Below are 57,671 nucleotides of genomic sequence, written 5' to 3'. Positions count from 1 at the left end.
AGGTATTTATATTGTTTGATAAGGGTTCATCGCTCATATGCCCCTTATTTTTGGCGACAGTAATATCATTAAAAGGTATATAATCAAAATTACCATCTTCTTTAATTTCTTTTTCATCTAAATCAATGTCAGTAATATCTACACCTAATTCTTGGGCTAATTTACGATATAATTTTGCTTCAACCATTTCTTTTGGTCATTTATTTCAAGGCGAATATTCACTATTTCCACTTGGACTACTATTTTTTAAACGGTCAATATCGGCTTTTCTTAATAAAATTCCTTTTGTTTCACCAGTTAAACGATTAATTCCAAAAGCATAAGCACCAATAATATTTTCATATTGACTGGTATTTGTCATAAAATCTATTTCATGTAATTTTGGTTTTTGTAAATCGGTATCTCATACAAATTTTTCACTTTTATAAATAATTCCTCGTTTTAACATTCAATTTTCTTGTTCCATTCTTTTTTGAAACACACTACTATCAATAATAGTTGTTAATTTATTTTTAAATGGAATAATATTAAAATCTTTTCCGAATATTAAACCTTTATTACTTAAATTAATAATTCCTAAGGCTGTAATTTTTCCATTATCAGCATTACCCACTAAATTCATATAACTTTGATTATTTTTTAATTTTAGTTCTTGTAAAGAAATTAAATTTTCTTGTAAATATTTAGCATTAACATTTAATTCATATGCTTTAACTGCTGTTGCTACTAATTCTTTTATTCCCATTTGATTATTCATAATTATTTCTCTCCTTTATTTATTTTGAATTTAATTCCATTAACACCAATAGTATTAATGTTTTTATTACTATCTCATTGTTTTTTAATTTCGTTTTTAACAATTTGTTCATCAACAATTAAATAATTTTTAATTAAATTAATAAGTTCTAATTTATCAGCATTTTGTAAAAAATCATCATTAACACCCAAAATATCAATATCTTTAATTAATATTTTTTCTTTCCGAAATTTACTAGTAGTTTTTTCTAAATCTTGTTCTATTTTTGCTACATCTTCCATAACACGAACTTGTTCATCTTCAATTTGGTCCATGTCTAACCCCATATCAGGCGTTAAGTTATTAGCATATTCAACCCTATTTTCTTGTTCTTGTTTTTTAGTTTGAATAAACTGTTGTTGTTTTAAGTATTGAACTTGTATTAGGCTATTTTTAATTTCAATTTTATTATTTTGAAGTACTTTTTCTAAATTAATAATATTAACTCTAATTCGATTTAATTCATCTTTAAAATCTTTTATTAATTCTAATGGTTCTCTAAAAACAAAATCAATTTTACTAATAGCACTGGGTATATCTTTTAAATGTATATCTTGATAACCATTTAATGCATAATGATTAAGATGACGATAGATAAACTCTGCTAATTCTTTACCGTGATTATCAATTCAATTTTTAATCGGTAATGCTTTTAAACTTAATTCTTTAAAATCATTACCTTTTAAATAAAATGGATAGGTAATATTTTTAATTTGATTATTTAACTTTAAATCTGCCATAATTAAATTTCCTCCAAATTCATATCCATAATTAAATTATCAATATATTCGTAAGCAGTCTCTTCTGAACAACATTCTTCTAATGCGATATTAAATAAATCTTCTTCGCTATAAACATAACCACTTTCATCTTTTCACATATTATTCATAATTTATCACTTCGTAGTCTGCTTCTTCATCTTCTAAATAATCATCTATTAAACCTTTAACCTCATCAATTTCATATCATTTTAAATTTAAATCAAAATCTTTTGGCAATGAAATATTACCTACATGTCGCTCTTCATTACCAAATTTAAGATATAAATTTAATTCTCAACTCATATCATAGTCACTATCAATTTGTGCATAAATAATATCTTTATTACTAATTTTTAATGCGTTATTATTAATTCATTTTTCATTTAAGTAATCACTAATACAATATGACATTTTCTTATTCCTCCTAATTATTTTTATTGTTTAATGCTAAATGTTCATCCGTAATATCTTCTTGCGATACTGAATAACTTTTAAGCATTAATTCATTCAATTTATTTTCTTTATTGCATTCTTTATGAAAACAATAACCTCAATATCTTTTTTTAAGACAAATTTTATTTAACTTTTTCATATAAAAATCCTAAATTATTTGATTGATTTTTTTCTCAATTTGTAATATTTTTCAACCATCTGATGCTAAATCTAAAATATCGTTAATTTTGTAATGTTGCATATAAGAAGCAATAACATCTCATTTATCTTCAAATAAATTTAAGTACATTTTTGCTCATTCTAAACACTGTAAATCATAATGATTTTTATGATGAGAAATACGACAATTAACAGGTTGACAATTCACTCAATCAAATAATGTTGTTATTTCATTTCAAGTTTTATTAATATACAAACTTTTATATTCCATTATATTTCCTCCTATTTTTAATTTGCTGGCACTCACTCCCAAGTGAAAGTTCCAAAGCGAGAATTAGTTATATAAGTATTTATCTATTTATTTACTACGCCATCCGCTTCACTAGGGGTGAGCGGTGGCGATAATATATTTAATATTTGTTTATTATTAGATAATAGACAGTTGTTTTTATGAGGTAAAGCCAGAGAATTCTCTCTCTTCATCCGCACCATTTCAGGTCAAAACGTTCAGTTTTTAAAATAAATTCACTTGCACCTTGAAGAGCCTGGTGCTGGCGTTGTGGTTTGTAGAACCGCTGCCATCCTCGATGGGACAATATATATCGCAAATTTATTTATAAAGTGGCCATCTCTATTTTTATTGTCGTTCGATGTTGACCTTGCACTTATCACGACTATCGCTTAGTTTAAATATAACCAGCGCCGATTTACATATTTCCTCATACACTATTTCAGTACTTGCCTCGGCTGGCTGTGGAAATGAGCTTAAACTCATGTTCTTATGGAAGCACTTAGTTATTTAAAATAACCGTCCCACACTGCATTAAGTTGTTTTATAAAATCAAAGTTTAAAATAACCAGTTTCTCAATCAAAGATAATTTTTGAATTTTCTATTTTTTGATAAAATCGCTTTTGTTTCTTATCTTTTGTACGATTTAATAAATCTTTGTGTTTATCACAAGTTCATAAAACTTTATTTGATAAAAATTCTTCGGTAATGAATGATATTGATTTATAGCAATTATCAACATCACAGATTGTTTGTTGCGTATTAATTTCCATTACTTACTCCTTTCTTTGATATTAAGTTTTTTTATTTATTAGCCAAATTAATTAACTAAAACAGAGAAAGGACAACACCTTAAATTAGGAGAAAAAAAAGGTACACTTTGTAATGATTTATAAGATATTTAATAAATGTGTAAACAACTTTAAGTTAACGAAAAAGTTGCGATAAAAAGTTTCTATTTTAAGAATTTAAGATGCTGCCCTTTCTCTGAATTAATTAATAATTATGGGTTTACAAATAAAAAAACAACCCTTTTTATTTAACAAGAGTTGTTTTTTGGAGGTTCATCGTACACGATGCCATTTTATTTCATTCATTAATATTAATGTCTAATTTTAATTGATCACGAGCTAAAAATTTATAGTATTTTTCAATTTCATTATATTGATTGTGCGATTCATGTTTAACTGTTGTATGATCAGAATTAATTCATCAAAGTATCCCTGTTATAGCAATTGCTAAGCCCGCAATCACCAATGATAAACCTAAAGTTTCGAGAGATAAAGCTGTGGCAGCACTAGCTTCTGCTCCAATAACCGCTCCTTCGGTCGCTATAACTGCAGTTCCTTCTGCCGCTGATATAGTTTCGGCCGCCGTTAAACCTTCTGATAAAAGAGGTGTCATTTCAATAGATTCGCCCGTTGACCCAATAGCGCCGCCACTCACTGAACCACTAACAGTTATTTTTGCCCCTGCTGGAATTATTGCAGCACCAATAGCTGATGTTCCAATTGTTTTCAGTTTATCTTTAAAAATCTTTTTGTCATTTTCAGATAATGATTGAAAATGATTATTTATTTCGTTTAATTTTTGCTGTTTTTCTTCTTTTGAAAGAGCGTTATATTTATTTATTGCTTTTTTAGTTGTTGTTTGTAAATTTTCAATATTTGTATTTATTGTTTTATTTACAGATGTACTGGTATCAGTAGTAGATTGACTTGGGTTTTTTGGCAAAGCAAAATTATAATGGTTTCCGTCAACATGAAATATCTGTATGTTATTACTTGCGTTTTGATTAACCGGCCGATAAGAACCACCGTTGTTTACAATAATATTAGAATTTAAAAAATTACTTATTGCTGCTATTTCTGGTGTGCCACCCCATGTTGACAACTCTCTCATTCCTTGTAAATAATTATCAATATTAGCATCATTTCTTTCGATTCTAATAAGATCTCTAAATGTTAATTCACTATCACGAGTTGTAAATGTATCTAAACGCGATCTCATATAATCAACAACGCGATTACGAAATAAAGTTTGTACTAATCTTTGGGCAGTTTCATCTTGATATCATGATTGATTATTATAATTATTTTCTAAATTATAATTTTGTAATAATTTTTGAATATGTGGCAGCTTATCTAATCATGATTCATTAAATAATTGAATAAATCTTGCTCTAAATTCTTCATCATTATCTATAACTGGTAATAAATAATCGGTTGCTACTGATCAAAATAAACAACTACCATCCGCCGGAACATCATACATAGCATTTTGTTGTCTTTGATTAGGATTTTGACCTAGTGCGACACTAGGTCATTGGCGATCGCCAAAAGAAACATTTGAATTACTATTATTGCCAAATTTAGGAGATTGATTTAAAAAGCCACTTTTAAACCCACCAAAACCTAATTCATTTTTTTTATTTTGTACATTGATTGTAACTTTTTCTTTGTCATTTGTTTTTAATTATAAAAGTTTTTGCAGTTGATTTTGAAAATCTATTAAATCTTTATTTAATTTTTCTTGTTTTTTATCTTTTAATAGCATATTTTTACAAATACTTATTTTTTTATTTAATTCATTAAAGTTTTTTAAAAGATTTATTATTTCTGTTTTTTTCATTTTTTTTGCAAAATCTAAAGGGTCATCTCCATTATTATTTTGATAATTTGGATTAGCACCGTTATCTAGTAATAATTTTACAGCATCAAGATTACCATTTTGTGCTGCAATATGTAAAGGTATATTACCATCTTTATCTGTTGCTTTGACATTAGCGCCATAAGAAAGTAATAATTTAATAAAATTAATTTGATTTTTTTGTACTGCAAAATGTAACGGTGTAAAATTACTCATCTTTTTATTTGATTCATTAATATTAATTTTATCTTTACTATTTTGATTTGTAACTAATTCATTAAAAATATCTACATTATTACTACTTAATGCACTAATTAATGGTGTTAAATCAAAATTATAATTTTTTGCATTAACATCGGCGCCATGATCAAGCGATAATTTAACAATGATTAAATATTCTCTATCTATTGCAACATGTAAAAGAGTTAAACCATTGTTATTTCTTGCATTGACATCAGCACCATGAGAAAGTAATAATTTTACTATATCAATATCACCATAAAATGTTGCAGTGTATAAAGCTGATGAATTATATTTACCTTTTTCATTAACATTAATACCATTGGCTAGTAATAATTTTATTATGTCAATTTTATTGTTGGATATTGAAACTTGCAAAAATGTTAATTCATTATTATTTATATTAATAAGTTCTGGTTTTTTTGTAATTATTAATTTAAGCAAATCTAAATTGCCCTCTACAATTACTGATCTTATTAAATTATAATTATTATTTGTATTTATAAAATTTATTACACTAGGAATAATTTTTTTATCTCATGTTTTTAAAAATTTAATTTCGTTTTCATTTTGTAAAAATAAATTTTCAATATATTTTAAAATTACATCTGATAATTTTATGTATTCTTCATTTTTAGAATTTTTAATTATAGTCTCAATTTTAGGTTTAACATTTTCTCAATTTTGACTTTGTATTGATGATTTTTTAAATATTTCGTTTAAATCTTTATTATTTTCACTTATAAAAAATAAAACAATAATATGGTTATTTAATTGTTCAAAAATTTTTTTTCGTTTTTCTTCTAAATATTTACTTGACGTTATTCACCCGCCTATTAATTGTTCAGAATAGTCTTTTCATTGAATTTTATCATCATTTTTAGAATTAATAATATTTTGAATATTTTCTTGAATATTTTTAAATTCAACTTGTTTACTATCTTTTTCATAATTAAAGTATTTAAGATAAGAACCAAATCTCATTGCTTCACTTGTAATAAAAATCATTCTTACTAAATCATCTTTTGTTGTTTGATTTTGATTTTTATCATTATTAAATTTTGCTAAATTTGCAATTGCATTATTTAAAGTATCTCTTGAAATAATAATATCTTTTGCCCTATTTGGTTTGCCTTTTTCTTTTATTACAACATCTAATCCATTTTCTGAATATGCTCCTGTATAATTTAAATTAATTTTTTGACAATTATATTTTTCCGTTACTTTTGTATTTAACGTTTTAGTTTTTATTTCCTCGGTTTTTAAACTTTCACCACATAAAATAATAATTTTTTTATTTAAATAATTTAGTTCGTTATTATAATTTAATTTTTTATTATTTTTTTCTTTTTCTTTAAGTGGAATAATTTTATTTTTTTTCTGCAAATATTCTTTTACTTTTTCTTCATTAAATAAAAGTTTATTATCTTTTAAATTATTTAATTTATCTCTTAAATCATTAAGTTTTATGATTTCTTCTTTATTATTTTGTTTTATTTTTTCTAAAAGTTCATCATCAAAATAAAAATATTCATTATTTTCATTAATAAATCCTTGTAAATATAAATTATCTAAATTAATTATTAATTTTATTTTATTATTTTCTTTATTTTTTAAAGTTAAAACTAAAATTCTTATTTTATTTGCATCAAATTTTTTTAATTCTAAAATTTCATCTAATTTTTCAATAATTTTAATATTGTTTTCTCGTTCATTTCTTTTATCTTGTGTTTCAAAATAATCTGTTCTAACAATTCCTTCATTATTTATCATTCTTAACGGATCAAGTTGATTATTTTTAATAAGTTCTTGTAATATTTTTTGAATATTATGAGAATAATTTTCATTTAAAGTAATTTCTTTTTCAATAATGTCAACTTTACTATCTGAAGTTATTGAAAATTGAGATTGTTGCTCATCTTGCGTTTTTGGAGTAGTTGGGGTATTTTCGTTATTTTGTCTTTTTTTAATATTATGTTTTCGGTTAGGTGCTGTTGCAATAACTGATGGTATTGCATTTCCAGTTATCATAATTGTTCCTAATAATCCTAAAAGTTTTTTCATATGTGTGTATTTCCAATCTACAATCTTAAAAATTTTTAAAGATCTATTGACATTATATATATACAAGCACTTTTAGAACTATTTTAGAAATGTAGGAAAATTGGAGTAATTATTATATTTTTTGCATTACTTATTAAAATAATTAATATTATTTATTTTTTAACTTCTATTTATTTTATTTCTCATGCATAGGGAGATAACCATAGCTGTTTGTTTTAATAAAAATTAAGATAGTTAATAATATTAATTACCCACCCCCTTTACAAGATTATTATTAATCTTGTTTTTTTTATTAAAAATAAATTTGACAAATATTTAAAATAGAGTTAGTGTGTGAACAATATTAACTTTATAAAAGAAAAGAGGGCAAAATAAATGATAAATATTGATGATAATTTTTTTAACAATTCTATTAATTTTTTTGATAAACAAAGTATTGAAATTATTCAACAAAATTTAGAAGATTGTGATGAATGAATTTTTAAAAATTATAAAAATGATGAAACTTTAAAAGAATTTAAAGATTATAAAGTAAAAGAAATAAAACCAAGAACATTAACTATTTTAAATGGGAAAATAACTTTTAAAAGAAGAAAATATTATAAAATTAATCCAGAAACAGGCAAAGAAGAATATATTTTTCCTTTGGATAAGCTTTTAGGAATTGAAAAATGACAAAGAATAGATAATACTGTTAAAGAAAAAATATTATCATTTATTGGCAATAAAAAAACATATCAATATATTTTAGATACTATGGAACATGTAAAAATTTGTATAAAAACAATTTCAAATATTATGAAAAATGCAAAAACTGATAAAGAATATTATATTAATAAAACTGATAAAAAAATAAAGGTACCTCATACTTTATATATTCAAATTGATGGAACTTATTTAAAAATGTGAAATGAAAAGAAAAAATTAAAAGAAAAAATAAAAAAACATAGTATATTTTCAACTGTTCATACTGGATTTGATAAAGCAAAATCAACTAAAAAAAGACCTGTAATTGCAAATAAATTAGGTGTTATAGAACTAGATAATATTCCATAATATATTAAAAAAAATAGTAAATTAACTAATTTTGTTAGTAAATTACTTACATTAATTACAAGTTATTATGATATTAATGACAATATTGAATTTATGGTATTGGGTGATGGTGCACCTTGAATTAAAAATATTGCAAAATTTATTCAAGAATATTTCCCTAAAAATAAAGTACATTACACGATAGATAAATTTCATCTTGCAAGTAGATTTAAAAAATTATATCCTTATCAAAGTAAAAACAAGAAAAATAAAGAAACATATCATAAAGCAGTTGATTATTTTTTTAATGCTAAATATGAAGAATTATTAGAATGTTTAGAAAACAGCGCTTCTTTTATAAAAGAATCAAAAATGAAATTCTTAAAAGAGACAATTAGATTAATTAAAAATAATGAAGAAGGTGTCAGAAATCAAACATTATGAAATAATATTGGTTGTCATATTGAGGGCGATATATCACATTACTGTAAAGGTGTTTCGGTTAAAAAAGCAACTTATAATGAAAAAACTCTTAAAAATAAATTAAATACTAGTATGATAAATTTTAAAAATAAAATTAATTTATTTAATACTAATGAACCATTAGAAGAAAATAGAATTAATTATTCAGTTAATAATTTTGTAAATAATAGTTTACAATCAAACTTATATTTTTATTAATTTTATCTAATAAATTAAATAACTTTAATAAACATGTATTTTTGTAGTGGAAAAATTTAAAAAAATAGAAAAATATATTGACAATAAAATTAAAAGTAATATAATCTAGATAAGTAAGTGGTATAATTCCACAATTTCTAAGGTATTAATTAAAACCCTTAAATAATACATACAACCGAAAATATAGTAATGAGAAAATAAGTAATCATTTACGAGATGCAATTATTATTGCTAATTATTAGGGTTAATTATGAAACATTAATATAATCAAAAAACAGGAAAATATTATTCTTGCAAAATTCGAAATGTTAATGTTTACTTAAATGAAAATGAAGAAAAAGTTTGAAATAAATTAAATTTTGATACTTATTCACAACGAATAGAATATCTTATTAATTTTTATATAAGTCACAACAAAGAAAAATAAAAAATAACCTTAATTGGTTATGTGCACAGTTTCAGATAACTGAGAATTTTAATTAAAAAATGCTTTCATTTCATATTGAAGTGGTGGCATTTTTTAATTAAAATTCTCAGTTATCTGAAACTGTGCATTGCAGACGCAGTAGACTCAAAATATACCGAATAAATTCGTATCGGTTCGAAACCCGATCATGGGTACCATTTATAGTAAATAAATAATCGGTTGTTTAACCGATTATTTATTTACTATAAATGGCTACAACCTGTCCCGATAAAAATTCAATATTCCCCGTTGACCCAATAAATTCATTACTAATAGCATTCGGGGATAACTCTGCTAACTGAAATTGCTTAACATTATATTTTAAATTAGTAATTGTTACAGTTGCTGATTGCAAACTAAATAAGGAAAAATAACGATATGCCGGTTTAGCAAATACTTCATTCATCCCTGGTTTTAATAAATAAGCATAAGTATGATCATTGATAAAAATAATATTGTAATGATAAATAAAGTAAAAACAACTCAATTGTATATCGAACCGTTCACCTTGTGCAATAAAAACAATTTCTTGTGGTTCTAATTTAAGAACCTCCTGAAGGGCTAATTCCCCATCAAGATAATATCTTTCATTTCCGGAACTACTAAAACTTCTTTTGCCTTACTAGTAATTAACTTTGCTTCCAATGCTGTTAAACTATCTTGATCACAACAAAAAAATCAAAAGTATCAAAAGTTTTAATTAAATCTAACGCTCCCCGTTCAACCCCAATTTTATAATAATCTTGATAAGGCTGTAAAATGGAGGTTTGTTTCAGAGCAAACAATTACCACCTTATTTGCTTTCATCAGTCATTAATTCCTTTACACGGGTTGCTAAATCAGCGTGGCCAAATAAATAACTTCCGGCAACTAAAACATCAACCCCATATTGTTTACAAACCTTAGTCGTTTCAGCATTAATTCCACCATCAACTTCAATTAAAGTTTGCATCTTATTTTGGTCAAGATAATTTCGTAATGTTTTAATCTTGCTTGCGGCGGCGGTCGCTATAAAAGCTTGCCCCCCAAAACCAGGTTCAACAGTCATTATTAATACTAAATCAAGACTATTTAAATGCGGAATAAGTACATCAATTGGGGTCGCTGGTTTAACGGCTAACCCAATTTTTAATTTTAATTTTGCGCGTAAAGTTAAAAATTGGGTTAATTGCGATGGGGTTAATGCTTCATAATGCAACGTTATGGCTGAAGCTCCCGCTTGAATAAATGGCATTAAATAATTTTCAACACTATTATTTTTAATTTTAACCATTAAATGACAATCAAGAAATAAATCACTATAACTAGTAATATCAGCTAAAATTTTTGGACCAAAAGTTAAATTTGGTACAAAGTCACCATCCATTACATCAAAGTGAATTCATTGTGCTCCGGCTGCTTTAATAGCCGTTAATTCGTCTTTTAATATTAAATAATTTGCACTTAAAACACTCGGTGCAACAATATATTTTTTCATAATTATCTCTTTCTATTGTTCTTGCATAATTCGCACATAATCATTATAAAAAAACTGCGGAATAATATTTTCTTGCACTAAGGCTTTTATTTTACAATGAGGTTCATGTAAGTGTAAACAAGTTCGAAACTTACATTCACTAGCATACTGATTAAAAAAATGATACGCGCGGGCTAAACCGCTTTTTTCATAATCTCTTAAATCAAAGGTTGAAAAACCTGGCGTATCTGCAATCATCCCATGTAATAATTCATATAAGGCACTTGTTGTTGTTGTATGTTTCCCCCGCCCTAAGGCTTTTGAAATTTCTTGGGTTTTAATTATTTCCGCTTGTAATAAGGTATTTAATGTTGACGACTTGCCACTTCCCGTTTGACCAGTAAAAACTGAAATTTTATTTTGAAAAAGTTGTTCAAATTGTTGTCATGTTTTTTTGCCATCCTTTTTATTACTAATAAAATAAACCTCATACCCTAAGGCTGGATATCAATTAAAATATTTTTGATAAAGGTCCTCTGTTTGCACTAAGTCTTTCTTAGTGCAAACAATCACTGGTTTTAAACTTTTATATTCAATAAATGCTAAATATTTATTTAATAAATATGAATTAAAAGTTGGATCGGCCATTGCTGTAATAATAATAACTTGATCAACATTGGCAATTCGGGGGCGATATAATTCATTTTTTCGTGGTTTAATTTGATAAATAATTCCTTGATTGTCATTTTGGATTTCAAACTGAACATAGTCCCCAACAAGTGGTTTAATCTCTTGATGGCGAAATATTCCTTTTGCTTTACATGCATAAACCTGTTGGTCAGTATCATTTTTCACATAACAAAACTCGCTAACAATGCAAATAATCATTCCTGTTTGATGCATATTACTTTACCTTGGTAAAAACAACCAAAGGCAAACCATCGCAATAATAAAACCAACAAACAAGAAACTAAACCATCAGGCAACCTTAATTTTTAAAAACCATGGGTAAGAATAATAGCGATCATACAGTTTATGCGACTTCCCTTTTACAGCAATTAAATTAGATAATTTTAATGGTTTATCATTTTTGTGTTCAATTGCTTCAACTGATTGTAAACTAGCATTAAACTCCGTAACCGTTTGAAAACGTTCACTGGGGTCTTTGGCAATTGCTTTTAAAATAACATTTTCCAAACTTTGTGGTAACATTGGATTCACTAAGCGCGGACGTAATGGTAATTCTTTAATATGTTTCACCGCAACAAATGTTGGATTTTTCCCAACAAACGGCGCTGTTCCAATTGCTAACTCATATAACATAATTCCTAATGCATAAATATCACTGCGTTTAGTGGCTGGTTTTGAATGAACAATTTCAGGAGCCATATATTTTGAGGTTCCAATAACCTTGCTGCTTTCTAAATCTTCACTATTTTCTAAAATTGCTACTCCAAAATCAGCAACTTTGATTTTCCCATCATATGAAATTAAAATATTTTCTGATTTAATATCCCGGTGAATAATATCATTTTGGTGTGCTTCTGTAATTGCTAAATTAATTTCATCAAAAAAATATAATAATTCTTTAACAGTACACGGTCCTAACGTTAATAAACGGTCTTTTAAAGTATAACCTTTCACTAATTCTAAAACTAAACAATGACGGTCATATGCTTCAAATGAACCATAAATCTTAACAACATTATTATGGGAAAATTGTGCAATTGAATTGTATTCTTTATTAAAACGCTCCACTGCTTCTTTATTCTTTGATAAAGTTAACGTCATAATTTTAATTGCAACAGGGCGTTTTAATAACATATCGTACCCTTCAAAAACTTCAGCCATTCCACCATCAGCAATTTTAGCTAAAATCTGATATCGATTATGTAAAATCGTTCCAATTGTGATTTGTTCCATTTTCTCCACCCTTTTACTTTATTATTTCAACTTGTAAACATCATAACACAAAAAAACACGAAGAAAAAACAACAATAAAAAATAACAGGGCTTTAATCTGTTATTTCAAAGATTGCGTTGCCAAAGTTGGGGAAAATAAAAAAGAAAGTTTTCAGTATAATTAAGTTTGAAAAAAATTAGAAAGAAAACTATCCTATGAATATTATAACTAGAATCCAAGAGTTTTTAAACGAAAATAATAACTCTTTTATTGATTTAATTAATGAAATTAGCCCCAATATCCCTATTACAGCACTATAGACTGCACCTCAAAAAGTAAGTAAAGAAAAAAAGTCTTTGCTAAACTTTAGACTGCACCCAAAAAAGTAAGTAAATAAAAAAAGTCTTTGCTAAACTTTTAAAGGAGGTGCATTTTTATATGGCAAGAAAAGGACAAAAATTTAATAAATATACAGCAGATTTTCGAAAAAGGATAGGACAAGAGGTTAAAAATAATAGTATAAGTTTTATTGCAAAAAAATATGCAATTAATAAAAAAACTGTTGCTTAATGGTATGAAAATTTTAAGAAAGGAATTTTAAACACCAATAAAGGTCCAAAAGAATCATTTGAAAAAAGAGATTTAAACTATTACAAAGTTAGGTATGAATTACTAAAAAAGCTTCATGACTTTTACAATTAAATAAAAGAAAAATTGTATTTTTTATCAAAGAAAACCTTAATAAATATCCACTAAATTTATTACTTGATATAACAGATTTAAAGCGTAGTTATTGAGATAAATATAAAAATTATTCAAGTAATGGTAAGGATAGCGAATCATTAAAAAATATTGTAAAAGTCTATGAAGAAAATTTGAAACAATTTGGTTATCGTCGAATTACCAAATATTTAAAAGAAGATTATGGCATTGTTTATAATGCTAAGAAAGTATTACGAATTATGAAAGAAAATAATATTCAAGCTGAATATGTAAAGCGTATGCGTAGAAAAATATTAATAAAACAAAATAGAAATAAAAATATAATTAAATATCCTGATTTAGTAAATCGTAATTTTAATGATATTAAAGAAAGATTTTCAATTTTATTTACTGATGTAACTTATTTAATTTGAAATGGTAAAAAACATTATCAATCAACAATAATTGATGGATATACTAAAGAAATTATTGATGTAAAATGATCAAAATTTAATAATAACAAACTTGTAATTGATAATTTAAATGCTGCAATTAATAAAATTAAAAAAATAAAAAAAGATCTAAATAAAACAATAATTCATTCAGATCACGGATATCAATATACATCTAAAGATTATAATAGTAAATGTTTAGATAACAAAATTATAATTTCAATGGGTAAAAATTATCATTGTGCAGACAACATTATTATTGAAAGTTTTCATTCATTACTTAAAAAAGGAACAATCCATAATAAAAATTATAAATCTCATAATGAATATATTAATGATGTTAAAAAATGAAATAAATGATATTCAAACCAAAAAGAAAAAGATATAATAAATAAAAGTTTGTAAACCTTTTTATCAATAATTACTAAACAGGGTGCAGTCTACAGGCACAGTCTATTTCTATACTCAAAAGTTATTTTTCTTAGTTAGAAAACTTGCTGAAAGTAATGTTTTTGGCTAAAAAGGTATACATTTGCTGGAAAATTGGGTAAGATAATATAAACCTAAATTTATAAAAGGTTTATTAGAAGAGGTGTAATTATGTCAAAAAAAGAACTAGCAGAACAAATTGCAGGACAATTTACTGATTTATCAAAATCACGTGCTGAAGAAATTACAAATTTTATTTTTGATAAAATTAAAGAAACTTTAGTAAAAGAAGATGAAGTATCAATTGCAGGATTTGGTAAATTTGTTGTAAATAAAAGAGCAACAAGAGATGGAAGAAATCCAGCAACGGGGGAAACAATCAAGATTCCAGCTTCTAAAGCAGCTAAATTTAAACCAGCTAAACAATTAAAAGATGCATTAAAACTAATTAACAATTAGGAAAGATTTAATTGTTATGTTAAATAGTTTATTTAACAAAGGCAGTATTAATAAGTGACGCTTTTTGTTAAGTCATTATAAATTAATAAATTTATCAGAAGAACAGTTAGTATTAATCATGTTGATTATGAACTGTTCTTCTTCTGATAAAAGGTTTATTACGCCGTTAGAGATTGCAAATCATTCTAATTTTACCGAAGCACAAGCAAAACAAATGTTAGATCAGTTGAAACAAGATGATTTCATTGATATTAAGATGAAAAAAGATGTTTTGGAAATGGATTTATCACCAATTTTTAATAAAATTATTATTTCACTTGAAAACTTACAGTTAAATGTTGAGAAAAAGATTTTATTTGACCAAGTAAATGAAATTTTACAACAACCTCTTAATGATCACGAAAAAGCTACCTTAAATAATTATTTAGAAAATAAAATTTCTGATTTTCAATTAACCTTAATTATTAATAGTCATCAAGAAACAAAAATAACTTTTAAAGAATTATTGAAATTTATTGATAATTACCTTAAAAATAAACCAAAATCATTAACTAAATATAATTGATTAATTGATTAAGGATTGTTTCAAAATCAAGAAAATTAGGAAGAGTAGACTGCACCCTGTTTAGTAAGTATTAATAAAAAGGTTTACAAACTTTTATTTATTATGCTGAATTATACTTGTAAGTGCAAGTAAATAAAATTGCAAAAAATCTCATATAAAAATTTTATGATGCTAAGTTTATTTTAGAAAAAATAAAGCAAGGAGTTTTTATATGGGATATAAACATCTTGGCATAGATGAAAGAATTTATATTGAGAATCAATTGAAGTTTAAAATAAAAATTAGTGAAATAGCTAAAAATCTTAATCGAAGTATTAGTACTATTATTCGAGAAGTTAATAGAAATAAAGATAATAATCATTATTTTTCATTAATTGCACAAAATAAAGCAGAAAATAGAAAACAATCACATATTTATTTTCATAAGTTTAAAAATAGAGAATTAGTAAAATATGTACAACAAAAATTATTATTAGGTTGATCACCCGAACAAATTTATGGCAGAATTAAAAATTTTCATAAAGAATGAATTATTAGTTTTAAAACAATTTACAATTGAATTTATTCTGGATTACTTGAAAAAGTTACTAATAAAAATTTAAGAAGAAAAGGTAAGAAACTAAAATATCAAGAAAATCGGGGTAAATTTAATGGTAAATCAATTAAAGAACGAAATGCTAATGTTAATAATCGCGTAACTCTTGGTCATTGAGAAGGTGATACCGTAGTATCATCACGAGGTAAAAGTAAATCATGTTTAATAACTTTAGTTGAAAGAACATCAAGATTTACTTTAGCAATATTAGTTGAAAATAGAACTACTAAAGTTATTAACGAAAATATTAGCCATTATTTATCAATTCTTCCAAATAATCTTGTTAAGACTATAACATTTGATCGTGGTAAAGAATTTGCTAATTGACAACAACTTGAAAAAAATTTAAATGTGAAAATTTATTTTGCTAATGCATATTCACCCTGACAAAGAGGTACTAATGAAAATACTAATGGTTTAATTAGAGAAAAATTTCCTAAAAAATTTAATTTTTCAAATACTACTAAAAATGCAGTTCATAAATTTATATTGTCTTTAAACCAAAGACCAAGAAAAATACTAAATTATCTTTCGCCAATCGAATATTTGGTTAGAAAAATAATTTAGTTGCACTTAACTTTACAATTTGGCATAAAAACTAACTACTAAACTACGAATTTTATATTTTCTTTCTCAATCTCTAATATCTTTATGAGTTCAATTATAAGTTGGAATAGAATTTTTTTTAAATCAATTTCAAGGTAAGGCACCCTTTAATCAAGTTGTTTTATCTTGCTTCATTAATTAAAATCCTTTCTAAATTATTTTTTTTCTTTGAATATATAATGCTTGCATTTTTGCAGGTGTTCCGTATTGATTTTTATATGATATAATTTTTCCTTGTGAAAATGATAAACAAAAATATAATCCATCATTTGTTTCAATTGGAACTTTAACAGAAAATGGAAACTTAGGATGTGTTGTAAGCACCCCCCCATATCCACCATCTGGATTATTTTCATTATTTTGAACAAAAATTTGATAACTATAATTATTTTCATCATAATTTTTAATATCATAACAATCACTAGTATCTGATATAAAATCACTAGTATTCACAATTTCTCAATCATTATCAGTATTAATAGATATATCACCATTACCTAATAATGAATTCCCATTAATAGTTTTAATATTTGTTCTAGACTGCACCCAAAAAAGTAAGTAAAGAAAAAAAGTCTTTGCTAAACTTTTAAAGGAGGTGCATTTTTATATGGCAAGAAAAGGACAAAAATTTAATAAATATACAGCAGATTTTCGAAAAAGGATAGGACAAGAGGTTAAAAATAATAGTATAAGTTTTATTGCAAAAAAATATGCAATTAATAAAAAAACTGTTGCTTCATGGTATGAAAATTTTAAGAAAGGAATTTTAAACACCAATAAAGGTCCAAAAGAATCATTTGAAAAAAGAGATTTAAACTATTACAAAGTTAGGTATGAATTACTAAAAAAGCTTCATGACTTTTACAATTAAATAAAAGAAAAATTGTATTTTTTATCAAAGAAAACATTAATAAATATCCACTAAATTTATTACTTGATGTAACAGATTTAAAGCGTAGTTATTGAGATAAATATAAAAATTATTCAAGTACTGGTAAGGATAGTGAACCATTAAAGAATATTGTAAAAGTCTATGAAGAAAATTTAAAACAATTTGGTTATCGTCGAATTACCAAATATTTAAAAGAAGATTATGGCATTGTTTATAATGCTAAGAAAGTATTACGAATTATGAAAGAAAATAATATTCAAGCTGAATATGTAAAGCGTATGCGTAGAAAAATATTAATAAAACAAAATAGAAATAAAAATATAATTAAATATCCTGATTTAGTAAATCGTAATTTTAATGATATTAAAGAAAGATTTTCAATTTTATTTACTGATTTAACTTATTTAATTTGAAATGGTAAAAAACATTATCAATCAACAATAATTGATGGATATACTAAAGAAATTATTGATGTAAAATGATCAAAATTTAATAATAACAAACTTGTAATTGATAATTTAAATGCTGCAATTAATAAAATGGCATTGTGTAGATACAAGCTCCAAATTTGTATCTCTTGTTAAATTGATAATAACATTATTTAAAATAAATGCAACTATTTTTTAAAAAAAATAAATTATTTATAAATTGTTATTATTTTGAACATATTTTGACACACTAAAAAATAATTTATTAAATTTAATTAATAAAAATTTACTTAATATTTTGTAAAAATATTTCTTTTGCACTTACTCAGTTTAAACACGGTCGAAGTTTATCATTTATAACATCAACTACTCAATCTATTTTTTGTTGACTAACATTATTAAAATCAGTTCCTTTTTTAAATCAATGTCTAAATTCACCATTCATATATTCAATTAATGGTTTTTGTTGTGGTGAAGCAGGGTCACAAAAATAAACTTGTGTTTCAGCAAATATTTCCATTTCTCTTCATTTACTAAATTCTTTCCCACGGTCTGTTATTATTCCTTTCATTTTACCCATTAAATTATTACTTACAATCATATCTTTAAATTTTGTTAAAACCTCATTAGCGGTATTATTTTTTAATTTCATTACAAAGTAATTTTTACTTGATTGTTCTACTAAAACTAAACAACTAGATTGATGGTCTTTTCCAACTACGGTATCCATTTCAAATCAGCCAACATTAGATTGCTTATTTTCAATATCTAATATTGATTTAAAATTATTTAATTTACCACGATTATCATATTCCCCCTTTTTCTTATATTTTTTACCATGATGGCGTAAATTTTGTTTATTTAAACCGAATAATTTTAAGTCAATTCATTTATAAAAAGTTTTAACACAAGCAGGAAATTTAACACCAAACTTTATAAAATATCGATGAATAATTTGTGCTGGTGAATTATGAAGAATATTAAATCGTAAATTTAGTCATTCTTTTTGTTCTTCTGTGAATTTGGGGGGCTTTTTAATAGATTTTTTTCGTTTTTTTAAATAATCATTATGTGCTTTACCAACATCATAATCTTCTATATTTTTAAATCTATTAATTTCTCTTTTAACAGTATTAATATCTCTTCCCGTTTGCCTTGATATTTCAGATAAATTAATCGTTCCATTTTTCTTTTTGCAACTATCAGATAACAATAAATCCTTAATAAATCTTCGTTCGTCAAATTTTACATGTGTATAATCTTGCATATATTTGTACATCCATTTCTTTTGTTTAAATTCATTTATACACGAATTTTTAAAAAAAGGTATTGACAAATAATTTTAAAGATATATTATTATAATGTAACAAGTATCGAATTTGTATCTCTTTATGCTTGTATACTAAAATAAAAAGTAAATTACTTTACTTTTTTTTATTTTGATGTAAAATATAAATAATAAAAAAGAACCGCGATGGTTCTTTGTTACATTTTATAGTTATTAATTACTCTTTTATTTAATCATATTCATTAAATAATAGCAATTTTAGTATGCAAAAAGGAGTAAAAATGAAAGAATTTAATCCAAAAACAGCAAGTTTACGAACATTTTATCGTAAAATAGAGCAGTTTTGACGTGATAAATCACCTAATATCCCCTATACTTTGAATGATTTAACCAATAAATTAAATCTTTCTCGCAAGTGAAGATATGATAGTTACGCGAGCGAGAAGATAGTTCCTTTACTTGAAAAACAAGTTGATAAAATAGAAAGTGAGCTTATTAAACAAATGGTTAAAACGCCAGAAGGTACTAGGTTATATTGACAGCGTGCATTTAATTATAAATATTCACTGCAAGAAAAAGAACTTGAAAAAGAATTAAACTTAAATAATCAACAACCAATAATTGTTAATTTACAAACGGATATTAGAGATATTAAAAAAGAAACTGAAAATAATGCTTAATCATTTTACTTATTTATTAGAAACGCCTTATTGGTTATTACAAAATAGTAATATTGGTAATAAATATCCATTTGTTAAGAAATATGAATTAGTTAATGAAATTAATCAAATTGGAACACGATATAGCGGTAAGACTATATCAAATATTAAAATGTTTGGTGAATTATTAAAAATTAGTTTATTAATTAAAGAACCAATTTGTATAATTGCTAGTATGTATTGGAGTAAAGATTTAAAAGATAGTGTATTTCAAAATATATGAAATATGTTAGATGAAAATAATATTCCTTATAGTATTAATTTATCAAATTTTACTTTTACTTTATCAAATGGTAGCAAAATATATTGTAAAGGTTTACATTCACCAAGTCGAAAAGAAAAATTAAAAGCCTTTGCTGATTTGAATAAGTATAAATTAGTAATTGATTGAAGAGAAGAATGTGACCAATTTCAACAAAAAGATTTAAGTGATTTAGAGTTTGCTATTCGTGGTTATCAAAATAAAATAACAATTAATACGTGTAATCCTGAAAGTTTAAAAAGATATATTGTTGGTTATTGTAATGAATTATTATCTTTTAATGAAGAAATAATGCGTAGTAAATATGAACAAATTAAATATATTGAAAAATGAAATATGAAAATTATTATTCATTATTCTAGTTGAAGACTTAATTATAAATTACCACAAGATAAAGTTAATGAACAATTAAGATTAGAACAATTAGATATTGAAAGAGCAAGAGTATGGAGTTGAGGATTGCCCGGTAATACTAGTGGTTCAATTTTTGCAAGATATATTGATATTATGCAAGCAACAGATATTATTCAACCAACGAAATTATTAGGTGGTGTTGATATTGCTAACGCGACCAGTCCTAAGGGACATACAACATCAGCTAGTTTTTGACTATATAATTCATTTGATAAAAAAGCTTATAAAGCTTCTGAGTATACGCATTCAAATGCTACACACCAATTTAAAACAGAGTTAGAACAAGTAAAAGATATTTTAGAGTTTTATAACAATCAATTAAATCAATATTTTAATTTAATACAACAAGGTATATCAATAAATGTTGATGATAGTGCATATTCAACATTACAAAGTTTAAATAGAGAAAAATATAATTATACTTTTGGGCAATATATGACATTTAAACCAGCACAAAAACAGAAATTTAAAATAAGACATCGGATTGAAGCATTTACAATGTTAATAAATACAAACCAATTAAAATGATTATGAGAAAAATGTCCTGTCAGTAAAACCCAATATGAATTAATTCAATGAGAAGATAAACCAGATGCCAGAGAAGAACGAATGTTAGACTTATATGATGATACATTTGATAGTGATTTTTATGCTTTACATTTTGAATTAATACCAATGGTTAAACATAATAATTCAGCAGATTATAAATTATGACAACAAAGGGAGTGAATAACTTAATGAAAAAAGATATTTATGTAATCCATGATGAACGTGTAATAAATGCAAAAAGACCTTATATGTCTGTTTGTGGACAAGTTAAAAAAAGACTTTGTCAAGAATTAAAAAAAGATAATATCGCAATATGTAAATTAAATTTATATAACGAATATATTAAAAAATATCAAAAAGTTAAAGTATGTGTTCAAGTTTTAGCAAATGAGCCAAATTTATTAACAGTAAATATTATTAATTATGCACTTATCTTAAAATTAAAGGAGCAAAATAACCATGAATAATACTTTCCCTAGTTTACCAAACTTAAGTGATATTAATAGTGTTTTAAAATTTTATAATTATGATTGAACAATTAATTTAGCAAATATTATTGCTCGTCATCAAATGCGATTAATAAATGGTAAAGATATTTTATTTAAGTCTCATCGTAAAGACATTTTAGAAAAATTAAATTGATGATATGAAAATTATAAAATAAAAGAAAAGTTAGATAAAAACGAATTAACAGCAAGTTTAATGGGTAAAAATATTTTTGGTTTATTAGAAACTAGTGATGGTAATATTGATTTATGAATTAATCCTTTTAACTTTACATCACGTGTAAGTAAAATAAATGAAATTGAACAAGGGGCCGACATTTGATTAAATTATCATCAATCAGACAGTGGTTTTATTTTAAATTTAATTTGTACCAAAGATAAAATAGTTATTAAAGGTTGACCAAAAAATAATGAGGTAGTTGTTGGACAAAGTAAAACACAAATTAAAGATGATGTTAGACCTATTTTAGTTCAAGAATTTAAAAATAAATTAGGTATAGTACCTTTTTGAGAAATGATTAATGAACCTAATCCGTTGTTCTTATCAACTTCAACTACATTAAATCCATGACCTACGATGGCAAATTGTTATAAATTACAATTTGATTTAGAAGATAGTTTTAATATTAAATCAAAAGAACGATGAGCTAATCGTACGCACTGATATGGGGTATTAGATGATGGTTTAATGAATGCTTACAATATGGGAAATAAAAAAGCATTACAAGATGTATTTGATGATATTTTCATTCAATCAGGTCAAACGGCAGCAGATGGGACATCATCACAATCTTTACAAGTAGTACAAGGTGCACCAACATTAGAAACATATACCGAAGATCAAAAATCAATTATTGAGCAAGTATATTTAGCATGTCATTTTTCTAGTCCATTTGGTGATAAATCAGATAATGACCAGAATAAAACACAGTCATTATTAACTAAAACAAAAGACTTAGAAAAACAAGCATATTTACAAGCATATCGTAAGCAATATTATACTAAGATGTTTGATACTGTTTTAAAATATTATGGTTTATGAGATGGTATTGGTGAACGACCTTATGGTTTTGATTTTATTAGTGCTAGTTTAGTTGACCAAATGCGACAAAATGAATTAATTACTGCTAGATTAGATAATGGCACAATGGAACCAATAAGAGCTATAACTGAATATGACAATATTGATGAATTAGAAGCAACAAAATATTTTGAGAAAGTAGAAGCATGACAAAATAAAATGCAAGCCAAAGAAATCGAACATAATAATAAATTACTAGAATATGATGAAACTGGTAATAATCAAAATACCTTGCAAGGTAGAACAGAAATAAAGGAGAATTAAAAAATGAGTAGAATTAACCCAGGAGTTATCGAAGAACTAAGAAGACAAGCCCACGATACTTTAATAGATATAAGAGAAAATATAAAAGATAATAGACATTGAATGGTATTTCCTTTTAATGTTTATAGTTCATATATTCCTGATACTGAAACAGGTTGAAAACCCAATAACGCAAAGCCTAGTGATTATGGTAGTTATTCAAGAATATTTGATAATATGGAAAGTACGATTGCTCAATGACAAGATAGTTTAAAAATAGTTCAAAAACATAAAGGTGAAGAAATTAATATCTTAACAATTGATGATTTTAGTAAACAATCAATTAATTCAACTATATGAGCCAATAACGAAACACCTTTCGCGATAAAATTAAAAGATGAAAATAATAATGTTTATTGAAAATTAATTGATGGGGAAAATATTTATGATATTAATAGAATGTTAGCATACTTAAAGCAATATAAATTAAGTTATTTTATTAATAATGATAATAAAGCTGATAATTTTTATACAAAAGAAGTTAAAGTTGGTAAACATTGAGATGCTTATATGATTGATGATAGAAGTTCGATTCAATTTGGTGAAGCTAAATTTGAACAAGTATTTACTCAGCAATCAACTGAAAGACAATATACTTTATTAATTTTAGATGAAGATGCAGATAAATTAAATATTAATGATTATTATAACTTTTATACGGTTTTTAATGACCATGGATTAAATATTGGTGGTGGCAATATAAATATTGCTCCCCAAGATAGACAATGATTATATCCATCAAATGTTATTAATTATTATTCACCATGAGATGGTAGTTTTTTATGACAAGAAATTACCTTTTCAAGTATTAATGACAAAATTAGTAATAGTGGTTTATCAGTACGACAATTTATTCAAACATCAGCACCTGGGGAAGGTTATTGTTTTCCTAAAATAACTTATGATGAGAAAACAAATAAAGGTATTGTTGAATTAGATGATATGTTATTAAAAGACCCCGGTGTTAGAGCAATGGCAGTTAAATTTTATGGTAATCCGATCTTTTTTGATATGCCCGTTATTGGCCGGCCAATTATTAAAGGTCAATTTAATCCAAAAGTAATGAATTCACGAGATTTATTAATGTATAACATGTATCCGTGTCCGCCTGATAAAGTAAATACTTATGCATCACCAGAAGTAAGTTGATATAACATTCAAGGGATTCAACCAACAATGATAACCGGTTATGAAAATTGAAAAAAAGATATGGAAAGTAGATATGACTTTTGAAAACAAAAAAATAGTGAAGGTATTGTTATAACAGATAATGCAAGTTCAACAGCAACTAATCCCGTTGTTGGAACAACTATTAATGAAGAAAATAATGACTCTAAATTTTATTGGTCTAAAAATTGAAAAATAACGCCACCAAGTCAAATAGAGGTAAAGGGTGGTAAGGTTGATAATATTATTAGTACCCAAGCATCATCATATTTTAGAAGAAAAGATGAATTTGGTAATACTGTTGGTAGTGTTCAAATTGAATATAATAAAATGGGTGCATGTAATGTTTGAGATATTTTAAATATGAATAATTTTATTAACCGTCAAATAACAATATTACCTTTAAACTATACACAAAAGTTAGTTTTTAATCCTTTTACGATACCAGGCGGAGTTGGTAAATTCTTAAACTTTATTTCGTTTGGTATTCCTTGGGGCTGAGTTATTAATCAAGATGAAAAAACTTGACCTAATTTTCAATGACTTAATGGCTTTATGAGTGCTAATATTTATAGTTTTTATAATGATGCTTTTTGGTCTGAAAACTCAAAAGGTAAATGCTATTTACCATTTGAAATATTTAGAGAACAAGGTAATGATAAAGTTGGTGCTATTTTTGGAGCAAATGCCACTAGCTTCGGGTTTACCACTTTATTAACTGATAAATTAGTAAGTACTGTTTTAACTAAGGATGGTAAACCAACAAATAATATAGTTTATTCAACATATAATCTAAAACAATTAAACGAAAAAACTAACCGAGTTTATTTAATTAATGAACTTACAACAGTAGTAGATGCTCAAACACCAGTTAGTTATAGTGAAGAAGATAATGATTGTGAATTCTTACAAACACCAGATGGGACAAATTGTAGTTATATTATTGATATGTTTTCAATACAAGCATTATATAAAGGTAATTTTGAAATTATCTTTTATGCTGATAACCCATATACCAATAATGAAGAAGATTATTTACGCTTATCAGTATGAAGTTTTCGTGGTAAAACAAAAAGCGTATTAAATAATTATTTACGCGATATGACAACTAATTATAAAACTAGTTTTTTATTACCACATGACTATGAAATACCAACATTTAATTATCCTGAATATGTTTTGCCGCCAGTTCCGCCATTAGGTAATTGAAAACTAGTTAATGGTTTTATTAATGAAAAACAAGATGATAATAATAAAAATTATTATTTTGGAATTATTAATAACGGAAGTGGTTGAGAAACTATAACTTGAAGTGGGAAACAAATAGATTGAAAATATCAATATAAAAATATTTATCGATGAGAGGGCGACGGTTTACCAGAAACACCAACAATAAATGGAAATACTGGGGAAATTAAAAATTGAAAATAATAAAAAAACTATGGGGTTTTTAATTGGATAGCAAGAAGCAAAAAAATGAATTTTGTAAGTGAAATAAATCAAATTTAATTTGCTTATTAATTAATTTATAAATTGTCTAATAACTAGTGGCTTTAGTAAATTTATTTATTTTTTAGTTTGTCTGGTTATTTTTATTTATAATTTTTATAAAATATCAACTTTTATTGTTAATATCTTAAATTGTAAATTAAAATTGCATTATACAACTAATAAACCACCACATTTTAATTTACACAATTTACAAGGGAATATTAATGATCCTACTTTTGTGTCACAAATAATTATGTCCTATATTTTATAATGCAATTTACATAAACAAAAAAAGAAATTATTTTTTAATTTCTTTTCTTTCATTTCAATTCGTAATTTCCCCAGTATTTCCATTTATTGTTGGTGTTTCTGGTAAACCGTCGCCCTCTCATCGATAAATATTTTTATATTGATATTTTCAATCTATTTGTTTCCCACTTCAAGTTATAGTTTCTCAACCACTTCCGTTATTAATAATTCCAAAATAATAATTTTTATTATTATCATCTTGTTTTTCATTAATAAAACCATTAACTAGTTTTCAATTACCTAATGGCGACTTTGGTAAATTGTGATTTATATTAGGATTTTCGGGTTCTTTTTTTGTTATTTTTTTCTTATTTTCATTATCTGGTGTATTACAAGCAACTAAAATTGTTGTACTTGTTCCGATTAAAGTGATTACTCCTAAAAGACTTAATATTTTTTTCATTTTAAATAATTATTTCCATTAAATATAAATTATAAACAATAATAAAATTTAATTTTTAAGATGATAATGTATCAATTACTCCGCACAAAACCGCAACTGATCCTGCAATAATTGAAATTATTTCACCTATTCCTGTAAATGCTGAAGCGCCAGCGGCTACAGAAACCCCTCAACCAACATTTTGACATCAATCAAGACTAGAATCAGAGTTAGAATTTTCTAAATTTTGTATTTTATTATCTAATTTATTAATCATATTTGTTAAAGTATCAATACTTTCTTTTATTCCTTTAACAGTTTTATTTAATTCTTCTATCTTAGATGTATTGTTTATTATTCTTAAAATAATAGATAAATCTCGAATATATCCTTTGGCTGTTTCTTTTCATTCACTTGATGAATTCAAATTATTTTTTCAATTGTCTATATGGGATTTTCATTGTTTAAATAATGGGTCATTAATTATTTTATTTTTAATTTCATTAATTTTAGTTTTAGTATTAAAAATTAGTTTTTTACTAAGTCCTGCAGAATAAACATTACTGTTATTTTTTACAACTAATTCAGCTGAAAAACTTTCAGTAAAACCCGAATATTCACTTTTATTAATAATTTCAAATTGAGAAATATCTAATTTAGGATATAAATATTTAATTTTATTTAAAATACTAACGTTATTATTGTCTTCAATTAATTCTAAGTTAATAATATTATTGCTATTATTTGTTGATCTTTTTTGTCTTGAATTATTAAAATCATTATTAAAATTATTAATATAATTATTTTCATATATAGCACCATCATCTATAATATTAACAGATTCTAAATAATAAGAATTACTAAATACATTACAAGCAACTGTAATTTTTATTCTTTTTTGTCTGTTGCTTTTCTGTCAAACATCATTAATTTGATTTCAAGAATTAAAAATAGGTCGAGCAATTAAAGTTTCTGGTAAGTCATCACAATTTCCATCATTAATTTCTCCTACATATTCGCTTTGAACTCCGCGATTTTTATGTTTTTCAATTAAACTTTTAAAAATATAATCATATTGATATGGGTTATTTTTTTGATAGTTGTGAATAATTCTTTCTCAAGAGTTTGGATTAAAAATTCCAGTTATTCTTCCTTTTGTAAAAATTTTGTCTCCAGAACAACTAAAATAAATATCTGTTTTAATTTCTCTCTTAATTATATTTAATTTCTCTTTTTTTTGATAAGGGCTAGCGGCAATTGTTGTTGGTACAGCACTTCCTCCAATTGTTAACACACTTAATAAACTAAGTAATTTTTTCATACTTGTTTTTCTCCTTTTCTTAATCTTGAAACTTTTTTATCAAGATCTATCCTCATTGTATATATATATATATATATATACAAGCAAAATTGGTAATTATTTTAAAGGCTTTTATCTTGTTAAAAAGCTATTATTACGCGTTTTAAGACCTAAAATAGTAATAAAATATATTAAGTTTAGTATTTTATGTATAAAAAGTATTGTATTAGTAAAATAATAGTATATAATGAAGGCATAGGTTTAATCTTTTTCCGTAAAAAAGAGTTACGCTGACTTGTTAATCGGACAAGGATAAAAAAAGAGGAGTTTATAAAATGGCACTTATAAAAGAACAATTAATCGAACAAGGTTTAAGTGAAGAAATTGCAGAAAATATCTTAAATCAGTTTAATAATGAAGCAAAGCAAATTAGAGAAAGTGTGCAAAAACGCGAAGATGTTATATCAAAAGAAGACTTTATTAAATTATCTAATGAATTAGATGAATTAAAAGCCTTTAAAGATGTTCCATCTACTAAAATTGAAGATATTAAAACTAATTTAGAAAAAGTTAGTGGTAGTTCTTTATTTGAAAAAATGCAAACTTTAAAAGAATTAAAACCTGATTTGTTTGTCGAAGAACAACCATCAGTTTCACCAACTAATTTAATTAAAGATATGATTGAAAATTCGGTTGAAAATAAAAATGATGAAATTGAAACTATTAAAGAAAAAGGAGCATATACTCCAGAAGAAATTAAGAAATTAACTGATTATACACTTAAAAACCTTAGATAATAAGGGAGTGAATATTATGGCAACAATTAATTTGCCGCAAGTACATTTTACATTACAAGGTAATACAACAGGTCAAAAAGCCTATGTTGATATGGTTAACGCTATGCTAAGAGGACCATTAATGAATGAGCATGCAAGTATTATGCAATATGCAACTGCAACTGCTGAACAAGTTGCTTGATTACCTAATGCAGGACAAGCATTATATAATTTAACTCATCGTGTGGTATGACAAGATGATTATTCATTACCAAATGGTGGGGCAACTCAAACAATGGGATTAACAAGAATTCCGGTGCCTATTAATAAAAGATTTAATTTAAAATTAATGAATGAAGCATTTGACTTAGCAATGATAGAACAAAATATTAAAAATGGTGTTATTGCTGATGCTATTGCTAGTGTTGTACAGAATAAATTTGTTAATTTAGAATGTGAATTAATTCAGGCTATTTATGATTATTGTTTAGCAGATGGTCAATATGAAGTAATTCCATTTCGTGGTTATACAGCAGATAATGCTGATGATGCAAATAAAGCATTCTTTACATTAAATGAAACTTTGATTGAATTAACAAATCAAATTAGTAATTTATATTTTGGTTTACCAACCGATAAAATGTTTATGGTTTTAGGACGAAGATCCTATTTAGGATTAACACCTGCTTATTTAAAAGTAATTGGTTCACAAGCTCAATTAAAAGCAATGGTTAACGGTGAATTATATGAAAATACCGCAATGGGTATTCCGGTATCAAAAAGTTTTCATTTAGAAAAAACATATACAAAAGGACAAGTTAACCGAGATAAAGGTTATAATTTTACTAATATAAATGGTTTACTTATTAATAAACAAGTATGAGCATATCCAATTAATATGGATACTATTCAACAAGTTTTAGATAATGATACTGCTAACCCTAAATGAATTGGTAAAGTACAATATGCAACACCAACAATTTTATATCCAAAAACATGTAAGATTATTTTAGAAAAAGAACCAACACAAGAAGAAATAAATACTGCTAAAAGTAATTTAAATAAAACATTTAGAGTGCCGGTTGATTATGAAATTTCTACACCAATAAATACAACAAAATCTAATGTAATTTTAACACCAGATGTTGCTAAAATAGATATTAGTAAAATAAATAAATTAGATAAACCAATCATTAATTTACCAGATCCCAAAGATGTTAGTGATGGATGATTAAAACCACAATTTAAAGACGTTGTTTTAAAAGCAGTTAAAACTGTAGATAGTTCTTTAACTGAAAATGATTTTGATTATTCTATTAATCCTAAAGGTGAAGACTGACCAATTGATATTACAAATGATAAAATTGTTGAAGTTTTAATTGAAGGTAAAAACAAAGCAACTGGTAAAACAAAGTCAATTGAAGTAGTAATTAAAAATTCTTAATAAACAATGAATTTATTAATATTACGAATTTTAACTTTATTAACAGAAAATTTAGGAAATAAACCTTTAATAAATAAGTTTGTTAATTTAATTAATAAGGTTAATAAGTTTGCTTCATATTATGCTAATCCTTTTCAAAAGATTACAAATAAAATTGAAGATATTTATCAATGATTAAATCCATTTACTTATTTAAATTTAATTAAAAAAGGTCATAAAAAAGAAATTCAACAAATATTAAGTAAATTAGAAAAAGATAACAATATTAAAAATAGAGAACAATTTAAAAAAGAAAATTATCTAAACACTAATTGACAACCTTTAAATAGTAGTTGGCTTAATAGTGGTATGTTTAATATAACAAATAAGTTAACTTTAACAGGTAATTTAACTATTTTAATATATACAAAAACAGCAAAACACCCGAAGTTTTATGGTCCATATGTTTATCCTAGTGTTCCAGTTGAAATTTGAAAATTATTAAGTAATGCTGTATCTAATGCAGGAACTTTATTTTGGCGTTATTGATTAAGAAAATGATTACCTAGTCATTTAAGAGATTATATTAAAAAACGATTACCAAAAGAATTAAAAGAAAAATACCCAAAAGGAAATATCAAATTAACATTACCACATATTCAAAAATTACAACAAATTAAAAGGTTTATTAATAATTTAAAGATTGGACACTTTAATTTCAATTTTGCTGGTGAAATTAATAATAAAAAATGATATCGAGAGCGAAAAAGTGATGTTAAAAATATTAATAATTTATATAAAACACCAGTTAAAAGTATGTTTTATAAAACTAATCAAACTATTAAAAAAATTAAAAAAGTACAAAGAAAAGTTAATGGTTATAAACTATCTAATTTAAGAAATAAATATCGAAATCAATTAAGGGGTGTATTATATGGAAAGTAATTTAAGTAATTTGTTATTTATAACAGTTGAAGATGTTAAAGAAAGTAAACTTTGACAACCTATTAATGACCGTAAGCAATCTGCTTATAATGATAATTTAATTTATAATGCTATTTTAAAAACTAGTTTATGAATGGATAGATTATCAGGTGGGACAATTTCAGATAAAATAAATAAAAAAGATTTATTTCCCTGAGTTAAAAAAGATAATACTGGTTTAATTGAATATGATAAATGATTAAGTTATATTCAATCTGCTTGTTTATTAGCAGTTATGAATTGATATTTGCCAAAAGGAGTTAATGATTTAACTGGTAGTGCTTCATTTTCACAAGGTGGAGTTGCTTATTCACAAACTAATGACCCTGAAGCAAATGAAAATATTACTCGTGATGTTAAAAATGCTTTAAAATTAGCTGGTGAAATAATTGATATTATATCTAGTAAAACAGTTACGAGACCATATAATTATCATTTAGGGAATTATGCTCATCCTTGAGAAGAAGAATATAAATATATTACGAAAAAAACATTTTATGACAGTTTATTATTTTATTTAAAAGAACGCGTTCAAACTGATAACACTATTAATATTACTCATCCAACAATTATCGATTATAGTAAAATTGATTATAATGAATATATTAAACTTGTTGTTCCGTTTGATAATGATACGATTTATTATGATAATGGGGTTTGAAAAACAAATATTTCAGATTGAGAAATTGTTGATACCAGTGATTTAGATAATACAAGGTTTGATTATGAAATACAAAATTGAAACAAAGAAAATTATAAATACAATATTTGAATTAAAACAAGTAATCAAAATCATTATTATTTATCAACATACAAAAATTTTGAGGGAAAAATAACTGTTGGTTCATTTGAATTAGGAAACGTTTTTTCTCATCGTGTAGAATTAGAAGGTGATGGAATTATTGCTATACGTACTGGTGGGACAGATGGAACACTTTCTGATTTACACATTGAAAGAAAAAAAGTAAGTTAGAAAGGGGTTTAATTAATGAAGCAAGATAAAACAACTTGATTAAAGGGTGCATTACCTTGAAATTGATTTAAAAAAGATCCTATTCCAACTTATAATTGAACTCATAAAGATATTAGAGAATGAGAAAGAAAATATAAAATTAGGAGTTGAGTAGTTAGTTTTTATACTTTAATATTTTTAGCATTAAATTGTTGATTGGAATATGGAATGATTGATGCAATTAAAGGAAAAATTGATTGATATAATTATGGTCAATATTGAGGCAATGGTATTGCCATTTTATTAACACCTTTATTTACACATGGAATTCAGGGTATATTTGTTGCTAGTAGTAAACCAAAAGTAGATATGAAAATTGATATTCCACGATTAAAATTATCTAAAATGGGATTATTATTTACAATTTTACCTTTAATTACTTTAATAATTTCTTTAATTATTATTTTAATTGATAAATTAAAATGAAAAAAAGACCATTTAAGACATTGTTTAGATTGTCGGATTAATCCGCGTGTTATTCAACCAAGAATAGCAAAACAATGAAATAATTTAGATGGTATAACAGAAGAAATATTTAAAAATATACAAAACGAAAATATTAAAAAACAAAAACAAGAAGAAAATAACAAAAAATTAAATATAAATAATAATTATGAAACTAATAATTAAATTTTATTAAAATAGACTATATATAGGGGTGGTAGATATTTTGGGTGGTTATATAGCTTAATTTATAAATTATTTTGTTCTGAAAGAATGGATGGCCACTGTTTGAGTAAGGATAAGAAAGGAAACAAAAACATGAATGAAACATTAATGATTGCTTTACTTGTGTTAGCTGGTGCTGGTGGAATGGGTAGTCTTGGTATTCTTGGATTATCTGCTAAAAAAATTAAAAAATATAAAGCAGAACTTAGAGAATTGAGAACGGCTGTTATTGCCCACGAAAAACATTTACGAGGACCTGATTATGCAACAGAATTAGCCCTTAAAACAGGTCAAATTAAAAATGTTAAAAAACAAGTTAAAGTAAACGACAAAAAACAAGCACAAAAAGATGCTATTAGACAACTAACAAATAGTATTTAAAAAAATAACCAATTAAGGTTATTTTTTATTTTTCTTTGTTGTGACTTATATAAAAATTAATAAGATATTCTATTCGTTGTGAATAAGTATCAAAGTTAGATAATTTATTTCAAATTTTTTCTTCATTTTTATTTAAGTAAATATTAACATTTCGAATTTTACAAGAATAATATTTTCCTGTTTTTTGATTATATGATTCTTTCATAATATTAAACCTCATAATTAGCAATAATAATGGCATCTCGTAAATGATTACTTATCTTATCATTATTATATTTTCAACCTTTACCATATTGATAAATTAAATTACTATCTTTATCAAATTCTCATATACAACTATCATTATATTTACTTAAATTTTCCATATTTTTAACAATTGATTTAGTATGTTTTGGTGATACTCAATTAATATTGTGCACTTTTTTTGTATTGTATTTAACTGTTCCAATTACTTTTAATAAATCATCCCTATCTTTACTTGCATTAGCAGATGTATATAAACAATCTTCAATATTAATAATTGCATCTGGTCTTAATACATCTAAAATAATATCGGGTTGTGTAATTCAATCATAATGTGTATATTCGGATTTATCAATTAATTTATTATCTTTAAAAGTAACGATAGCAGTAGTACCAGTCCCTGATGGGTCAATACCTATTTTTATCAAGTTGCTCATTCTTCATCATTATTATTAACTGTTGGTACTACATTAGAGATATCTTCTTCTTTAACTACATTATTGTTTGTATCCGCTATTTCTATATAAGATGAGGTATTTATATTGTTTGATAAGGGTTCATCGCTCATATGCCCCTTATTTTTGGCGACAGTAATATCATTAAAAGGTATATAATCAAAATTACCATCTTCTTTAATTTCTTTTTCATCTAAATCAATGTCAGTAATATCTACACCTAATTCTTGGGCTAATTTACGATATAATTTTGCTTCAACCATTTCTTTTGGTCATTTATTTCAAGGCGAATATTCACTATTTCCACTTGGACTACTATTTTTTAAACGGTCAATATCGGCTTTTCTTAATAAAATTCCTTTTGTTTCACCAGTTAAACGATTAATTCCAAAAGCATAAGCACCAATAATATTTTCATATTGACTGGTATTTGTCATAAAATCTATTTCATGTAATTTTGGTTTTTGTAAATCGGTATCTCATACAAATTTTTCACTTTTATAAATAATTCCTCGTTTTAACATTCAATTTTCTTGTTCCATTCTTTTTTGAAACACACTACTATCAATAATAGTTGTTAATTTATTTTTAAATGGAATAATATTAAAATCTTTTCCGAATATTAAACCTTTATTACTTAAATTAATAATTCCTAAGGCTGTAATTTTTCCATTATCAGCATTACCCACTAAATTCATATAACTTTGATTATTTTTTAATTTTAGTTCTTGTAAAGAAATTAAATTTTCTTGTAAATATTTAGCATTAACATTTAATTCATATGCTTTAACTGCTGTTGCTACTAATTCTTTTATTCCCATTTGATTATTCATAATTATTTCTCTCCTTTATTTATTTTGAATTTAATTCCATTAACACCAATAGTATTAATGTTTTTATTACTATCTCATTGTTTTTTAATTTCGTTTTTAACAATTTGTTCATCAACAATTAAATAATTTTTAATTAAATTAATAAGTTCTAATTTATCAGCATTTTGTAAAAAATCATCATTAACACCCAAAATATCAATATCTTTAATTAATATTTTTTCTTTCCGAAATTTACTAGTAGTTTTTTCTAAATCTTGTTCTATTTTTGCTACATCTTCCATAACACGAACTTGTTCATCTTCAATTTGGTCCATGTCTAACCCCATATCAGGCGTTAAGTTATTAGCATATTCAACCCTATTTTCTTGTTCTTGTTTTTTAGTTTGAATAAACTGTTGTTGTTTTAAGTATTGAACTTGTATTAGGCTATTTTTAATTTCAATTTTATTATTTTGAAGTACTTTTTCTAAATTAATAATATTAACTCTAATTCGATTTAATTCATCTTTAAAATCTTTTATTAATTCTAATGGTTCTCTAAAAACAAAATCAATTTTACTAATAGCACTGGGTATATCTTTTAAATGTATATCTTGATAACCATTTAATGCATAATGATTAAGATGACGATAGATAAACTCTGCTAATTCTTTACCGTGATTATCAATTCAATTTTTAATCGGTAATGCTTTTAAACTTAATTCTTTAAAATCATTACCTTTTAAATAAAATGGATAGGTAATATTTTTAATTTGATTATTTAACTTTAAATCTGCCATAATTAAATTTCCTCCAAATTCATATCCATAATTAAATTATCAATATATTCGTAAGCAGTCTCTTCTGAACAACATTCTTCTAATGCGATATTAAATAAATCTTCTTCGCTATAAACATAACCACTTTCATCTTTTCACATATTATTCATAATTTATCACTTCGTAGTCTGCTTCTTCATCTTCTAAATAATCATCTATTAAACCTTTAACCTCATCAATTTCATATCATTTTAAATTTAAATCAAAATCTTTTGGCAATGAAATATTACCTACATGTCGCTCTTCATTACCAAATTTAAGATATAAATTTAATTCTCAACTCATATCATAGTCACTATCAATTTGTGCATAAATAATATCTTTATTACTAATTTTTAATGCGTTATTATTAATTCATTTTTCATTTAAGTAATCACTAATACAATATGACATTTTCTTATTCCTCCTAATTATTTTTATTGTTTAATGCTAAATGTTCATCCGTAATATCTTCTTGCGATACTGAATAACTTTTAAGCATTAATTCATTCAATTTATTTTCTTTATTGCATTCTTTATGAAAACAATAACCTCAATATCTTTGTTTAAGACAAATTTTATTTAACTTTTTCATATAAAAATCCTAAATTATTTGATTGATTTTTTTCTCAATTTGTAATATTTTTCAACCATCTGATGCTAAATCTAAAATATCGTTAATTTTGTAATGTTGCATATAAGAAGCAATAACGTCTCATTTATCTTCAAATAAATTTAAGTACATTTTTGCTCATTCTAAACACTGTAAATCATAATGATTTTTATGATGAGAAATACGACAATTAACAGGTTGACAATTCACTCAATCAAATAATGTTGTTATTTCATTTCAAGTTTTATTAATATACAAACTTTTATATTCCATTATATTTCCTCCTATTTTTAATTTGCTGGCACTCACTCCCAAGTGAAAGTGCCAAAGCGAGAATTAGTTATATAAGTATTTATCTATTTATTTACTACGCCATCCGCTTCACTAGGGGTGAGCGGTGGCGATAATATATTTAATATTTGTTTATTATTAGATAATAGACAGTTGTTTTTATGAGGTAAAGCCAGAGAATTCTCTCTCTTCATCCGCACCATTTCAGGTCAAAACGTTCAGTTTTTAAAATAAATTCACTTGCACCTTGAAGAGCCTGGTGCTGGCGTTGTGGTTTGTAGAACCGCTGCCATCCTCGATGGGACAATATATATCGCAAATTTATTTATAAAGTGGCCATCTCTATTTTTATTGTCGTTCGATGTTGACCTTGCACTTATCACGACTATCGCTTAGTTTAAATATAACCAGCGCCGATTTACATATTTCCTCATACACTATTTCAGTACTTGCCTCGGCTGGCTGTGGAAATGAGCTTAAACTCATGTTCTTATGGAAGCACTTAGTTATTTAAAATAACCGTCCCACACTGCATTAAGTTGTTTTATAAAATCAAAGTTTAAAATAACCAGTTTCTCAATCAAAGATAATTTTTGAATTTTCTATTTTTTGATAAAATCGCTTTTGTTTCTTATCTTTTGTACGATTTAATAAATCTTTGTGTTTATCACAAGTTCATAAAACTTTATTTGATAAAAATTCTTCGGTAATGAATGATATTGATTTATAGCAATTATCAACATCACAGATTGTTTGTTGCGTATTAATTTCCATTACTTACTCCTTTCTTTGATATTAAGTTTTTTTATTTATTAGCCAAATTAATTAACTAAAACAGAGAAAGGACAACACCTTAAATTAGGAGAAAAAAAAGGTACACTTTGTAATGATTTATAAGATATTTAATAAATGTGTAAACAACTTTAAGTTAACGAAAAAGTTGCGATAAAAAGTTTCTATTTTAAGAATTTAAGATGCTGCCCTTTCTCTGAATTAATTAATAATTATGGGTTTACAAATAAAAAAACAACCCTTTTTATTTAACAAGAGTTGTTTTTTGGAGGTTCATCGTACACGATGCCTTTGGCATTGTGTAGATACAAGCTCCAAATTTGTATCTCTTGTTAAATTGATAATAACATTATTTAAAATAAATGCAACTATTTTTTAAAAAAAATAAATTATTTATAAATTGTTATTATTTTGAACATATTTTGACACACTAAAAAATAATTTATTAAATTTAATTAATAAAAATTTACTTAATATTTTGTAAAAATATTTCTTTTGCACTTACTCAGTTTAAACACGGTCGAAGTTTATCATTTATAACATCAACTACTCAATCTATTTTTTGTTGACTAACATTATTAAAATCAGTTCCTTTTTTAAATCAATGTCTAAATTCACCATTCATATATTCAATTAATGGTTTTTGTTGTGGTGAAGCAGGGTCACAAAAATAAACTTGTGTTTCAGCAAATATTTCCATTTCTCTTCATTTACTAAATTCTTTCCCACGGTCTGTTATTATTCCTTTCATTTTACCCATTAAATTATTACTTACAATCATATCTTTAAATTTTGTTAAAACCTCATTAGCGGTATTATTTTTTAATTTCATTACAAAGTAATTTTTACTTGATTGTTCTACTAAAACTAAACAACTAGATTGATGGTCTTTTCCAACTACGGTATCCATTTCAAATCAGCCAACATTAGATTGCTTATTTTCAATATCTAATATTGATTTAAAATTATTTAATTTACCACGATTATCATATTCCCCCTTTTTCTTATATTTTTTACCATGATGGCGTAAATTTTGTTTATTTAAACCGAATAATTTTAAGTCAATTCATTTATAAAAAGTTTTAACACAAGCAGGAAATTTAACACCAAACTTTATAAAATATCGATGAATAATTTGTGCTGGTGAATTATGAAGAATATTAAATCGTAAATTTAGTCATTCTTTTTGTTCTTCTGTGAATTTGGGGGGCTTTTTAATAGATTTTTTTCGTTTTTTTAAATAATCATTATGTGCTTTACCAACATCATAATCTTCTATATTTTTAAATCTATTAATTTCTCTTTTAACAGTATTAATATCTCTTCCCGTTTGCCTTGATATTTCAGATAAATTAATCGTTCCATTTTTCTTTTTGCAACTATCAGATAACAATAAATCCTTAATAAATCTTCGTTCGTCAAATTTTACATGTGTATAATCTTGCATATATTTGTACATCCATTTCTTTTGTTTAAATTCATTTATACACGAATTTTTAAAAAAAGGTATTGACAAATAATTTTAAAGATATATTATTATAATGTAACAAGTATCGAATTTGTATCTCTTTATGCTTGTATACTAAAATAAAAAGTAAATTACTTTACTTTTTTTTATTTTGATGTAAAATATAAATAATAAAAAAGAACCGCGATGGTTCTTTGTTACATTTTATAGTTATTAATTACTCTTTTATTTAATCATATTCATTAAATAATAGCAATTTTAGTATGCAAAAAGGAGTAAAAATGAAAGAATTTAATCCAAAAACAGCAAGTTTACGAACATTTTATCGTAAAATAGAGCAGTTTTGACGTGATAAATCACCTAATATCCCCTATACTTTGAATGATTTAACCAATAAATTAAATCTTTCTCGCAAGTGAAGATATGATAGTTACGCGAGCGAGAAGATAGTTCCTTTACTTGAAAAACAAGTTGATAAAATAGAAAGTGAGCTTATTAAACAAATGGTTAAAACGCCAGAAGGTACTAGGTTATATTGACAGCGTGCATTTAATTATAAATATTCACTGCAAGAAAAAGAACTTGAAAAAGAATTAAACTTAAATAATCAACAACCAATAATTGTTAATTTACAAACGGATATTAGAGATATTAAAAAAGAAACTGAAAATAATGCTTAATCATTTTACTTATTTATTAGAAACGCCTTATTGGTTATTACAAAATAGTAATATTGGTAATAAATATCCATTTGTTAAGAAATATGAATTAGTTAATGAAATTAATCAAATTGGAACACGATATAGCGGTAAGACTATATCAAATATTAAAATGTTTGGTGAATTATTAAAAATTAGTTTATTAATTAAAGAACCAATTTGTATAATTGCTAGTATGTATTGGAGTAAAGATTTAAAAGATAGTGTATTTCAAAATATATGAAATATGTTAGATGAAAATAATATTCCTTATAGTATTAATTTATCAAATTTTACTTTTACTTTATCAAATGGTAGCAAAATATATTGTAAAGGTTTACATTCACCAAGTCGAAAAGAAAAATTAAAAGCCTTTGCTGATTTGAATAAGTATAAATTAGTAATTGATTGAAGAGAAGAATGTGACCAATTTCAACAAAAAGATTTAAGTGATTTAGAGTTTGCTATTCGTGGTTATCAAAATAAAATAACAATTAATACGTGTAATCCTGAAAGTTTAAAAAGATATATTGTTGGTTATTGTAATGAATTATTATCTTTTAATGAAGAAATAATGCGTAGTAAATATGAACAAATTAAATATATTGAAAAATGAAATATGAAAATTATTATTCATTATTCTAGTTGAAGACTTAATTATAAATTACCACAAGATAAAGTTAATGAACAATTAAGATTAGAACAATTAGATATTGAAAGAGCAAGAGTATGGAGTTGAGGATTGCCCGGTAATACTAGTGGTTCAATTTTTGCAAGATATATTGATATTATGCAAGCAACAGATATTATTCAACCAACGAAATTATTAGGTGGTGTTGATATTGCTAACGCGACCAGTCCTAAGGGACATACAACATCAGCTAGTTTTTGACTATATAATTCATTTGATAAAAAAGCTTATAAAGCTTCTGAGTATACGCATTCAAATGCTACACACCAATTTAAAACAGAGTTAGAACAAGTAAAAGATATTTTAGAGTTTTATAACAATCAATTAAATCAATATTTTAATTTAATACAACAAGGTATATCAATAAATGTTGATGATAGTGCATATTCAACATTACAAAGTTTAAATAGAGAAAAATATAATTATACTTTTGGGCAATATATGACATTTAAACCAGCACAAAAACAGAAATTTAAAATAAGACATCGGATTGAAGCATTTACAATGTTAATAAATACAAACCAATTAAAATGATTATGAGAAAAATGTCCTGTCAGTAAAACCCAATATGAATTAATTCAATGAGAAGATAAACCAGATGCCAGAGAAGAACGAATGTTAGACTTATATGATGATACATTTGATAGTGATTTTTATGCTTTACATTTTGAATTAATACCAATGGTTAAACATAATAATTCAGCAGATTATAAATTATGACAACAAAGGGAGTGAATAACTTAATGAAAAAAGATATTTATGTAATCCATGATGAACGTGTAATAAATGCAAAAAGACCTTATATGTCTGTTTGTGGACAAGTTAAAAAAAGACTTTGTCAAGAATTAAAAAAAGATAATATCGCAATATGTAAATTAAATTTATATAACGAATATATTAAAAAATATCAAAAAGTTAAAGTATGTGTTCAAGTTTTAGCAAATGAGCCAAATTTATTAACAGTAAATATTATTAATTATGCACTTATCTTAAAATTAAAGGAGCAAAATAACCATGAATAATACTTTCCCTAGTTTACCAAACTTAAGTGATATTAATAGTGTTTTAAAATTTTATAATTATGATTGAACAATTAATTTAGCAAATATTATTGCTCGTCATCAAATGCGATTAATAAATGGTAAAGATATTTTATTTAAGTCTCATCGTAAAGACATTTTAGAAAAATTAAATTGATGATATGAAAATTATAAAATAAAAGAAAAGTTAGATAAAAACGAATTAACAGCAAGTTTAATGGGTAAAAATATTTTTGGTTTATTAGAAACTAGTGATGGTAATATTGATTTATGAATTAATCCTTTTAACTTTACATCACGTGTAAGTAAAATAAATGAAATTGAACAAGGGGCCGACATTTGATTAAATTATCATCAATCAGACAGTGGTTTTATTTTAAATTTAATTTGTACCAAAGATAAAATAGTTATTAAAGGTTGACCAAAAAATAATGAGGTAGTTGTTGGACAAAGTAAAACACAAATTAAAGATGATGTTAGACCTATTTTAGTTCAAGAATTTAAAAATAAATTAGGTATAGTACCTTTTTGAGAAATGATTAATGAACCTAATCCGTTGTTCTTATCAACTTCAACTACATTAAATCCATGACCTACGATGGCAAATTGTTATAAATTACAATTTGATTTAGAAGATAGTTTTAATATTAAATCAAAAGAACGATGAGCTAATCGTACGCACTGATATGGGGTATTAGATGATGGTTTAATGAATGCTTACAATATGGGAAATAAAAAAGCATTACAAGATGTATTTGATGATATTTTCATTCAATCAGGTCAAACGGCAGCAGATGGGACATCATCACAATCTTTACAAGTAGTACAAGGTGCACCAACATTAGAAACATATACCGAAGATCAAAAATCAATTATTGAGCAAGTATATTTAGCATGTCATTTTTCTAGTCCATTTGGTGATAAATCAGATAATGACCAGAATAAAACACAGTCATTATTAACTAAAACAAAAGACTTAGAAAAACAAGCATATTTACAAGCATATCGTAAGCAATATTATACTAAGATGTTTGATACTGTTTTAAAATATTATGGTTTATGAGATGGTATTGGTGAACGACCTTATGGTTTTGATTTTATTAGTGCTAGTTTAGTTGACCAAATGCGACAAAATGAATTAATTACTGCTAGATTAGATAATGGCACAATGGAACCAATAAGAGCTATAACTGAATATGACAATATTGATGAATTAGAAGCAACAAAATATTTTGAGAAAGTAGAAGCATGACAAAATAAAATGCAAGCCAAAGAAATCGAACATAATAATAAATTACTAGAATATGATGAAACTGGTAATAATCAAAATACCTTGCAAGGTAGAACAGAAATAAAGGAGAATTAAAAAATGAGTAGAATTAACCCAGGAGTTATCGAAGAACTAAGAAGACAAGCCCACGATACTTTAATAGATATAAGAGAAAATATAAAAGATAATAGACATTGAATGGTATTTCCTTTTAATGTTTATAGTTCATATATTCCTGATACTGAAACAGGTTGAAAACCCAATAACGCAAAGCCTAGTGATTATGGTAGTTATTCAAGAATATTTGATAATATGGAAAGTACGATTGCTCAATGACAAGATAGTTTAAAAATAGTTCAAAAACATAAAGGTGAAGAAATTAATATCTTAACAATTGATGATTTTAGTAAACAATCAATTAATTCAACTATATGAGCCAATAACGAAACACCTTTCGCGATAAAATTAAAAGATGAAAATAATAATGTTTATTGAAAATTAATTGATGGGGAAAATATTTATGATATTAATAGAATGTTAGCATACTTAAAGCAATATAAATTAAGTTATTTTATTAATAATGATAATAAAGCTGATAATTTTTATACAAAAGAAGTTAAAGTTGGTAAACATTGAGATGCTTATATGATTGATGATAGAAGTTCGATTCAATTTGGTGAAGCTAAATTTGAACAAGTATTTACTCAGCAATCAACTGAAAGACAATATACTTTATTAATTTTAGATGAAGATGCAGATAAATTAAATATTAATGATTATTATAACTTTTATACGGTTTTTAATGACCATGGATTAAATATTGGTGGTGGCAATATAAATATTGCTCCCCAAGATAGACAATGATTATATCCATCAAATGTTATTAATTATTATTCACCATGAGATGGTAGTTTTTTATGACAAGAAATTACCTTTTCAAGTATTAATGACAAAATTAGTAATAGTGGTTTATCAGTACGACAATTTATTCAAACATCAGCACCTGGGGAAGGTTATTGTTTTCCTAAAATAACTTATGATGAGAAAACAAATAAAGGTATTGTTGAATTAGATGATATGTTATTAAAAGACCCCGGTGTTAGAGCAATGGCAGTTAAATTTTATGGTAATCCGATCTTTTTTGATATGCCCGTTATTGGCCGGCCAATTATTAAAGGTCAATTTAATCCAAAAGTAATGAATTCACGAGATTTATTAATGTATAACATGTATCCGTGTCCGCCTGATAAAGTAAATACTTATGCATCACCAGAAGTAAGTTGATATAACATTCAAGGGATTCAACCAACAATGATAACCGGTTATGAAAATTGAAAAAAAGATATGGAAAGTAGATATGACTTTTGAAAACAAAAAAATAGTGAAGGTATTGTTATAACAGATAATGCAAGTTCAACAGCAACTAATCCCGTTGTTGGAACAACTATTAATGAAGAAAATAATGACTCTAAATTTTATTGGTCTAAAAATTGAAAAATAACGCCACCAAGTCAAATAGAGGTAAAGGGTGGTAAGGTTGATAATATTATTAGTACCCAAGCATCATCATATTTTAGAAGAAAAGATGAATTTGGTAATACTGTTGGTAGTGTTCAAATTGAATATAATAAAATGGGTGCATGTAATGTTTGAGATATTTTAAATATGAATAATTTTATTAACCGTCAAATAACAATATTACCTTTAAACTATACACAAAAGTTAGTTTTTAATCCTTTTACGATACCAGGCGGAGTTGGTAAATTCTTAAACTTTATTTCGTTTGGTATTCCTTGGGGCTGAGTTATTAATCAAGATGAAAAAACTTGACCTAATTTTCAATGACTTAATGGCTTTATGAGTGCTAATATTTATAGTTTTTATAATGATGCTTTTTGGTCTGAAAACTCAAAAGGTAAATGCTATTTACCATTTGAAATATTTAGAGAACAAGGTAATGATAAAGTTGGTGCTATTTTTGGAGCAAATGCCACTAGCTTCGGGTTTACCACTTTATTAACTGATAAATTAGTAAGTACTGTTTTAACTAAGGATGGTAAACCAACAAATAATATAGTTTATTCAACATATAATCTAAAACAATTAAACGAAAAAACTAACCGAGTTTATTTAATTAATGAACTTACAACAGTAGTAGATGCTCAAACACCAGTTAGTTATAGTGAAGAAGATAATGATTGTGAATTCTTACAAACACCAGATGGGACAAATTGTAGTTATATTATTGATATGTTTTCAATACAAGCATTATATAAAGGTAATTTTGAAATTATCTTTTATGCTGATAACCCATATACCAATAATGAAGAAGATTATTTACGCTTATCAGTATGAAGTTTTCGTGGTAAAACAAAAAGCGTATTAAATAATTATTTACGCGATATGACAACTAATTATAAAACTAGTTTTTTATTACCACATGACTATGAAATACCAACATTTAATTATCCTGAATATGTTTTGCCGCCAGTTCCGCCATTAGGTAATTGAAAACTAGTTAATGGTTTTATTAATGAAAAACAAGATGATAATAATAAAAATTATTATTTTGGAATTATTAATAACGGAAGTGGTTGAGAAACTATAACTTGAAGTGGGAAACAAATAGATTGAAAATATCAATATAAAAATATTTATCGATGAGAGGGCGACGGTTTACCAGAAACACCAACAATAAATGGAAATACTGGGGAAATTAAAAATTGAAAATAATAAAAAAACTATGGGGTTTTTAATTGGATAGCAAGAAGCAAAAAAATGAATTTTGTAAGTGAAATAAATCAAATTTAATTTGCTTATTAATTAATTTATAAATTGTCTAATAACTAGTGGCTTTAGTAAATTTATTTATTTTTTAGTTTGTCTGGTTATTTTTATTTATAATTTTTATAAAATATCAACTTTTATTGTTAATATCTTAAATTGTAAATTAAAATTGCATTATACAACTAATAAACCACCACATTTTAATTTACACAATTTACAAGGGAATATTAATGATCCTACTTTTGTGTCACAAATAATTATGTCCTATATTTTATAATGCAATTTACATAAACAAAAAAAGAAATTATTTTTTAATTTCTTTTCTTTCATTTCAATTCGTAATTTCCCCAGTATTTCCATTTATTGTTGGTGTTTCTGGTAAACCGTCGCCCTCTCATCGATAAATATTTTTATATTGATATTTTCAATCTATTTGTTTCCCACTTCAAGTTATAGTTTCTCAACCACTTCCGTTATTAATAATTCCAAAATAATAATTTTTATTATTATCATCTTGTTTTTCATTAATAAAACCATTAACTAGTTTTCAATTACCTAATGGCGACTTTGGTAAATTGTGATTTATATTAGGATTTTCGGGTTCTTTTTTTGTTATTTTTTTCTTATTTTCATTATCTGGTGTATTACAAGCAACTAAAATTGTTGTACTTGTTCCGATTAAAGTGATTACTCCTAAAAGACTTAATATTTTTTTCATTTTAAATAATTATTTCCATTAAATATAAATTATAAACAATAATAAAATTTAATTTTTAAGATGATAATGTATCAATTACTCCGCACAAAACCGCAACTGATCCTGCAATAATTGAAATTATTTCACCTATTCCTGTAAATGCTGAAGCGCCAGCGGCTACAGAAACCCCTCAACCAACATTTTGACATCAATCAAGACTAGAATCAGAGTTAGAATTTTCTAAATTTTGTATTTTATTATCTAATTTATTAATCATATTTGTTAAAGTATCAATACTTTCTTTTATTCCTTTAACAGTTTTATTTAATTCTTCTATCTTAGATGTATTGTTTATTATTCTTAAAATAATAGATAAATCTCGAATATATCCTTTGGCTGTTTCTTTTCATTCACTTGATGAATTCAAATTATTTTTTCAATTGTCTATATGGGATTTTCATTGTTTAAATAATGGGTCATTAATTATTTTATTTTTAATTTCATTAATTTTAGTTTTAGTATTAAAAATTAGTTTTTTACTAAGTCCTGCAGAATAAACATTACTGTTATTTTTTACAACTAATTCAGCTGAAAAACTTTCAGTAAAACCCGAATATTCACTTTTATTAATAATTTCAAATTGAGAAATATCTAATTTAGGATATAAATATTTAATTTTATTTAAAATACTAACGTTATTATTGTCTTCAATTAATTCTAAGTTAATAATATTATTGCTATTATTTGTTGATCTTTTTTGTCTTGAATTATTAAAATCATTATTAAAATTATTAATATAATTATTTTCATATATAGCACCATCATCTATAATATTAACAGATTCTAAATAATAAGAATTACTAAATACATTACAAGCAACTGTAATTTTTATTCTTTTTTGTCTGTTGCTTTTCTGTCAAACATCATTAATTTGATTTCAAGAATTAAAAATAGGTCGAGCAATTAAAGTTTCTGGTAAGTCATCACAATTTCCATCATTAATTTCTCCTACATATTCGCTTTGAACTCCGCGATTTTTATGTTTTTCAATTAAACTTTTAAAAATATAATCATATTGATATGGGTTATTTTTTTGATAGTTGTGAATAATTCTTTCTCAAGAGTTTGGATTAAAAATTCCAGTTATTCTTCCTTTTGTAAAAATTTTGTCTCCAGAACAACTAAAATAAATATCTGTTTTAATTTCTCTCTTAATTATATTTAATTTCTCTTTTTTTTGATAAGGGCTAGCGGCAATTGTTGTTGGTACAGCACTTCCTCCAATTGTTAACACACTTAATAAACTAAGTAATTTTTTCATACTTGTTTTTCTCCTTTTCTTAATCTTGAAACTTTTTTATCAAGATCTATCCTCATTGTATATATATATATATATATATACAAGCAAAATTGGTAATTATTTTAAAGGCTTTTATCTTGTTAAAAAGCTATTATTACGCGTTTTAAGACCTAAAATAGTAATAAAATATATTAAGTTTAGTATTTTATGTATAAAAAGTATTGTATTAGTAAAATAATAGTATATAATGAAGGCATAGGTTTAATCTTTTTCCGTAAAAAAGAGTTACGCTGACTTGTTAATCGGACAAGGATAAAAAAAGAGGAGTTTATAAAATGGCACTTATAAAAGAACAATTAATCGAACAAGGTTTAAGTGAAGAAATTGCAGAAAATATCTTAAATCAGTTTAATAATGAAGCAAAGCAAATTAGAGAAAGTGTGCAAAAACGCGAAGATGTTATATCAAAAGAAGACTTTATTAAATTATCTAATGAATTAGATGAATTAAAAGCCTTTAAAGATGTTCCATCTACTAAAATTGAAGATATTAAAACTAATTTAGAAAAAGTTAGTGGTAGTTCTTTATTTGAAAAAATGCAAACTTTAAAAGAATTAAAACCTGATTTGTTTGTCGAAGAACAACCATCAGTTTCACCAACTAATTTAATTAAAGATATGATTGAAAATTCGGTTGAAAATAAAAATGATGAAATTGAAACTATTAAAGAAAAAGGAGCATATACTCCAGAAGAAATTAAGAAATTAACTGATTATACACTTAAAAACCTTAGATAATAAGGGAGTGAATATTATGGCAACAATTAATTTGCCGCAAGTACATTTTACATTACAAGGTAATACAACAGGTCAAAAAGCCTATGTTGATATGGTTAACGCTATGCTAAGAGGACCATTAATGAATGAGCATGCAAGTATTATGCAATATGCAACTGCAACTGCTGAACAAGTTGCTTGATTACCTAATGCAGGACAAGCATTATATAATTTAACTCATCGTGTGGTATGACAAGATGATTATTCATTACCAAATGGTGGGGCAACTCAAACAATGGGATTAACAAGAATTCCGGTGCCTATTAATAAAAGATTTAATTTAAAATTAATGAATGAAGCATTTGACTTAGCAATGATAGAACAAAATATTAAAAATGGTGTTATTGCTGATGCTATTGCTAGTGTTGTACAGAATAAATTTGTTAATTTAGAATGTGAATTAATTCAGGCTATTTATGATTATTGTTTAGCAGATGGTCAATATGAAGTAATTCCATTTCGTGGTTATACAGCAGATAATGCTGATGATGCAAATAAAGCATTCTTTACATTAAATGAAACTTTGATTGAATTAACAAATCAAATTAGTAATTTATATTTTGGTTTACCAACCGATAAAATGTTTATGGTTTTAGGACGAAGATCCTATTTAGGATTAACACCTGCTTATTTAAAAGTAATTGGTTCACAAGCTCAATTAAAAGCAATGGTTAACGGTGAATTATATGAAAATACCGCAATGGGTATTCCGGTATCAAAAAGTTTTCATTTAGAAAAAACATATACAAAAGGACAAGTTAACCGAGATAAAGGTTATAATTTTACTAATATAAATGGTTTACTTATTAATAAACAAGTATGAGCATATCCAATTAATATGGATACTATTCAACAAGTTTTAGATAATGATACTGCTAACCCTAAATGAATTGGTAAAGTACAATATGCAACACCAACAATTTTATATCCAAAAACATGTAAGATTATTTTAGAAAAAGAACCAACACAAGAAGAAATAAATACTGCTAAAAGTAATTTAAATAAAACATTTAGAGTGCCGGTTGATTATGAAATTTCTACACCAATAAATACAACAAAATCTAATGTAATTTTAACACCAGATGTTGCTAAAATAGATATTAGTAAAATAAATAAATTAGATAAACCAATCATTAATTTACCAGATCCCAAAGATGTTAGTGATGGATGATTAAAACCACAATTTAAAGACGTTGTTTTAAAAGCAGTTAAAACTGTAGATAGTTCTTTAACTGAAAATGATTTTGATTATTCTATTAATCCTAAAGGTGAAGACTGACCAATTGATATTACAAATGATAAAATTGTTGAAGTTTTAATTGAAGGTAAAAACAAAGCAACTGGTAAAACAAAGTCAATTGAAGTAGTAATTAAAAATTCTTAATAAACAATGAATTTATTAATATTACGAATTTTAACTTTATTAACAGAAAATTTAGGAAATAAACCTTTAATAAATAAGTTTGTTAATTTAATTAATAAGGTTAATAAGTTTGCTTCATATTATGCTAATCCTTTTCAAAAGATTACAAATAAAATTGAAGATATTTATCAATGATTAAATCCATTTACTTATTTAAATTTAATTAAAAAAGGTCATAAAAAAGAAATTCAACAAATATTAAGTAAATTAGAAAAAGATAACAATATTAAAAATAGAGAACAATTTAAAAAAGAAAATTATCTAAACACTAATTGACAACCTTTAAATAGTAGTTGGCTTAATAGTGGTATGTTTAATATAACAAATAAGTTAACTTTAACAGGTAATTTAACTATTTTAATATATACAAAAACAGCAAAACACCCGAAGTTTTATGGTCCATATGTTTATCCTAGTGTTCCAGTTGAAATTTGAAAATTATTAAGTAATGCTGTATCTAATGCAGGAACTTTATTTTGGCGTTATTGATTAAGAAAATGATTACCTAGTCATTTAAGAGATTATATTAAAAAACGATTACCAAAAGAATTAAAAGAAAAATACCCAAAAGGAAATATCAAATTAACATTACCACATATTCAAAAATTACAACAAATTAAAAGGTTTATTAATAATTTAAAGATTGGACACTTTAATTTCAATTTTGCTGGTGAAATTAATAATAAAAAATGATATCGAGAGCGAAAAAGTGATGTTAAAAATATTAATAATTTATATAAAACACCAGTTAAAAGTATGTTTTATAAAACTAATCAAACTATTAAAAAAATTAAAAAAGTACAAAGAAAAGTTAATGGTTATAAACTATCTAATTTAAGAAATAAATATCGAAATCAATTAAGGGGTGTATTATATGGAAAGTAATTTAAGTAATTTGTTATTTATAACAGTTGAAGATGTTAAAGAAAGTAAACTTTGACAACCTATTAATGACCGTAAGCAATCTGCTTATAATGATAATTTAATTTATAATGCTATTTTAAAAACTAGTTTATGAATGGATAGATTATCAGGTGGGACAATTTCAGATAAAATAAATAAAAAAGATTTATTTCCCTGAGTTAAAAAAGATAATACTGGTTTAATTGAATATGATAAATGATTAAGTTATATTCAATCTGCTTGTTTATTAGCAGTTATGAATTGATATTTGCCAAAAGGAGTTAATGATTTAACTGGTAGTGCTTCATTTTCACAAGGTGGAGTTGCTTATTCACAAACTAATGACCCTGAAGCAAATGAAAATATTACTCGTGATGTTAAAAATGCTTTAAAATTAGCTGGTGAAATAATTGATATTATATCTAGTAAAACAGTTACGAGACCATATAATTATCATTTAGGGAATTATGCTCATCCTTGAGAAGAAGAATATAAATATATTACGAAAAAAACATTTTATGACAGTTTATTATTTTATTTAAAAGAACGCGTTCAAACTGATAACACTATTAATATTACTCATCCAACAATTATCGATTATAGTAAAATTGATTATAATGAATATATTAAACTTGTTGTTCCGTTTGATAATGATACGATTTATTATGATAATGGGGTTTGAAAAACAAATATTTCAGATTGAGAAATTGTTGATACCAGTGATTTAGATAATACAAGGTTTGATTATGAAATACAAAATTGAAACAAAGAAAATTATAAATACAATATTTGAATTAAAACAAGTAATCAAAATCATTATTATTTATCAACATACAAAAATTTTGAGGGAAAAATAACTGTTGGTTCATTTGAATTAGGAAACGTTTTTTCTCATCGTGTAGAATTAGAAGGTGATGGAATTATTGCTATACGTACTGGTGGGACAGATGGAACACTTTCTGATTTACACATTGAAAGAAAAAAAGTAAGTTAGAAAGGGGTTTAATTAATGAAGCAAGATAAAACAACTTGATTAAAGGGTGCATTACCTTGAAATTGATTTAAAAAAGATCCTATTCCAACTTATAATTGAACTCATAAAGATATTAGAGAATGAGAAAGAAAATATAAAATTAGGAGTTGAGTAGTTAGTTTTTATACTTTAATATTTTTAGCATTAAATTGTTGATTGGAATATGGAATGATTGATGCAATTAAAGGAAAAATTGATTGATATAATTATGGTCAATATTGAGGCAATGGTATTGCCATTTTATTAACACCTTTATTTACACATGGAATTCAGGGTATATTTGTTGCTAGTAGTAAACCAAAAGTAGATATGAAAATTGATATTCCACGATTAAAATTATCTAAAATGGGATTATTATTTACAATTTTACCTTTAATTACTTTAATAATTTCTTTAATTATTATTTTAATTGATAAATTAAAATGAAAAAAAGACCATTTAAGACATTGTTTAGATTGTCGGATTAATCCGCGTGTTATTCAACCAAGAATAGCAAAACAATGAAATAATTTAGATGGTATAACAGAAGAAATATTTAAAAATATACAAAACGAAAATATTAAAAAACAAAAACAAGAAGAAAATAACAAAAAATTAAATATAAATAATAATTATGAAACTAATAATTAAATTTTATTAAAATAGACTATATATAGGGGTGGTAGATATTTTGGGTGGTTATATAGCTTAATTTATAAATTATTTTGTTCTGAAAGAATGGATGGCCACTGTTTGAGTAAGGATAAGAAAGGAAACAAAAACATGAATGAAACATTAATGATTGCTTTACTTGTGTTAGCTGGTGCTGGTGGAATGGGTAGTCTTGGTATTCTTGGATTATCTGCTAAAAAAATTAAAAAATATAAAGCAGAACTTAGAGAATTGAGAACGGCTGTTATTGCCCACGAAAAACATTTACGAGGACCTGATTATGCAACAGAATTAGCCCTTAAAACAGGTCAAATTAAAAATGTTAAAAAACAAGTTAAAGTAAACGACAAAAAACAAGCACAAAAAGATGCTATTAGACAACTAACAAATAGTATTTAAAAAAATAACCAATTAAGGTTATTTTTTATTTTTCTTTGTTGTGACTTATATAAAAATTAATAAGATATTCTATTCGTTGTGAATAAGTATCAAAGTTAGATAATTTATTTCAAATTTTTTCTTCATTTTTATTTAAGTAAATATTAACATTTCGAATTTTACAAGAATAATATTTTCCTGTTTTTTGATTATATGATTCTTTCATAATATTAAACCTCATAATTAGCAATAATAATGGCATCTCGTAAATGATTACTTATCTTATCATTATTATATTTTCAACCTTTACCATATTGATAAATTAAATTACTATCTTTATCAAATTCTCATATACAACTATCATTATATTTACTTAAATTTTCCATATTTTTAACAATTGATTTAGTATGTTTTGGTGATACTCAATTAATATTGTGCACTTTTTTTGTATTGTATTTAACTGTTCCAATTACTTTTAATAAATCATCCCTATCTTTACTTGCATTAGCAGATGTATATAAACAATCTTCAATATTAATAATTGCATCTGGTCTTAATACATCTAAAATAATATCGGGTTGTGTAATTCAATCATAATGTGTATATTCGGATTTATCAATTAATTTATTATCTTTAAAAGTAACGATAGCAGTAGTACCAGTCCCTGATGGGTCAATACCTATTTTTATCAAGTTGCTCATTCTTCATCATTATTATTAACTGTTGGTACTACATTAGAGATATCTTCTTCTTTAACTACATTATTGTTTGTATCCGCTATTTCTATATAAGATGAGGTATTTATATTGTTTGATAAGGGTTCATCGCTCATATGCCCCTTATTTTTGGCGACAGTAATATCATTAAAAGGTATATAATCAAAATTACCATCTTCTTTAATTTCTTTTTCATCTAAATCAATGTCAGTAATATCTACACCTAATTCTTGGGCTAATTTACGATATAATTTTGCTTCAACCATTTCTTTTGGTCATTTATTTCAAGGCGAATATTCACTATTTCCACTTGGACTACTATTTTTTAAACGGTCAATATCGGCTTTTCTTAATAAAATTCCTTTTGTTTCACCAGTTAAACGATTAATTCCAAAAGCATAAGCACCAATAATATTTTCATATTGACTGGTATTTGTCATAAAATCTATTTCATGTAATTTTGGTTTTTGTAAATCGGTATCTCATACAAATTTTTCACTTTTATAAATAATTCCTCGTTTTAACATTCAATTTTCTTGTTCCATTCTTTTTTGAAACACACTACTATCAATAATAGTTGTTAATTTATTTTTAAATGGAATAATATTAAAATCTTTTCCGAATATTAAACCTTTATTACTTAAATTAATAATTCCTAAGGCTGTAATTTTTCCATTATCAGCATTACCCACTAAATTCATATAACTTTGATTATTTTTTAATTTTAGTTCTTGTAAAGAAATTAAATTTTCTTGTAAATATTTAGCATTAACATTTAATTCATATGCTTTAACTGCTGTTGCTACTAATTCTTTTATTCCCATTTGATTATTCATAATTATTTCTCTCCTTTATTTATTTTGAATTTAATTCCATTAACACCAATAGTATTAATGTTTTTATTACTATCTCATTGTTTTTTAATTTCGTTTTTAACAATTTGTTCATCAACAATTAAATAATTTTTAATTAAATTAATAAGTTCTAATTTATCAGCATTTTGTAAAAAATCATCATTAACACCCAAAATATCAATATCTTTAATTAATATTTTTTCTTTCCGAAATTTACTAGTAGTTTTTTCTAAATCTTGTTCTATTTTTGCTACATCTTCCATAACACGAACTTGTTCATCTTCAATTTGGTCCATGTCTAACCCCATATCAGGCGTTAAGTTATTAGCATATTCAACCCTATTTTCTTGTTCTTGTTTTTTAGTTTGAATAAACTGTTGTTGTTTTAAGTATTGAACTTGTATTAGGCTATTTTTAATTTCAATTTTATTATTTTGAAGTACTTTTTCTAAATTAATAATATTAACTCTAATTCGATTTAATTCATCTTTAAAATCTTTTATTAATTCTAATGGTTCTCTAAAAACAAAATCAATTTTACTAATAGCACTGGGTATATCTTTTAAATGTATATCTTGATAACCATTTAATGCATAATGATTAAGATGACGATAGATAAACTCTGCTAATTCTTTACCGTGATTATCAATTCAATTTTTAATCGGTAATGCTTTTAAACTTAATTCTTTAAAATCATTACCTTTTAAATAAAATGGATAGGTAATATTTTTAATTTGATTATTTAACTTTAAATCTGCCATAATTAAATTTCCTCCAAATTCATATCCATAATTAAATTATCAATATATTCGTAAGCAGTCTCTTCTGAACAACATTCTTCTAATGCGATATTAAATAAATCTTCTTCGCTATAAACATAACCACTTTCATCTTTTCACATATTATTCATAATTTATCACTTCGTAGTCTGCTTCTTCATCTTCTAAATAATCATCTATTAAACCTTTAACCTCATCAATTTCATATCATTTTAAATTTAAATCAAAATCTTTTGGCAATGAAATATTACCTACATGTCGCTCTTCATTACCAAATTTAAGATATAAATTTAATTCTCAACTCATATCATAGTCACTATCAATTTGTGCATAAATAATATCTTTATTACTAATTTTTAATGCGTTATTATTAATTCATTTTTCATTTAAGTAATCACTAATACAATATGACATTTTCTTATTCCTCCTAATTATTTTTATTGTTTAATGCTAAATGTTCATCCGTAATATCTTCTTGCGATACTGAATAACTTTTAAGCATTAATTCATTCAATTTATTTTCTTTATTGCATTCTTTATGAAAACAATAACCTCAATATCTTTGTTTAAGACAAATTTTATTTAACTTTTTCATATAAAAATCCTAAATTATTTGATTGATTTTTTTCTCAATTTGTAATATTTTTCAACCATCTGATGCTAAATCTAAAATATCGTTAATTTTGTAATGTTGCATATAAGAAGCAATAACGTCTCATTTATCTTCAAATAAATTTAAGTACATTTTTGCTCATTCTAAACACTGTAAATCATAATGATTTTTATGATGAGAAATACGACAATTAACAGGTTGACAATTCACTCAATCAAATAATGTTGTTATTTCATTTCAAGTTTTATTAATATACAAACTTTTATATTCCATTATATTTCCTCCTATTTTTAATTTGCTGGCACTCACTCCCAAGTGAAAGTGCCAAAGCGAGAATTAGTTATATAAGTATTTATCTATTTATTTACTACGCCATCCGCTTCACTAGGGGTGAGCGGTGGCGATAATATATTTAATATTTGTTTATTATTAGATAATAGACAGTTGTTTTTATGAGGTAAAGCCAGAGAATTCTCTCTCTTCATCCGCACCATTTCAGGTCAAAACGTTCAGTTTTTAAAATAAATTCACTTGCACCTTGAAGAGCCTGGTGCTGGCGTTGTGGTTTGTAGAACCGCTGCCATCCTCGATGGGACAATATATATCGCAAATTTATTTATAAAGTGGCCATCTCTATTTTTATTGTCGTTCGATGTTGACCTTGCACTTATCACGACTATCGCTTAGTTTAAATATAACCAGCGCCGATTTACATATTTCCTCATACACTATTTCAGTACTTGCCTCGGCTGGCTGTGGAAATGAGCTTAAACTCATGTTCTTATGGAAGCACTTAGTTATTTAAAATAACCGTCCCACACTGCATTAAGTTGTTTTATAAAATCAAAGTTTAAAATAACCAGTTTCTCAATCAAAGATAATTTTTGAATTTTCTATTTTTTGATAAAATCGCTTTTGTTTCTTATCTTTTGTACGATTTAATAAATCTTTGTGTTTATCACAAGTTCATAAAACTTTATTTGATAAAAATTCTTCGGTAATGAATGATATTGATTTATAGCAATTATCAACATCACAGATTGTTTGTTGCGTATTAATTTCCATTACTTACTCCTTTCTTTGATATTAAGTTTTTTTATTTATTAGCCAAATTAATTAACTAAAACAGAGAAAGGACAACACCTTAAATTAGGAGAAAAAAAAGGTACACTTTGTAATGATTTATAAGATATTTAATAAATGTGTAAACAACTTTAAGTTAACGAAAAAGTTGCGATAAAAAGTTTCTATTTTAAGAATTTAAGATGCTGCCCTTTCTCTGAATTAATTAATAATTATGGGTTTACAAATAAAAAAACAACCCTTTTTATTTAACAAGAGTTGTTTTTTGGAGGTTCATCGTACACGATGCCAATTAAAAAAATAAAAAAAGATCTAAATAAAACAATAATTCATTCAGATCACGGATATCAATATACATCTAAAGATTATAATAGTAAATGTTTAGATAACAAAATTATAATTTCAATGGGTAAAAATTATCATTGTGCAGACAACATTATTATTGAAAGTTTTCATTCATTACTTAAAAAAGGAACAATCCATAATAAAAATTATAAATCTCATAATGAATATATTAATGATGTTAAAAAATGAAATAAATGATATTCAAACCAAAAAGAAAAATATATAATAAATGAAAGTTTGTAAACCTTTTTATTAACACTTACTTTTTTGGGTGCAGTCTATTCCACTTATTAATATATCTTGTTTAAAATCTGAAACTACAATTTCATCATTCTTATTTTCAATGATAGTTTTATTATCAATTGATGTTTCTACATTTGAACATTGTTTTGCTTTTCAAACCCCATTATCATAATAAATCGTATCATTATCAAACGGAACAACAAGTTTAATATATTCATTATAATCAATTTTACTATAATCGATAATTGTTGGGTGAGTAATATTAATAGTATTATCAGTTTGTACTCGTTCTTTTAAATAAAATAATAAAGTTTCATAAAATGTTTTTTTCGTAATATATTTATATTCTTCTTCTCAAGGATGAAAATAATTTCCTAAATGATAATTATATGGTCTATCTACTGTTTTACTAGATATAATATCAATAATTTCGCCTGCTAATTTTAAAGCATTTTTAACATCACGAGTAATATTTTCATTTGCTTCGGGGTCATTTGTTTGTGAATATGCCACACCACCTTGTGAAAATGAAGCACTACCAGTTAAATCATTAACTCCTTTTGGTAAATATCAATTCATAACTGCTAATAAACAAGCAGATTGAATATAACTTAATCATTTATCATATTCAATTAAACCTGTATTATCTTTTTTTACTCATGGAAATAAATCTTTTTTATTAATCTTATCTGAAATTGTCCCACCTGATAATCTATCCATTCATAAACTAGTTTTTAAGATA

General features: G+C 24.9%; 72 protein-coding genes and 1 pseudogene (2 of these 73 only partly in view). 33 read left to right on the top strand and 40 right to left on the bottom strand.

The window, feature by feature from the left end:
* The 9 genes from ACQH23_RS06350 to ACQH23_RS06310 all read right to left on the bottom strand — a co-directional run.
* Positions 1–757: the 5' portion of a recombinase RecT gene (locus ACQH23_RS06350; RefSeq protein WP_425377637.1), read on the bottom strand. 110 nt of this gene lie to the left of the window's left edge; only the first 757 of its 867 coding nucleotides appear in the window; it begins with the start codon at positions 755–757; its stop codon lies beyond the left edge, outside the window.
* Between the two features lie 2 nt (positions 758–759).
* Complete coding sequence (locus ACQH23_RS06345; protein ID WP_425377636.1) at positions 760–1,536, bottom strand: hypothetical protein; 777 nt, start codon at positions 1,534–1,536, stop codon at positions 760–762.
* A gap of 2 nt (positions 1,537–1,538) precedes the next feature.
* Positions 1,539–1,685 carry a hypothetical protein gene (locus ACQH23_RS06340; RefSeq protein ID WP_425377635.1) on the bottom strand — a complete coding sequence of 49 codons (147 nt, stop codon included), beginning with the start codon at positions 1,683–1,685 and terminating at the stop codon, positions 1,539–1,541.
* Positions 1,678–1,968, bottom strand: a complete 291-nt coding sequence (locus ACQH23_RS06335; protein ID WP_425377634.1) for a hypothetical protein — start codon at positions 1,966–1,968, stop codon at positions 1,678–1,680. Before ACQH23_RS06335 ends, ACQH23_RS06340 begins: the two co-directional genes overlap by 8 nt.
* A gap of 13 nt (positions 1,969–1,981) precedes the next feature.
* The gene (locus ACQH23_RS06330; RefSeq protein ID WP_425377670.1) at positions 1,982–2,149 is read right to left on the bottom strand and encodes a hypothetical protein; all 168 of its coding nucleotides are present in this window, start codon (positions 2,147–2,149) and stop codon (positions 1,982–1,984) included.
* 9 nt (positions 2,150–2,158) lie between these two features.
* Entirely contained in the window at positions 2,159–2,476 is a 318-nt protein-coding gene (locus ACQH23_RS06325; protein WP_425377632.1) for a hypothetical protein, read from the bottom strand.
* A gap of 516 nt (positions 2,477–2,992) precedes the next feature.
* On the bottom strand, positions 2,993–3,232 hold the full coding sequence (locus ACQH23_RS06320) for a hypothetical protein (RefSeq protein WP_338955090.1): 240 nt from the start codon (positions 3,230–3,232) through the stop codon (positions 2,993–2,995).
* Between the two features lie 262 nt (positions 3,233–3,494).
* Positions 3,495–4,733, bottom strand: a complete 1,239-nt coding sequence (locus ACQH23_RS06315; protein ID WP_425377669.1) for an OTU domain-containing protein — start codon at positions 4,731–4,733, stop codon at positions 3,495–3,497.
* 201 nt (positions 4,734–4,934) lie between these two features.
* A complete protein-coding gene (locus ACQH23_RS06310; RefSeq protein ID WP_425377668.1) occupies positions 4,935–7,412 on the bottom strand; it encodes an ankyrin repeat domain-containing protein in 2,478 nt (825 codons plus the stop codon).
* Positions 7,413–7,787: 375 nt separating this feature from the next.
* Between ACQH23_RS06310 and ACQH23_RS06305 the strand changes: the two genes are divergently transcribed.
* Together ACQH23_RS06305 and ACQH23_RS06300 are read left to right on the top strand one after the other, a co-directional pair.
* The gene (locus tag ACQH23_RS06305; RefSeq protein WP_425377667.1) at positions 7,788–8,468 is read left to right on the top strand and encodes a UPF0236 family transposase-like protein; all 681 of its coding nucleotides are present in this window, start codon (positions 7,788–7,790) and stop codon (positions 8,466–8,468) included.
* A gap of 99 nt (positions 8,469–8,567) precedes the next feature.
* Complete coding sequence (locus tag ACQH23_RS06300; RefSeq protein ID WP_425377666.1) at positions 8,568–9,128, top strand: UPF0236 family transposase-like protein; 561 nt, start codon at positions 8,568–8,570, stop codon at positions 9,126–9,128.
* A 662-nt stretch (positions 9,129–9,790) separates the two neighbouring features.
* On the opposite strand, the gene ACQH23_RS06295 is transcribed toward ACQH23_RS06300, so the two are convergent.
* The 4 genes from ACQH23_RS06295 to ACQH23_RS06280 form a co-directional block, all read right to left on the bottom strand.
* On the bottom strand, positions 9,791–10,081 hold the full coding sequence (locus ACQH23_RS06295; RefSeq protein ID WP_425377665.1) for a hypothetical protein: 291 nt from the start codon (positions 10,079–10,081) through the stop codon (positions 9,791–9,793).
* A gap of 306 nt (positions 10,082–10,387) precedes the next feature.
* Positions 10,388–11,071: a ribulose-phosphate 3-epimerase gene (gene rpe, locus ACQH23_RS06290; protein ID WP_425377664.1), complete on the bottom strand. Its 684-nt coding sequence runs from the start codon at positions 11,069–11,071 to the stop codon at positions 10,388–10,390.
* Positions 11,072–11,083: 12 nt separating this feature from the next.
* Positions 11,084–11,905 (bottom strand): ribosome small subunit-dependent GTPase A, encoded by an 822-nt coding sequence (gene rsgA, locus ACQH23_RS06285; protein ID WP_425377663.1) that lies wholly within the window; start codon positions 11,903–11,905, stop codon positions 11,084–11,086.
* Positions 11,906–11,959: 54 nt separating this feature from the next.
* Positions 11,960–12,973: a protein kinase domain-containing protein gene (locus ACQH23_RS06280; RefSeq protein WP_425377662.1), complete on the bottom strand. Its 1,014-nt coding sequence runs from the start codon at positions 12,971–12,973 to the stop codon at positions 11,960–11,962.
* Positions 12,974–13,391: 418 nt separating this feature from the next.
* Here ACQH23_RS06280 and ACQH23_RS06275 point away from each other — a divergent pair, with 418 nt between their 5' ends.
* From ACQH23_RS06275 to ACQH23_RS06255, 5 genes are all read left to right on the top strand, one after another.
* The gene (locus ACQH23_RS06275) at positions 13,392–13,523 is read left to right on the top strand and encodes a hypothetical protein (RefSeq protein WP_425377661.1); all 132 of its coding nucleotides are present in this window, start codon (positions 13,392–13,394) and stop codon (positions 13,521–13,523) included.
* Positions 13,524–13,828: 305 nt separating this feature from the next.
* Positions 13,829–14,512: an IS3 family transposase gene (locus ACQH23_RS06270; protein WP_425377660.1), complete on the top strand. Its 684-nt coding sequence runs from the start codon at positions 13,829–13,831 to the stop codon at positions 14,510–14,512.
* A gap of 195 nt (positions 14,513–14,707) precedes the next feature.
* Entirely contained in the window at positions 14,708–14,995 is a 288-nt protein-coding gene (locus ACQH23_RS06265) for an HU family DNA-binding protein (RefSeq protein WP_425377659.1), read from the top strand.
* A gap of 16 nt (positions 14,996–15,011) precedes the next feature.
* The gene (locus tag ACQH23_RS06260; RefSeq protein ID WP_425377658.1) at positions 15,012–15,572 is read left to right on the top strand and encodes a DnaD family protein; all 561 of its coding nucleotides are present in this window, start codon (positions 15,012–15,014) and stop codon (positions 15,570–15,572) included.
* Positions 15,573–15,771: 199 nt separating this feature from the next.
* Entirely contained in the window at positions 15,772–16,722 is a 951-nt protein-coding gene (locus tag ACQH23_RS06255) for an IS30 family transposase (RefSeq protein ID WP_425377657.1), read from the top strand.
* Positions 16,723–16,734: 12 nt separating this feature from the next.
* Here ACQH23_RS06255 and ACQH23_RS06250 read toward each other — a convergent pair whose 3' ends face one another.
* Both ACQH23_RS06250 and ACQH23_RS06245 read right to left on the bottom strand, forming a co-directional pair.
* Positions 16,735–16,896: a hypothetical protein gene (locus ACQH23_RS06250; protein ID WP_425377656.1), complete on the bottom strand. Its 162-nt coding sequence runs from the start codon at positions 16,894–16,896 to the stop codon at positions 16,735–16,737.
* 15 nt (positions 16,897–16,911) lie between these two features.
* Positions 16,912–17,307, bottom strand: coding sequence for a hypothetical protein (locus ACQH23_RS06245; protein ID WP_425377655.1), 396 nt, complete (start codon positions 17,305–17,307; stop codon positions 16,912–16,914).
* Between the two features lie 61 nt (positions 17,308–17,368).
* Between ACQH23_RS06245 and ACQH23_RS06240 the strand changes: the two genes are divergently transcribed.
* From ACQH23_RS06240 to ACQH23_RS06230, 3 genes and pseudogenes are all read left to right on the top strand, one after another.
* Positions 17,369–17,632 carry a hypothetical protein gene (locus tag ACQH23_RS06240; protein WP_425377654.1) on the top strand — a complete coding sequence of 88 codons (264 nt, stop codon included), beginning with the start codon at positions 17,369–17,371 and terminating at the stop codon, positions 17,630–17,632.
* Positions 17,599–17,871: pseudogene (locus tag ACQH23_RS06235) on the top strand (hypothetical protein); the annotation flags it as partial. The gene ACQH23_RS06240 and the pseudogene ACQH23_RS06235, both read left to right, overlap by 34 nt.
* Before the next feature lie 21 nt (positions 17,872–17,892).
* On the top strand, positions 17,893–18,237 hold the full coding sequence (locus tag ACQH23_RS06230) for a hypothetical protein (protein ID WP_425377653.1): 345 nt from the start codon (positions 17,893–17,895) through the stop codon (positions 18,235–18,237).
* A gap of 130 nt (positions 18,238–18,367) precedes the next feature.
* Here the strand turns inward: ACQH23_RS06230 and ACQH23_RS06225 are convergent, their stop codons facing one another.
* Positions 18,368–19,348: an IS30 family transposase gene (locus ACQH23_RS06225; protein ID WP_425377652.1), complete on the bottom strand. Its 981-nt coding sequence runs from the start codon at positions 19,346–19,348 to the stop codon at positions 18,368–18,370.
* 302 nt (positions 19,349–19,650) lie between these two features.
* Between ACQH23_RS06225 and ACQH23_RS06220 the strand changes: the two genes are divergently transcribed.
* The 5 genes from ACQH23_RS06220 to ACQH23_RS06200 are packed head-to-tail and all read left to right on the top strand — an operon-like array spanning position 19,651 to position 25,801.
* The gene (locus tag ACQH23_RS06220) at positions 19,651–20,049 is read left to right on the top strand and encodes a hypothetical protein (protein WP_425377651.1); all 399 of its coding nucleotides are present in this window, start codon (positions 19,651–19,653) and stop codon (positions 20,047–20,049) included.
* Positions 20,042–21,502, top strand: a complete 1,461-nt coding sequence (locus ACQH23_RS06215) for a PBSX family phage terminase large subunit (RefSeq protein ID WP_425377650.1) — start codon at positions 20,042–20,044, stop codon at positions 21,500–21,502. The genes ACQH23_RS06220 and ACQH23_RS06215 overlap by 8 nt, the downstream gene beginning before the upstream one ends.
* On the top strand, positions 21,502–21,780 hold the full coding sequence (locus ACQH23_RS06210; RefSeq protein ID WP_253301740.1) for a hypothetical protein: 279 nt from the start codon (positions 21,502–21,504) through the stop codon (positions 21,778–21,780). Before ACQH23_RS06215 ends, ACQH23_RS06210 begins: the two co-directional genes overlap by 1 nt.
* Positions 21,773–23,164: a hypothetical protein gene (locus ACQH23_RS06205; RefSeq protein ID WP_425377649.1), complete on the top strand. Its 1,392-nt coding sequence runs from the start codon at positions 21,773–21,775 to the stop codon at positions 23,162–23,164. The genes ACQH23_RS06210 and ACQH23_RS06205 overlap by 8 nt, the downstream gene beginning before the upstream one ends.
* A gap of 3 nt (positions 23,165–23,167) precedes the next feature.
* Positions 23,168–25,801 (top strand): hypothetical protein, encoded by a 2,634-nt coding sequence (locus tag ACQH23_RS06200; RefSeq protein WP_425377648.1) that lies wholly within the window; start codon positions 23,168–23,170, stop codon positions 25,799–25,801.
* Between the two features lie 358 nt (positions 25,802–26,159).
* On the opposite strand, the gene ACQH23_RS06195 is transcribed toward ACQH23_RS06200, so the two are convergent.
* Together ACQH23_RS06195 and ACQH23_RS06190 are read right to left on the bottom strand one after the other, a co-directional pair.
* Positions 26,160–26,573: a lipoprotein gene (locus ACQH23_RS06195; RefSeq protein ID WP_425377647.1), complete on the bottom strand. Its 414-nt coding sequence runs from the start codon at positions 26,571–26,573 to the stop codon at positions 26,160–26,162.
* Between the two features lie 55 nt (positions 26,574–26,628).
* Positions 26,629–27,873, bottom strand: a complete 1,245-nt coding sequence (locus ACQH23_RS06190; protein WP_425377646.1) for a hypothetical protein — start codon at positions 27,871–27,873, stop codon at positions 26,629–26,631.
* Between the two features lie 314 nt (positions 27,874–28,187).
* Here ACQH23_RS06190 and ACQH23_RS06185 point away from each other — a divergent pair, with 314 nt between their 5' ends.
* From ACQH23_RS06185 to ACQH23_RS06160, 6 genes are all read left to right on the top strand, one after another.
* The gene (locus ACQH23_RS06185; protein ID WP_425377645.1) at positions 28,188–28,649 is read left to right on the top strand and encodes a hypothetical protein; all 462 of its coding nucleotides are present in this window, start codon (positions 28,188–28,190) and stop codon (positions 28,647–28,649) included.
* Between the two features lie 16 nt (positions 28,650–28,665).
* A complete protein-coding gene (locus ACQH23_RS06180) occupies positions 28,666–30,072 on the top strand; it encodes a hypothetical protein (RefSeq protein WP_425377644.1) in 1,407 nt (468 codons plus the stop codon).
* Positions 30,073–30,078: 6 nt separating this feature from the next.
* On the top strand, positions 30,079–30,996 hold the full coding sequence (locus ACQH23_RS06175; RefSeq protein ID WP_425377643.1) for a hypothetical protein: 918 nt from the start codon (positions 30,079–30,081) through the stop codon (positions 30,994–30,996).
* A complete protein-coding gene (locus tag ACQH23_RS06170; protein WP_425377642.1) occupies positions 30,986–32,008 on the top strand; it encodes a hypothetical protein in 1,023 nt (340 codons plus the stop codon). Before ACQH23_RS06175 ends, ACQH23_RS06170 begins: the two co-directional genes overlap by 11 nt.
* Before the next feature lie 15 nt (positions 32,009–32,023).
* The gene (locus ACQH23_RS06165) at positions 32,024–32,677 is read left to right on the top strand and encodes a hypothetical protein (RefSeq protein WP_425377641.1); all 654 of its coding nucleotides are present in this window, start codon (positions 32,024–32,026) and stop codon (positions 32,675–32,677) included.
* Between the two features lie 87 nt (positions 32,678–32,764).
* The gene (locus tag ACQH23_RS06160) at positions 32,765–33,097 is read left to right on the top strand and encodes a hypothetical protein (RefSeq protein ID WP_425377640.1); all 333 of its coding nucleotides are present in this window, start codon (positions 32,765–32,767) and stop codon (positions 33,095–33,097) included.
* 25 nt (positions 33,098–33,122) lie between these two features.
* Here the strand turns inward: ACQH23_RS06160 and ACQH23_RS06155 are convergent, their stop codons facing one another.
* The 10 genes from ACQH23_RS06155 to ACQH23_RS06110 all read right to left on the bottom strand — a co-directional run bounded on the left by ACQH23_RS06155 (position 33,123) and on the right by ACQH23_RS06110 (position 38,568).
* Positions 33,123–33,302 (bottom strand): hypothetical protein, encoded by a 180-nt coding sequence (locus ACQH23_RS06155; protein WP_425377639.1) that lies wholly within the window; start codon positions 33,300–33,302, stop codon positions 33,123–33,125.
* Between the two features lie 4 nt (positions 33,303–33,306).
* Positions 33,307–33,777: a hypothetical protein gene (locus ACQH23_RS06150; RefSeq protein ID WP_425377638.1), complete on the bottom strand. Its 471-nt coding sequence runs from the start codon at positions 33,775–33,777 to the stop codon at positions 33,307–33,309.
* Complete coding sequence (locus tag ACQH23_RS06145) at positions 33,762–34,628, bottom strand: recombinase RecT (protein WP_425377637.1); 867 nt, start codon at positions 34,626–34,628, stop codon at positions 33,762–33,764. Before ACQH23_RS06145 ends, ACQH23_RS06150 begins: the two co-directional genes overlap by 16 nt.
* A 2-nt stretch (positions 34,629–34,630) precedes the next feature.
* Positions 34,631–35,407: a hypothetical protein gene (locus ACQH23_RS06140; protein ID WP_425377636.1), complete on the bottom strand. Its 777-nt coding sequence runs from the start codon at positions 35,405–35,407 to the stop codon at positions 34,631–34,633.
* Between the two features lie 2 nt (positions 35,408–35,409).
* On the bottom strand, positions 35,410–35,556 hold the full coding sequence (locus ACQH23_RS06135; RefSeq protein ID WP_425377635.1) for a hypothetical protein: 147 nt from the start codon (positions 35,554–35,556) through the stop codon (positions 35,410–35,412).
* Entirely contained in the window at positions 35,549–35,839 is a 291-nt protein-coding gene (locus ACQH23_RS06130; RefSeq protein WP_425377634.1) for a hypothetical protein, read from the bottom strand. The genes ACQH23_RS06135 and ACQH23_RS06130 overlap by 8 nt, the downstream gene beginning before the upstream one ends.
* Positions 35,840–35,852: 13 nt before the next feature.
* Positions 35,853–36,020, bottom strand: a complete 168-nt coding sequence (locus ACQH23_RS06125) for a hypothetical protein (RefSeq protein WP_425377633.1) — start codon at positions 36,018–36,020, stop codon at positions 35,853–35,855.
* Between the two features lie 9 nt (positions 36,021–36,029).
* Positions 36,030–36,347, bottom strand: a complete 318-nt coding sequence (locus ACQH23_RS06120; protein ID WP_425377632.1) for a hypothetical protein — start codon at positions 36,345–36,347, stop codon at positions 36,030–36,032.
* 516 nt (positions 36,348–36,863) lie between these two features.
* Positions 36,864–37,103, bottom strand: coding sequence for a hypothetical protein (locus tag ACQH23_RS06115; protein WP_338955090.1), 240 nt, complete (start codon positions 37,101–37,103; stop codon positions 36,864–36,866).
* Between the two features lie 484 nt (positions 37,104–37,587).
* The gene (locus ACQH23_RS06110; RefSeq protein WP_425377652.1) at positions 37,588–38,568 is read right to left on the bottom strand and encodes an IS30 family transposase; all 981 of its coding nucleotides are present in this window, start codon (positions 38,566–38,568) and stop codon (positions 37,588–37,590) included.
* Between the two features lie 302 nt (positions 38,569–38,870).
* Between ACQH23_RS06110 and ACQH23_RS06105 the strand changes: the two genes are divergently transcribed.
* Genes ACQH23_RS06105 through ACQH23_RS06085 form a run of 5 tightly spaced genes read left to right on the top strand, consistent with a single transcriptional unit; the run spans position 38,871 to position 45,021 of the window.
* Positions 38,871–39,269, top strand: a complete 399-nt coding sequence (locus tag ACQH23_RS06105) for a hypothetical protein (protein ID WP_425377651.1) — start codon at positions 38,871–38,873, stop codon at positions 39,267–39,269.
* Entirely contained in the window at positions 39,262–40,722 is a 1,461-nt protein-coding gene (locus tag ACQH23_RS06100; RefSeq protein WP_425377650.1) for a PBSX family phage terminase large subunit, read from the top strand. Before ACQH23_RS06105 ends, ACQH23_RS06100 begins: the two co-directional genes overlap by 8 nt.
* Positions 40,722–41,000 carry a hypothetical protein gene (locus tag ACQH23_RS06095; protein ID WP_253301740.1) on the top strand — a complete coding sequence of 93 codons (279 nt, stop codon included), beginning with the start codon at positions 40,722–40,724 and terminating at the stop codon, positions 40,998–41,000. Before ACQH23_RS06100 ends, ACQH23_RS06095 begins: the two co-directional genes overlap by 1 nt.
* Positions 40,993–42,384: a hypothetical protein gene (locus ACQH23_RS06090; protein ID WP_425377649.1), complete on the top strand. Its 1,392-nt coding sequence runs from the start codon at positions 40,993–40,995 to the stop codon at positions 42,382–42,384. The genes ACQH23_RS06095 and ACQH23_RS06090 overlap by 8 nt, the downstream gene beginning before the upstream one ends.
* Before the next feature lie 3 nt (positions 42,385–42,387).
* Complete coding sequence (locus ACQH23_RS06085; RefSeq protein ID WP_425377648.1) at positions 42,388–45,021, top strand: hypothetical protein; 2,634 nt, start codon at positions 42,388–42,390, stop codon at positions 45,019–45,021.
* 358 nt (positions 45,022–45,379) lie between these two features.
* Here the strand turns inward: ACQH23_RS06085 and ACQH23_RS06080 are convergent, their stop codons facing one another.
* Both ACQH23_RS06080 and ACQH23_RS06075 read right to left on the bottom strand, forming a co-directional pair.
* Positions 45,380–45,793 (bottom strand): lipoprotein, encoded by a 414-nt coding sequence (locus ACQH23_RS06080; protein ID WP_425377647.1) that lies wholly within the window; start codon positions 45,791–45,793, stop codon positions 45,380–45,382.
* A 55-nt stretch (positions 45,794–45,848) separates the two neighbouring features.
* Positions 45,849–47,093 carry a hypothetical protein gene (locus tag ACQH23_RS06075; RefSeq protein WP_425377646.1) on the bottom strand — a complete coding sequence of 415 codons (1,245 nt, stop codon included), beginning with the start codon at positions 47,091–47,093 and terminating at the stop codon, positions 45,849–45,851.
* A 314-nt stretch (positions 47,094–47,407) separates the two neighbouring features.
* On the opposite strand from ACQH23_RS06075, the gene ACQH23_RS06070 reads away from it, so the two are divergent.
* The 6 genes from ACQH23_RS06070 to ACQH23_RS06045 all read left to right on the top strand — a co-directional run bounded on the left by ACQH23_RS06070 (position 47,408) and on the right by ACQH23_RS06045 (position 52,317).
* Positions 47,408–47,869, top strand: coding sequence for a hypothetical protein (locus ACQH23_RS06070; protein WP_425377645.1), 462 nt, complete (start codon positions 47,408–47,410; stop codon positions 47,867–47,869).
* Between the two features lie 16 nt (positions 47,870–47,885).
* A complete protein-coding gene (locus ACQH23_RS06065) occupies positions 47,886–49,292 on the top strand; it encodes a hypothetical protein (protein WP_425377644.1) in 1,407 nt (468 codons plus the stop codon).
* A gap of 6 nt (positions 49,293–49,298) precedes the next feature.
* A complete protein-coding gene (locus ACQH23_RS06060) occupies positions 49,299–50,216 on the top strand; it encodes a hypothetical protein (protein ID WP_425377643.1) in 918 nt (305 codons plus the stop codon).
* Positions 50,206–51,228 (top strand): hypothetical protein, encoded by a 1,023-nt coding sequence (locus ACQH23_RS06055; protein ID WP_425377642.1) that lies wholly within the window; start codon positions 50,206–50,208, stop codon positions 51,226–51,228. The genes ACQH23_RS06060 and ACQH23_RS06055 overlap by 11 nt, the downstream gene beginning before the upstream one ends.
* A gap of 15 nt (positions 51,229–51,243) precedes the next feature.
* Complete coding sequence (locus tag ACQH23_RS06050; RefSeq protein WP_425377641.1) at positions 51,244–51,897, top strand: hypothetical protein; 654 nt, start codon at positions 51,244–51,246, stop codon at positions 51,895–51,897.
* 87 nt (positions 51,898–51,984) lie between these two features.
* Positions 51,985–52,317: a hypothetical protein gene (locus tag ACQH23_RS06045; RefSeq protein ID WP_425377640.1), complete on the top strand. Its 333-nt coding sequence runs from the start codon at positions 51,985–51,987 to the stop codon at positions 52,315–52,317.
* Between the two features lie 25 nt (positions 52,318–52,342).
* Here the strand turns inward: ACQH23_RS06045 and ACQH23_RS06040 are convergent, their stop codons facing one another.
* The 9 genes from ACQH23_RS06040 to ACQH23_RS06000 all read right to left on the bottom strand — a co-directional run bounded on the left by ACQH23_RS06040 (position 52,343) and on the right by ACQH23_RS06000 (position 56,323).
* Positions 52,343–52,522: a hypothetical protein gene (locus ACQH23_RS06040; protein WP_425377639.1), complete on the bottom strand. Its 180-nt coding sequence runs from the start codon at positions 52,520–52,522 to the stop codon at positions 52,343–52,345.
* A 4-nt stretch (positions 52,523–52,526) separates the two neighbouring features.
* Positions 52,527–52,997 (bottom strand): hypothetical protein, encoded by a 471-nt coding sequence (locus tag ACQH23_RS06035; RefSeq protein ID WP_425377638.1) that lies wholly within the window; start codon positions 52,995–52,997, stop codon positions 52,527–52,529.
* Positions 52,982–53,848 carry a recombinase RecT gene (locus ACQH23_RS06030; protein WP_425377637.1) on the bottom strand — a complete coding sequence of 289 codons (867 nt, stop codon included), beginning with the start codon at positions 53,846–53,848 and terminating at the stop codon, positions 52,982–52,984. Before ACQH23_RS06030 ends, ACQH23_RS06035 begins: the two co-directional genes overlap by 16 nt.
* 2 nt (positions 53,849–53,850) lie before the next feature.
* Complete coding sequence (locus tag ACQH23_RS06025; protein WP_425377636.1) at positions 53,851–54,627, bottom strand: hypothetical protein; 777 nt, start codon at positions 54,625–54,627, stop codon at positions 53,851–53,853.
* 2 nt (positions 54,628–54,629) lie between these two features.
* The gene (locus tag ACQH23_RS06020; RefSeq protein WP_425377635.1) at positions 54,630–54,776 is read right to left on the bottom strand and encodes a hypothetical protein; all 147 of its coding nucleotides are present in this window, start codon (positions 54,774–54,776) and stop codon (positions 54,630–54,632) included.
* The gene (locus tag ACQH23_RS06015) at positions 54,769–55,059 is read right to left on the bottom strand and encodes a hypothetical protein (RefSeq protein ID WP_425377634.1); all 291 of its coding nucleotides are present in this window, start codon (positions 55,057–55,059) and stop codon (positions 54,769–54,771) included. Before ACQH23_RS06015 ends, ACQH23_RS06020 begins: the two co-directional genes overlap by 8 nt.
* Before the next feature lie 13 nt (positions 55,060–55,072).
* The gene (locus ACQH23_RS06010; protein WP_425377633.1) at positions 55,073–55,240 is read right to left on the bottom strand and encodes a hypothetical protein; all 168 of its coding nucleotides are present in this window, start codon (positions 55,238–55,240) and stop codon (positions 55,073–55,075) included.
* Between the two features lie 9 nt (positions 55,241–55,249).
* Positions 55,250–55,567: a hypothetical protein gene (locus ACQH23_RS06005; RefSeq protein WP_425377632.1), complete on the bottom strand. Its 318-nt coding sequence runs from the start codon at positions 55,565–55,567 to the stop codon at positions 55,250–55,252.
* Between the two features lie 516 nt (positions 55,568–56,083).
* On the bottom strand, positions 56,084–56,323 hold the full coding sequence (locus ACQH23_RS06000) for a hypothetical protein (protein WP_338955090.1): 240 nt from the start codon (positions 56,321–56,323) through the stop codon (positions 56,084–56,086).
* Positions 56,324–56,599: 276 nt separating this feature from the next.
* On the opposite strand from ACQH23_RS06000, the gene ACQH23_RS05995 reads away from it, so the two are divergent.
* The gene (locus tag ACQH23_RS05995) at positions 56,600–56,929 is read left to right on the top strand and encodes a hypothetical protein (RefSeq protein ID WP_425377631.1); all 330 of its coding nucleotides are present in this window, start codon (positions 56,600–56,602) and stop codon (positions 56,927–56,929) included.
* A gap of 9 nt (positions 56,930–56,938) precedes the next feature.
* Here ACQH23_RS05995 and ACQH23_RS05990 read toward each other — a convergent pair whose 3' ends face one another.
* Positions 56,939–57,671 carry the 3' portion of a hypothetical protein gene (locus ACQH23_RS05990; protein WP_425377630.1) on the bottom strand. It continues 122 nt past the right edge of the window, so the window shows 733 of its 855 coding nt (coding positions 123–855); its start codon lies off the right edge, out of view; the stop codon is at positions 56,939–56,941.

The sequence above is a fragment of the Spiroplasma endosymbiont of Polydrusus pterygomalis genome (assembly GCF_964030635.1).
Lineage (GTDB): Bacteria > Bacillota_I > Bacilli_A > Mycoplasmatales > Mycoplasmataceae > Spiroplasma.
The sequence above is the reverse complement of the archived record's forward strand: the minus strand, read 5'-3'. Positions and strand labels throughout refer to the sequence as shown.